This window comes from Halalkalibaculum sp. DA384 (assembly GCF_043951955.1).
Lineage (GTDB): Bacteria > Bacteroidota > Rhodothermia > Balneolales > Balneolaceae > JAMQKA01.
Genome location: NZ_JBINJE010000012.1, coordinates 57,672 through 115,342 on the forward strand (window position 1 = coordinate 57,672; position 57,671 = coordinate 115,342).

Annotated in this window: 45 protein-coding genes (1 of these 45 only partly in view); 10 read left to right on the top strand and 35 right to left on the bottom strand. The window is 51.4% G+C overall.

Going from position 1 to position 57,671, the window contains the following annotated elements; genetic code table 11:
- The 3 genes from ACG2E4_RS08905 to ACG2E4_RS08915 all read left to right on the top strand — a co-directional run.
- Window positions 1–1,092, top strand: the 3' portion of a protein-coding gene (locus tag ACG2E4_RS08905) for a BatD family protein (protein WP_395276314.1). It extends 693 nt beyond the left edge of the window; the window shows 1,092 of its 1,785 coding nt (coding positions 694–1,785); its start codon lies beyond the left edge, outside the window; the stop codon is at window positions 1,090–1,092.
- Entirely contained in the window at window positions 1,093–1,893 is an 801-nt protein-coding gene (locus ACG2E4_RS08910; protein WP_395276315.1) for a tetratricopeptide repeat protein, read from the top strand.
- Between the two features lie 145 nt (window positions 1,894–2,038).
- Window positions 2,039–3,409: a dipeptidase gene (locus ACG2E4_RS08915; RefSeq protein ID WP_395276316.1), complete on the top strand. Its 1,371-nt coding sequence runs from the start codon at window positions 2,039–2,041 to the stop codon at window positions 3,407–3,409.
- Between the two features lie 63 nt (window positions 3,410–3,472).
- On the opposite strand, the gene ACG2E4_RS08920 is transcribed toward ACG2E4_RS08915, so the two are convergent.
- From ACG2E4_RS08920 to mnmE, 10 genes are all read right to left on the bottom strand, one after another.
- Window positions 3,473–4,867: a Gfo/Idh/MocA family oxidoreductase gene (locus ACG2E4_RS08920; RefSeq protein WP_395259683.1), complete on the bottom strand. Its 1,395-nt coding sequence runs from the start codon at window positions 4,865–4,867 to the stop codon at window positions 3,473–3,475.
- A 278-nt stretch (window positions 4,868–5,145) separates the two neighbouring features.
- Window positions 5,146–6,687 (bottom strand): TolC family protein, encoded by a 1,542-nt coding sequence (locus ACG2E4_RS08925; protein WP_395259684.1) that lies wholly within the window; start codon window positions 6,685–6,687, stop codon window positions 5,146–5,148.
- Window positions 6,623–7,987, bottom strand: a complete 1,365-nt coding sequence (locus tag ACG2E4_RS08930; protein ID WP_395276317.1) for an ABC transporter permease — start codon at window positions 7,985–7,987, stop codon at window positions 6,623–6,625. Before ACG2E4_RS08930 ends, ACG2E4_RS08925 begins: the two co-directional genes overlap by 65 nt.
- A 30-nt stretch (window positions 7,988–8,017) precedes the next feature.
- Complete coding sequence (locus ACG2E4_RS08935; protein WP_395276318.1) at window positions 8,018–9,403, bottom strand: efflux RND transporter periplasmic adaptor subunit; 1,386 nt, start codon at window positions 9,401–9,403, stop codon at window positions 8,018–8,020.
- A 414-nt stretch (window positions 9,404–9,817) separates the two neighbouring features.
- Window positions 9,818–10,243, bottom strand: coding sequence for an aspartate 1-decarboxylase (gene panD, locus ACG2E4_RS08940; RefSeq protein ID WP_395259687.1), 426 nt, complete (start codon window positions 10,241–10,243; stop codon window positions 9,818–9,820).
- An 11-nt stretch (window positions 10,244–10,254) separates the two neighbouring features.
- Window positions 10,255–11,103 (bottom strand): pantoate--beta-alanine ligase, encoded by an 849-nt coding sequence (panC, locus tag ACG2E4_RS08945; RefSeq protein ID WP_395259688.1) that lies wholly within the window; start codon window positions 11,101–11,103, stop codon window positions 10,255–10,257.
- Between the two features lie 73 nt (window positions 11,104–11,176).
- Window positions 11,177–12,943 carry a 2-oxoglutarate dehydrogenase, E2 component, dihydrolipoamide succinyltransferase gene (sucB, locus tag ACG2E4_RS08950; protein WP_395276319.1) on the bottom strand — a complete coding sequence of 589 codons (1,767 nt, stop codon included), beginning with the start codon at window positions 12,941–12,943 and terminating at the stop codon, window positions 11,177–11,179.
- A 290-nt stretch (window positions 12,944–13,233) separates the two neighbouring features.
- Window positions 13,234–14,235 (bottom strand): alpha/beta fold hydrolase, encoded by a 1,002-nt coding sequence (locus ACG2E4_RS08955; protein WP_395276320.1) that lies wholly within the window; start codon window positions 14,233–14,235, stop codon window positions 13,234–13,236.
- A gap of 474 nt (window positions 14,236–14,709) precedes the next feature.
- Entirely contained in the window at window positions 14,710–15,735 is a 1,026-nt protein-coding gene (locus tag ACG2E4_RS08960) for an LLM class flavin-dependent oxidoreductase (protein WP_395276321.1), read from the bottom strand.
- A 110-nt stretch (window positions 15,736–15,845) separates the two neighbouring features.
- Window positions 15,846–17,261 (bottom strand): tRNA uridine-5-carboxymethylaminomethyl(34) synthesis GTPase MnmE, encoded by a 1,416-nt coding sequence (gene mnmE / locus ACG2E4_RS08965; RefSeq protein ID WP_395276322.1) that lies wholly within the window; start codon window positions 17,259–17,261, stop codon window positions 15,846–15,848.
- 501 nt (window positions 17,262–17,762) lie between these two features.
- Between mnmE and purU the strand changes: the two genes are divergently transcribed.
- Window positions 17,763–18,599 carry a formyltetrahydrofolate deformylase gene (gene purU / locus ACG2E4_RS08970; RefSeq protein ID WP_395261340.1) on the top strand — a complete coding sequence of 279 codons (837 nt, stop codon included), beginning with the start codon at window positions 17,763–17,765 and terminating at the stop codon, window positions 18,597–18,599.
- A 74-nt stretch (window positions 18,600–18,673) separates the two neighbouring features.
- Here the strand turns inward: purU and ACG2E4_RS08975 are convergent, their stop codons facing one another.
- The 13 genes from ACG2E4_RS08975 to ACG2E4_RS09035 form a co-directional block, all read right to left on the bottom strand.
- Window positions 18,674–19,792 (bottom strand): trans-sulfuration enzyme family protein, encoded by a 1,119-nt coding sequence (locus ACG2E4_RS08975; RefSeq protein ID WP_395276323.1) that lies wholly within the window; start codon window positions 19,790–19,792, stop codon window positions 18,674–18,676.
- Between the two features lie 506 nt (window positions 19,793–20,298).
- Window positions 20,299–20,637, bottom strand: a complete 339-nt coding sequence (locus tag ACG2E4_RS08980) for a DUF6787 family protein (protein ID WP_395276324.1) — start codon at window positions 20,635–20,637, stop codon at window positions 20,299–20,301.
- Window positions 20,638–20,860: 223 nt separating this feature from the next.
- The gene (locus tag ACG2E4_RS08985; RefSeq protein WP_395276325.1) at window positions 20,861–24,322 is read right to left on the bottom strand and encodes a PAS domain S-box protein; all 3,462 of its coding nucleotides are present in this window, start codon (window positions 24,320–24,322) and stop codon (window positions 20,861–20,863) included.
- Window positions 24,323–24,332: 10 nt separating this feature from the next.
- The gene (locus ACG2E4_RS08990) at window positions 24,333–24,767 is read right to left on the bottom strand and encodes a response regulator (RefSeq protein ID WP_395261344.1); all 435 of its coding nucleotides are present in this window, start codon (window positions 24,765–24,767) and stop codon (window positions 24,333–24,335) included.
- Window positions 24,768–24,965: 198 nt separating this feature from the next.
- Window positions 24,966–26,297: an ATP-binding protein gene (locus tag ACG2E4_RS08995; RefSeq protein WP_395261345.1), complete on the bottom strand. Its 1,332-nt coding sequence runs from the start codon at window positions 26,295–26,297 to the stop codon at window positions 24,966–24,968.
- A 228-nt stretch (window positions 26,298–26,525) separates the two neighbouring features.
- Window positions 26,526–26,918 carry an endonuclease domain-containing protein gene (locus tag ACG2E4_RS09000; protein ID WP_395276326.1) on the bottom strand — a complete coding sequence of 131 codons (393 nt, stop codon included), beginning with the start codon at window positions 26,916–26,918 and terminating at the stop codon, window positions 26,526–26,528.
- Between the two features lie 723 nt (window positions 26,919–27,641).
- Window positions 27,642–28,853, bottom strand: coding sequence for an ATP-binding protein (locus ACG2E4_RS09005; RefSeq protein ID WP_395276327.1), 1,212 nt, complete (start codon window positions 28,851–28,853; stop codon window positions 27,642–27,644).
- 1 nt (window position 28,854) lies between these two features.
- Window positions 28,855–29,910, bottom strand: coding sequence for a cobalamin-dependent protein (locus tag ACG2E4_RS09010; RefSeq protein WP_395276328.1), 1,056 nt, complete (start codon window positions 29,908–29,910; stop codon window positions 28,855–28,857).
- Between the two features lie 11 nt (window positions 29,911–29,921).
- Entirely contained in the window at window positions 29,922–30,221 is a 300-nt protein-coding gene (locus ACG2E4_RS09015; protein ID WP_395276329.1) for an antibiotic biosynthesis monooxygenase family protein, read from the bottom strand.
- A 102-nt stretch (window positions 30,222–30,323) separates the two neighbouring features.
- Entirely contained in the window at window positions 30,324–35,177 is a 4,854-nt protein-coding gene (locus ACG2E4_RS09020) for a PAS domain-containing protein (protein WP_395276330.1), read from the bottom strand.
- A gap of 38 nt (window positions 35,178–35,215) precedes the next feature.
- Window positions 35,216–35,653, bottom strand: coding sequence for a response regulator (locus tag ACG2E4_RS09025; protein ID WP_395276331.1), 438 nt, complete (start codon window positions 35,651–35,653; stop codon window positions 35,216–35,218).
- 2 nt (window positions 35,654–35,655) lie between these two features.
- Complete coding sequence (locus tag ACG2E4_RS09030) at window positions 35,656–36,855, bottom strand: ATP-binding protein (protein ID WP_395276333.1); 1,200 nt, start codon at window positions 36,853–36,855, stop codon at window positions 35,656–35,658.
- A gap of 241 nt (window positions 36,856–37,096) precedes the next feature.
- Window positions 37,097–37,795 (bottom strand): class I SAM-dependent methyltransferase, encoded by a 699-nt coding sequence (locus tag ACG2E4_RS09035; RefSeq protein WP_395276334.1) that lies wholly within the window; start codon window positions 37,793–37,795, stop codon window positions 37,097–37,099.
- A gap of 420 nt (window positions 37,796–38,215) precedes the next feature.
- Here ACG2E4_RS09035 and ACG2E4_RS09040 point away from each other — a divergent pair, with 420 nt between their 5' ends.
- Window positions 38,216–39,445 carry an MFS transporter gene (locus tag ACG2E4_RS09040; RefSeq protein WP_395276335.1) on the top strand — a complete coding sequence of 410 codons (1,230 nt, stop codon included), beginning with the start codon at window positions 38,216–38,218 and terminating at the stop codon, window positions 39,443–39,445.
- A 244-nt stretch (window positions 39,446–39,689) separates the two neighbouring features.
- Here ACG2E4_RS09040 and ACG2E4_RS09045 read toward each other — a convergent pair whose 3' ends face one another.
- Window positions 39,690–40,193, bottom strand: coding sequence for a cupin domain-containing protein (locus ACG2E4_RS09045; RefSeq protein ID WP_395276336.1), 504 nt, complete (start codon window positions 40,191–40,193; stop codon window positions 39,690–39,692).
- Window positions 40,194–40,403: 210 nt separating this feature from the next.
- On the opposite strand from ACG2E4_RS09045, the gene ACG2E4_RS09050 reads away from it, so the two are divergent.
- Window positions 40,404–40,616, top strand: a complete 213-nt coding sequence (locus tag ACG2E4_RS09050) for a cold-shock protein (RefSeq protein WP_310686388.1) — start codon at window positions 40,404–40,406, stop codon at window positions 40,614–40,616.
- A gap of 394 nt (window positions 40,617–41,010) precedes the next feature.
- Here ACG2E4_RS09050 and ACG2E4_RS09055 read toward each other — a convergent pair whose 3' ends face one another.
- The 4 genes from ACG2E4_RS09055 to ACG2E4_RS09070 all read right to left on the bottom strand — a co-directional run bounded on the left by ACG2E4_RS09055 (window position 41,011) and on the right by ACG2E4_RS09070 (window position 46,353).
- Complete coding sequence (locus ACG2E4_RS09055) at window positions 41,011–42,855, bottom strand: response regulator (RefSeq protein ID WP_395276337.1); 1,845 nt, start codon at window positions 42,853–42,855, stop codon at window positions 41,011–41,013.
- 159 nt (window positions 42,856–43,014) lie between these two features.
- Window positions 43,015–43,455 (bottom strand): SufE family protein, encoded by a 441-nt coding sequence (locus ACG2E4_RS09060; protein ID WP_395261357.1) that lies wholly within the window; start codon window positions 43,453–43,455, stop codon window positions 43,015–43,017.
- A 296-nt stretch (window positions 43,456–43,751) separates the two neighbouring features.
- Entirely contained in the window at window positions 43,752–45,014 is a 1,263-nt protein-coding gene (locus ACG2E4_RS09065; RefSeq protein ID WP_395276338.1) for a PAS domain S-box protein, read from the bottom strand.
- A gap of 175 nt (window positions 45,015–45,189) precedes the next feature.
- Window positions 45,190–46,353, bottom strand: coding sequence for an acyl-CoA dehydrogenase (locus ACG2E4_RS09070; RefSeq protein ID WP_395261359.1), 1,164 nt, complete (start codon window positions 46,351–46,353; stop codon window positions 45,190–45,192).
- Window positions 46,354–46,523: 170 nt separating this feature from the next.
- Here ACG2E4_RS09070 and ACG2E4_RS09075 point away from each other — a divergent pair, with 170 nt between their 5' ends.
- Both ACG2E4_RS09075 and scpA read left to right on the top strand, forming a co-directional pair.
- Complete coding sequence (locus ACG2E4_RS09075; RefSeq protein ID WP_395276339.1) at window positions 46,524–48,548, top strand: methylmalonyl-CoA mutase family protein; 2,025 nt, start codon at window positions 46,524–46,526, stop codon at window positions 48,546–48,548.
- 79 nt (window positions 48,549–48,627) lie between these two features.
- On the top strand, window positions 48,628–50,772 hold the full coding sequence (gene scpA, locus ACG2E4_RS09080) for a methylmalonyl-CoA mutase (protein WP_395276340.1): 2,145 nt from the start codon (window positions 48,628–48,630) through the stop codon (window positions 50,770–50,772).
- Window positions 50,773–50,840: 68 nt separating this feature from the next.
- Here the strand turns inward: scpA and ACG2E4_RS09085 are convergent, their stop codons facing one another.
- Together ACG2E4_RS09085 and ACG2E4_RS09090 are read right to left on the bottom strand one after the other, a co-directional pair.
- A complete protein-coding gene (locus ACG2E4_RS09085; protein WP_395276341.1) occupies window positions 50,841–51,140 on the bottom strand; it encodes a type II toxin-antitoxin system RelE/ParE family toxin in 300 nt (99 codons plus the stop codon).
- Window positions 51,137–51,370 carry a hypothetical protein gene (locus tag ACG2E4_RS09090; RefSeq protein WP_395276342.1) on the bottom strand — a complete coding sequence of 78 codons (234 nt, stop codon included), beginning with the start codon at window positions 51,368–51,370 and terminating at the stop codon, window positions 51,137–51,139. The genes ACG2E4_RS09085 and ACG2E4_RS09090 overlap by 4 nt, the downstream gene beginning before the upstream one ends.
- Window positions 51,371–51,680: 310 nt before the next feature.
- On the opposite strand from ACG2E4_RS09090, the gene ACG2E4_RS09095 reads away from it, so the two are divergent.
- Window positions 51,681–52,052 carry an endonuclease domain-containing protein gene (locus ACG2E4_RS09095; RefSeq protein WP_395276343.1) on the top strand — a complete coding sequence of 124 codons (372 nt, stop codon included), beginning with the start codon at window positions 51,681–51,683 and terminating at the stop codon, window positions 52,050–52,052.
- Window positions 52,053–52,120: 68 nt separating this feature from the next.
- A complete protein-coding gene (meaB, locus tag ACG2E4_RS09100) occupies window positions 52,121–53,206 on the top strand; it encodes a methylmalonyl Co-A mutase-associated GTPase MeaB (protein WP_395276344.1) in 1,086 nt (361 codons plus the stop codon).
- A 58-nt stretch (window positions 53,207–53,264) separates the two neighbouring features.
- Here the strand turns inward: meaB and ACG2E4_RS09105 are convergent, their stop codons facing one another.
- The 5 genes from ACG2E4_RS09105 to ACG2E4_RS09125 all read right to left on the bottom strand — a co-directional run bounded on the left by ACG2E4_RS09105 (window position 53,265) and on the right by ACG2E4_RS09125 (window position 57,464).
- On the bottom strand, window positions 53,265–54,155 hold the full coding sequence (locus tag ACG2E4_RS09105; protein ID WP_395261365.1) for a DUF4097 family beta strand repeat-containing protein: 891 nt from the start codon (window positions 54,153–54,155) through the stop codon (window positions 53,265–53,267).
- Window positions 54,156–54,307: 152 nt separating this feature from the next.
- Window positions 54,308–55,126 (bottom strand): diadenylate cyclase CdaA, encoded by an 819-nt coding sequence (cdaA, locus tag ACG2E4_RS09110; protein ID WP_395261366.1) that lies wholly within the window; start codon window positions 55,124–55,126, stop codon window positions 54,308–54,310.
- A gap of 87 nt (window positions 55,127–55,213) precedes the next feature.
- Window positions 55,214–55,993: a dihydropteroate synthase gene (gene folP, locus ACG2E4_RS09115; protein WP_395261367.1), complete on the bottom strand. Its 780-nt coding sequence runs from the start codon at window positions 55,991–55,993 to the stop codon at window positions 55,214–55,216.
- A 748-nt stretch (window positions 55,994–56,741) separates the two neighbouring features.
- Window positions 56,742–56,993, bottom strand: coding sequence for a hypothetical protein (locus tag ACG2E4_RS09120; protein WP_395261368.1), 252 nt, complete (start codon window positions 56,991–56,993; stop codon window positions 56,742–56,744).
- Window positions 56,994–57,266: 273 nt separating this feature from the next.
- Entirely contained in the window at window positions 57,267–57,464 is a 198-nt protein-coding gene (locus tag ACG2E4_RS09125; RefSeq protein WP_395261369.1) for a hypothetical protein, read from the bottom strand.
- Window positions 57,465–57,671: the final 207 nt, after the last annotated feature.

Below are 57,671 nucleotides of genomic sequence, written 5' to 3' on the forward strand. Positions count from 1 at the left end.
AAAACGGGCGAACTGACCATCAGTCCCTATGAAATTGTGGTATCGGTTCGCTCCGCCTCCTCCCGGAGCGACCGGCTGGGAAGCATCTTTGGTGGATTTGGCACCAACCAACGGCGTGTCGAGCTTACGTCCGATCCCATTACCCTGCAGGTGGATCCGCTCCCGCCCATCGATGACGCCCATTATATCGGGGCGGTAGGCTCCTTTGATCTCAGCCGCACCATCAGCACGCGGGAGACCATGGTGGGGGAAACGATCGAAATTGAGACCCGCATCAGCGGAACCGGCAACATCCCCCTGATCAGTAAACCCGGTTACGAGCTGCCCGACGGACTCGAAATTTATGATCCCCGGGAAACAAGCTCCCTGAACCGTCGAAACGGACAGATCAGCGGAACCTCGACGTTCACCGACGTCGTCATTGCCCGCCGCCCCGGTACTTTTACGCTGCCCGCTGTTGATCTCGCCTATTACAGTCCCCGGCGCAACAGTTACGTCACCGAAACGCTTCCTGAAATTACGTTTACGGTAAATAAAAATCCCAACGCAGTTGCCGCTTCAGCACAACAGCAGTCTTTTGATATCCAGCCGGTCACGGGACTTGCCAGCTGGACTGCTCCAGCCGACAACAGCGTTTCCCTGCTGGGAGCGTGGTGGTTCTGGGGCGGGCTTCTTTTTCCCGCCATTCTTTTGCTTTTGGCCTACCGCTGGAAGCAATACCAGGACAGGATGAGCAGCGATCAACATTTTGCCCGTTCCCAAAAAGCCCTTGACAAGGCACAAGAACGCCTGCAGGAGGTCATCACCCAGTCTGAGGAGGGCGATATAAAAGGGGCATACCATTCGCTCTACAAAGTGATTACTGGATTTATTGGCGACAGGCTTGGACTGCCTGAAGCGGGACTTTCCGATCAGGAATATGTTAAAAGGCTCGAGCAGAGCGATGTCAACCCGGAGCTTGTCAAAAACGTCAAGCTGCTGCTTGATAAATGTGCCAGCATCAGCTATGCTCCCGAAACCTCGCATGAGTATTTAAAATCGCACGTTGGACTGGCTGAAAAAATACTAAATAAATTGAAAAAGGATTTGTAAGTGAGCGGCACCAAACGAGCAAAAAGTACCGGAACGGGGTTCCTCCTGCTACTTCTGATCGTCATGGGTATCTCTGCGATCCCCGGCCGGGCACAGGTAAGTGCACAGGCTCAATTCGATGAAGCCAATGAATACCTCGATTCCGGGAATTACCGGCAGGCGCTTTCAATATACAAATCGATCCTCAGCAGCCAACAGGTTTCCGGTCCCCTTTTCCTGAATATGGGTATCAGCTACGTTCAGCTGGACTCGCTGGGCATGGCCAAGTACTACTTTTTAAAAGCCTGGTCCTTTGAAGAGACCCACAATCGTGCTGAAGAAGGACTACAATATGTATCATCTCGCTTCAGCCGGCAGTCGGCGGTACTGCCCAAGCTGCCGTGGGAGCGTTTTTTCGACTGGCTGGGTTCCGTTACCGGCCCCGCCAGCCTGCTGGGTATCGGCATCCTCTTGTTGAATGCGGGCGTCTGTGCATTCATCGCCGGCTGGTTCTTTCCGTCTGCATCCAGACCGCTGCAGGGCGGTGGCATTGGCACGGCCATTCTTTCGGTACTGGTCATACTTTCCAGCTTTTACCTGCAGCATGTGCAAAACCGCTACAGTCCGGCGGTGATGGTCCACCAACAGGCCGACGTGCTTGAACAGCCGGCGCCCGACGCCACGCTGATCAGTCAGGCTTATGAAGGGTATACATTTACCGTTGACCACTCCCGCAGCCGGCAGCAACCCGGTTGGTCGTATGTCAGAATGAGCAACGGTCTTTACGGATGGATACCGAACAGTGAAATAATGATTTTGTGAATGCAGCAGATTATGGGGTGAAGAGTACATCTTAAAGAATTTTTGACAAGCTATAACGTGTAACATTCAATTTGCAACCTTTCAACCCGGATTAATCGATATTTTTTCAAGACGGTAACTTGAGATCAATAAAAACCCAATGAATATGGAAGATGTCCAGGCGTATATCGAATCCAATAAAGAGAATTTCAAAGCAGAGCTTTTTGAGCTGCTGCGCATTCCCAGTATCAGCACCAGTTCGGCCCACAGGCAGGAGGTACGGAAAGCAGCCAATTTTCTGTTTGAGCAGCTGGAATCGCTGAATCTCGACCAGGTCACCCTGTTTGAAACCGACGGCAATCCCATCGTTTACGGCGAGCTGACGACAAACCCTTCCAAACCGACCGTGCTCGTGTATGGTCACTACGATGTACAGCCCCCCGATCCTGAAGCGTTGTGGGAGACGCCCCCCTTTGAACCCACCGTTCGCAATGGCGATATCTACGCCCGCGGAGCCAGTGACGACAAGGGACAGTCGTTTACGCACCTGAAGGCGCTGGAGTCTTATATCCGTTCAGGCACCGATTTTCCGGTGAATATCAAGTTCATATACGAAGGGGAGGAGGAGATCGGGTCCCCCCACCTGGTGCCGTTTATCGAAGAACACCGGGAGCTGCTGGCCTGCGACATGGTGTTGATCTCCGACACGGCGATGTTTGCCGAAGATACACCCTCTATCACGTACGGGCTGCGCGGACTCACTTATATGGAAGTGGAAGTGACCGGTCCCAACCGCGACCTGCATTCGGGGGTCTATGGCGGAGCAGTGGAAAACCCGGCGATTGCACTCAGTAACATGATAGCCCAACTGATCGACGAAGAGGGACGTATCGCCATTCCCGGTTTCTATGATAATGTGAAACCCCTGACAGACAAAGAGCGGGAGGCGTACAAAAAGCTTCCATTTGACGAAAAGGAGTACAAAGAGGAACTCGGGCTGAAAGCACTGGATGGCGAAAAAGGCTACTCCACCCTGGAACGTGCCTCGGCGCGCCCCACACTCGACGTAAACGGCCTTTGGAGCGGCTACCAGGGAGAAGGCGCCAAAACGGTGCTGCCATCCAAAGCGGCAGCTAAAATCAGCATGCGGCTGGTACCGGACCAGGACCCGAAAAAGATCGCCCGGCTCTTCAACGATCACATCAAATCGATAGCGCCCGAAACAGTGACCGTGGAAGTGACCGAGCACCACGGGGGACATCCCTCGATTACGGATCTCTCGTTTTACGGTCTTAAAGCAGCTGCCAAAGCTTTTGAAGAGGTCTATGCAAAAGAACCGCTTTTTACGCGCGAAGGCGGCTCCATTCCCATTGTAGCCGACTTCCAACGGGTACTGGGAGCCCAGTCCATTTTAATGGGCTTCGGCCTCAACAGCGATGCGATCCACTCCCCCAACGAAAAATTCGCACTGAAGGATTTTTACCGGGGCATCCAGACTTCAGCCAAATTTTTTGAAGTGCTGCCGGAGTACGGGTAACATTCCTGTTTTTATGTGCGACACACGCAGAAACGTGCGCCACACATCCTTTTCAGCATCTTTTTACCCAATAATTTCGCGGTAGCCGGTGCGGAAATCGTTGCGCTGGTCGAGCCAGGTGTTGGCATCCTCCAGGTTGGGCACCTTCATGTTTTCGGAATCCCACTGCAGACGAAGGTCGCGGTCACTGAACCGGATAGCCATATTTCCGACCAGCATGGTCTCAGTCAGCCTGGCAGCATAACCAAAATGGGAGGATGTGCTGCCGTTCCCCTTGCATGCGGCCACCCACTCTTCGTGGATCCCTGCGGCCCGGTCAACGGTCTGCTTAACCGAACCGACCTGGTTACCAAAAGATGCGGGGATAAACCGTGGATTATTGCCATAGACATCGGCCATCAGCATGCCCTCACTTCCGTAAAAAATCATTCCGCCCCCCGGGGAACCCAGTGGTTCTCCTTCCGCCAGTTCTGCCGGTCGTGGTGGTGTCAGTCCCCCGTCGTACCATGTCAAGTCAACGGGTGGAAGGTCACCCCGCGCCGGGAACTTGTAGTTAACCATCGATCCCAGAGGAAAGGCTTCACTGTTAAACGGTGTGGAGCTGGCGTGAACACTTTCCGGCATCCCGAGATTGAGCGCCCAGTATGGCTGGTCCAGGATGTGAGCGCCCATATCCCCCAGCGCTCCGGCACCGAAATCCCATCGTCCGCGCCACGCAAACGGGGCTATATTGGGATCATATGGTCGATAGGGGGAAGGGCCTACCCAGAGATCCCAGTGCATCGTATACGGCGTAACAACCGTTCCGGAGAGAGGCTGTACATCCGAGCCCTGGGGCCAATACCCACGGGGACGGTTAGTCCAGCAGTCCACTTTTTCCACGGTCCCGATCACTCCCTGGCGAATATAGTCGACAATCTGATAGGTCCCCTCAAAACAGTGCCCCTGGTTACCCATCTGGGTGACCACCCCGGTCTCTTCGGCCACTTCAGCCATCCGGCGGGCTTCATAGATCGTACGGGTCAACGGCTTTTGTACAAAAGCGTGTTTACCCAGCTTCATGGCATAGATGGCGATGGCCGCGTGCGTGTTGTCGGGGGTGGCCACCATCACGGCATCGATCTCCTGCTCCTTGTCAAGCATCTCACGGAAGTCGACATACTTCTTCGCCTTCGGATAGCTGTAAAGCGTTTCAGCGGCATACTCTTCATCCACATCACAAAGAGCATAAATATTCTCCCCCAGCTCACTCAACGAGCGGGTGTTACTGCCTCCCATTCCTCCCACACCGATACAGGCGATATTCAACCGGTCGCTGGGGGCCTTGTAACCCGGACCGCCCAACACATGCCTGGGAACAAAAAAGAAACCCGCGGCGGCCAGTGCCGAGCTGTTTAGAAAGTCTTTTCGTGAAATTGATGATTGGTTCTTTGAAGCGTTATTCTTGGTGTCTTTCATATAGTAGATCCCTGTTCGTTATTATACCCGAGTGTTAAATTTGATGATTTCTTAAATTAATGTCTTTAACAGGAATAGCAAGCCTAAAATAAAATTCCGTTTTATCAGGAAGATAGAGTGGCTGGAAGGATTAAATCGTAACAGACCTATGGACTGTGATCAGGTTCCAAAAGCTCCACTGGCTGTTTGGCACACGGGAGGACAAGCAACAAAGACAGGGGGGCACCCCGGGTTACCTCGCCAAGAGATTTATTCAAAATATTCGTGATACATGCAGACTAATAGCTGGAATACCGGATAGGCTCTCCGTCCCGGAAGTCATACAGGGTAAGCTGACGCAGCTCGTACCAGCCGGTCCAAAAATCGCGCAGGGCCCGAATATATTCCTGTCGCGCCGCGTCTTTCTCATTTTGGGCGATAAACAGGTTCGTAATATCGATTTTCCCGATCAGGTATCGATTTTGAGCGACATCATACCGCCGCTGGGCAATGGTATCGGACTGGGCGGCCAGCAGCACCTGGTCTTTAAGCTGCAAAAACTGGCTTACCGTATATTCCACCTGCTGGTTAAACTGGCGTCGCTGGAATTCAATGCTGTTGGCGACCTCCCGCTGCTGGTTGCGCGCCGCATTGATCTGTGCCTGCTGCTTGCCCCAGTTAAAAATGGGAATTTCAAATCCCACGGTAATAAACTGGCGGTTTTCAGGGTTTTGATACAGCTCCGAAAACTCCGCCGAGGTCTGGTTCAAGCCGTAATTTGCCTGCAAGGTCGCCGTAAAATTACTTTCACTCTTGGCCTGGGCGTAGTTCCTGTCGGCCTGCAGCTCATTCAAACGGTAGCTGAGCGCTTCGCTGTTATTTTCAATCGCCATCTGCTTTGCCTCCTCTACACTGATATCCAGCTCTGGAAGTTCTTCCGGGGGCGTCACATTCAGTTCAACAGAGGTCGGGTACCCCAAAATTATCTTAAAGTCATTGAGACTTCGTTCATACTCCAGGCGCGAGCGTGTCAATTCAGCCTCGGCGTTCCGAAGGGCCAGTTCACTTTGCAGCAGCTCATTCTCGGCAATGCTTCCCACATTATACCGGCCTTGCGAAATCTGGTAGATCGAATCATTCCGGGCGACGTTAAATTCCGCATTCTCCAGGTTGATCTGGGCCAGCATAACATCGAAAAAGCGCTGAGAGACCGTTACTGCCAGCCCCTCCATATTCTCGATATATTCCTTTTGGGCAATCTCGTACTGCAGGGGTTCAAGACGGGTGCGCCATCTGAGATTGTTAAAGCCGAATATGGGCTGCTGGAACCCTACCACCAACGGCGTGCTCTGCCACAGGTAGGTATTTTCATCTTCAAAAATTCCAAGCCGGGTAACACCGGAGGAGACCGACAGGCGGCCGCCGGTCTGCAAAATATTCTGGTTTATGGAGATCGATGTAGATGCCTCCGACTGCCGTCGAGATGAAAAGGTGACCGACCCATCATCCAGCACATTGGAAAATATGCTTTTATTAAAATTGGGAGCATCTCCGCTGATCGACAAGCCGGGAAGGAGGTCTGCCCGGTACGATTGAAACTCCCACCGGCTCGCGGAAAGCGCGTAGCGGGCTGCCTGGGCCACCGGGCTCTGCTCCCGGGCAATGTCGATACAGTCCTGCAGGGAGAGAGTTCCAACCTCCTGGGCCGACTGCGCCCGGGCAACTCCTGAAGACAGTGTTAACAGTGCTGCTAGTAGCGTGAATTTCCTGATCATCTTATTCATGTCGTAAGGCGTGTACTGGATCCTGTTCTGCTGCTCGTTTGGCCGGGAAAAAGCCAAAGATAACCCCGATCGCCATCGCCACTCCAAAGGAGATGAGAATGGAACTCAGGGAAACGATCGTCAAAATACCGGCTGTTATCTCAATCAGGTAGCTGAAAGCAATACCCAGAAAAATGCCGATCAGTCCACCGGTGATGCTAATCGCAAGCGCCTCGGTCAAAAACTGGAGATGGATATCCCGCTTGTGGGCCCCCACGGCGCGGCGGACGCCAATTTCCCGGTAGCGTTCGACCACCGAGGCCAGCATAATATTCATGATGCCGATACCTCCCACGATCAGTGAAATGGAGGCGATTGAAGAGAGTACGATATTAAAAATTTCCTGCGTTCGCCGTTCCTGTTTCAGCAGAAGTTCAGGTACGATCACCTCAAAATCGATCACGTTGTTGTGGCGCCGCTCCAGCATATTGCGGATAATTTCGGCGATGGGAACGCTGTAGCGGGTATCGCTGACCTGGACAATCAGCTTGTCGATCTGGTGGTAATTGTTCACGGTGGATTCGCCGTCCGGGGAGCCGGATCCATCCTGGTTGCTGCTGTTTTCATTTCGTTCTGCAGCAGCCTGCTGAATCTCCTGGCCGGTAACCAGCGACCTGTTTTTATACCGCAGCAGTGCCGAGGTGACCGGCACGAAAATATCGAGATTGTAATTGCGGATACCCAGGTTTTGAATACTTTCGGTCGTCAGCTCGCGCTTGCCCAGCACGCCCACAACCGTAAGCCATACATTCCCTGCTTTAATTCTCTGGCCCACCGGATCTTCGCCGGCAAAAAACCGGGTTTGTACATCCGAACCGATAATACAGACCGGTTCGGAATTATCGATATGCATATTCGAAAATTTACCTCCCTGGACAATCTCAAAATTATTGATATCGAAATAGTTTTTGTTGACGCCCACCAGTTTGCCCGAACGCATCCGGCCGTTACGAATAAAAGAGGTCTCATAAATTATTTCCGGGCTGACATATGCCACCTGGGGAATAATCTCTTTAATGCTCTGCATGTCGGCAAGCGTAAGCCCCGGCGAATATTTGTTTTGTTCTTCCCGGAGAGAGGCCTCCTGCGATACTTCTCCCTCGAGCTGTTGTACCACGGGCTCAATAATTACGTTGTTGGTCCCCAACAGTTTCATCTGGCTCAGCACCTCTTCCTGCGCGCCGCGCCCGATGGCCAGCATGGCGATAACTGAGGCTACGCCAAAAATGATACCGAGCGATGTCAGAAAGGACCGCATCTTGTTTTGGCGAATCGCGTCGAGGGCGATGTCCAGGTTGTATAAGATAATCTGTAACACAGTCAGGCTCCTTCGTTAAATGAATAGTCTCTACTGCGATCCGCTTCTGCCGCCGGGTTGCGGCCCCTCGGCGGGGTCCTCCCGGTTTAACAATTCTTCCGAGATACTCTCCTCTTCAGGTGCCGGCTGGATCTCTTCTTCCCTGTATTTTTGCAACACTTCTTCCGGCAGGTGTACCCGGGCAATGCCCGCCGTATCAGCCGGTGTTGAAAGGTAGAGCTGGTCACCCATTGAAACCCCTTCCCTGATCACCACGTCGTTATCATTCATCAGACCGAGAATGACCTGTTGCATCGTCACATCCAGGCCGTCGCGCTTAAACACGTAATTCAGCGAATCGACCGTGTGGATCGTTTCCAGCGGTACATACAGGGCGTTGGGCAGCGTATTTACGTAGATGGTGTTGCTGGTAGTCATTGAGGGACGGAGCGTGGTATCGGGTTCATTCACCTCGATGATGACCTGGAAAACCTTGGAATCTGAATTCGGCCGCTGCTCCCCGATGTTAGCCACACTGGTGACAAAACCGGTCAGCTCTTTCTCGGGCATGGCATCCAGTCCAATGTCCACTTCCTGTCCCGTGCGGATACTTTGGATATCCACCTCATTGACGTAGGTAACAGAGTTCATTACGCTGAAATCGGGCAATTCCGCAACGGTGGGGTCCCAGGCGCTGATGGAACTCCCCTCGGTCACCTTGCTTCCGTCGCGATTGCGCTTGTAGATAACCATCCCGTTTTCGGGGGCATAGATCGTAAATCGCTCCATAATTTCCCGGATCCGCTGCACCTCTCGACGCTCCTGCTTCAGGTTGGCCTCAATTTCACGCAGCCGGGCGATCTCCTGCTGTTCCCTCGTTTTGTAATTTTTGCGGGCCTGTTCCAGTTGACGCCTGGCCCGCTCATATTCTATTTCAACCTGGCGCTGCACGGCGGGCGATTCATACTTGGACTGCTCTACCGCTATTTCCGCCTCTTCCAGGGCGTATTCCAGGTTGATCAGGTTGTCGCGTGCCTCCGAAAGCGTCAGCGAGCTGTCCAGCTGTGCAATTTCATACGCCGACTCCTCTTCCTCCAGCTCCAGCAGCTGGTCCTGGTAGTTACTGGAAATCTCGGACCGATCCAGTTCCGCAACAAAATCGCCCTTCTCCACGACGGTTCCCTCGGGTACGAGGCGCTGTATCGGCACGTTGTAGATCCTGAACTCGCGGATCCCCTCCGGTCCCCGAATGCTGGTCGAATTTTTAGCCCTGAGTTCACCCGAAGTTGTCACTTTAACTTCAAATGTTCCCTGTTTCGGGGAGGCGTAGATGGCCGGGGCCTCGCTGGACTCACTTCCCAGCGCCATCCAAAAAATGAACAGTAACGCCAGTCCCCCGCCCCAGTAAATATATTTTTTGTCCTTTAGAAAATTCATAATGTAATTACCACGATTTGGATTGTCCTGGTGCCTGCCACCTCTGCATGTCCGGATTCGACCGAACCGGGTCACATGGGGCATCTTCGACATGCACGTGTAAAGCCGGTCTCTCTGCAAGTATCATTTTTCGTACGATCCGTTTACCTTGGAAACCCGAAATGGTCAATGACAAAACACCAGTGGATAATACAGATAAAGTTGGTGCCAAAACTGTATCAAACCTGAACTAATTTTGAAGATCTTTCTTCTCTCTTTACCACCCGACAATATACAGCGGCGGCTTGATGGTGTACACTAAGCTAACGGAAAGCGCAGAATAATTAGTCTTTTGACAAAATAAAAGAGGACTTTGTAAAACTGTTGCTCAGCCCGAAACTCCACCGGAAAACAGAACACCTGGGCGGTGCGGTTCTATTTCTCGTTAACCGTATTATCTATGACGCCCTTCTCAAGATCATAGCTGGTGGCATATTCGGTTTCATCAACGATGGTCTTCGGCTCGTTCTGCTCGTCAACCACGACCACTTTGGGTTTGTGCTCCCGGGCTTCTTCCGGCGTCATTTCTGCATAGGCGATAACAATAATCCGGTCTCCGACCTGCGTGAGGCGGGCGGCAGCGCCGTTTAGGCAGCAGGTTCGCGACCCCCGCTCTCCCGGTATGGTGTAGGTCTCCAGCCGGTTCCCGTTGGTAATATTCAGGACCTGTACCTTCTCGTAGGGCAGAATGCCGGCTTTTTCAAGCAGTTCCTGGTCTATGGTTATACTGCCCTCGTAATGAAGATTGGATTCGGTAACCTTCATCTGGTGGAGCTTGGATTTAAACATCGTCAGTTTCATGTTGGGAGATCCTATAATTCAATAATCAGATTATCAATCAATCGCGTTTTGCCCAGGTAAACGGCTCCGGCCACAATGTATTTTTGCTGCTTTTCCAGTGTTTCAACAGGAGTCATCTCCTCAAAGGTAAACACATTAAAATAATCAATTTCGAACCCTTTTGCTTCAAGCTCGCTTTTCTGGTGCTCAATGAGCAGCTTCGGTGCAGATACCCCGTCGCTGATCTGTTTTTCGACATACCGGAGTGACCTAAACAAGGCAGGAGCTTTCAATCGTTCTTCTTCACTGAGGTAGGCGTTGCGGCTGCTGAGTGCCAGTCCGTCGTTCGCCCGCTTGATCGGTCCCATCACCATCTCCACGCCGTGATTCATCTCCATCACCATGCGCTGCAGTATGCGGAACTGCTGGATATCTTTCTGCCCAAAAACCGCCAGGTCCGGTTCAATAATATTGAAAAGTTTATTTACAACCAGCAGTATCCCTTCATAAAACCCGGGACGGGATCGCCCATCCATGTGATCCTTCAGCAGATCCACCTCTATGCGTATGTATTGCTTGTCGGTATACATGATCTCGTCGGTGGGCGCAAATACCGCATCGACGCCCTCGCGCTCGCAGATTTCCAGATCATCTCCCAGCTGGCGGGGGTACTCCTCAAAATCTTCGTCGGGTCCGAACTGTTCCGGGTTAACATAGATCGACACCACCACGGCATCGGCTTTCTGCCGGGCAAGCCGGATAAGGGACAGGTGACCTTCATGGAGAGCTCCCATGGTAGGGACAAAGCCCACGGTTTTTCCCTCTCGCTGAAGGCTGCCAGCTACTTCCCGGATCTCTTCAATACGCGTTATTGCTTCCATAGAAGACAAAAAAAGCAGGGGTTTACCTGGAATAAACCCCTGTATTCATTCACAACATTTAAATTAAGGATTCCTACACTGCGCGGTCGGTATCAAAGTTTTCGAGCAGTTCCTTAACCCGATTCAGGAAGGCTCCGCCGTGCGCCCCGTCAATGATACGGTGATCGTAGCTCATGGAAAGATACATCATGTGGCGGATGGCGATCACATCGCCACCGTCGGTCTCCATAACCACCGGTCGTTTTTCAATGACCCCCGTCCCCACAATAGCTACCTGTGGCTGGTTGATGATCGGCGTTCCCATCAGGTTGCCCACGCTGCCATAGTTTGTCAGCGTAATAGTGCCGCCCACCAGGTCACTGGGATTCAGGTTTTTAGTACGCGCTTTTTCCGCAAGTTCGCTGACCTCCTTGGCCAGCCCCACCAGGTTCTTGTCTTGTGCCTGTTTAATAACCGGAACAATGAGCCCTCCCTTTCCCCCTTCACCGAGAGCCACCGCGATACCGAAATTGATATCCCGTTTCAGGAGAATCTGGTCATTGTCGGTATCCACAGAGCTGTTGATGAGCGGAAACTCGCGTATCGCCTGGATAAACGCCTCCAGGAACAGCGGCGTAAACGTCAGCTTGATCCCCGCCCGTTCATAAAACTCCTCCTTGTTGGCCTCGCGCCATCGAACCAGGTTGGTGACATCCGCTTCCGCAAACGTCGTCACATGAGCCGAAGTCTGCTTTGAACGCACCATGTGCTCGGCAATGGTTTTGCGCATCCGGTCCATCTTGAGAATTTCCACATTCTGGGAGGGGCGCTGCACGTTCAGTTCGCCCGCCGAAATCGATTGCTCCTGGCCGGCTGACTTCGGCTTTGTGAGGCTGGGTTTCTGCTCTTGAGCGTCGGCCTGGGCCGGCTCCGTTTTACCGGCCTTGCGGTCTTTCAGAAACGATAAAATATCCTCCTTGGAAACACGCCCGCCCTGGCCGGATCCCTCGATACTTTCAAGCTCTTCCTGGGTGATGCCCTCTTCCCTGGCGATGGAACGAACCAGCGGCGAATAAAAACGACCGTCACTGCCGATGCGCTGCGGTTCCGTTCCCTCAGTAACGGCACCATTTGCGGTAGCTGCGGCCGACGGCTTTTCCTGCTCTTCATCCGGGGATGTTTCGGCAGGCGGAGCCGGTTCCGTCTTTTCGGAGGAGGCCGCGACTTCTCCGGTAGCGATAATGGCGATCGTTTGTCCCACTTCTACCGTATCGCCCTCTTCAGCCAATATTTCCACAAGCGTGCCGGCATGGGGGGAGGGGATCTCCGTATCCACCTTGTCAGTGGCAATTTCGAGCAGGGGTTCATCCACCTCTACCGTATCGCCCACACTTTTGGCCCACTCGATAACCGTTCCCTCCATGACCGATTCGCCCATCTGGGGCATCACCACCTCCAGCCTCTCGCCTTCATCCTCGTCAACCTCGGCAGCAGGAGCAGAAGTGGTCTCTTCCGATTCCTCCTGGTCTTCCTCCGGCTGGTCGGCTACCGCCTCTGCCTCTTCGGGAGATTCCTCCGTTTCTGCCTGGCCGTTTCCACTGATATCTTTCGCAGCCTCCTTGTCGGTTTCTATCACGGCAATCACCTGTCCCACTTCGATGGTATCGCCCTCTTCGGCCAGAATTTCTACAATAATACCCGATTTGGGAGAGGGGATCTCCGTATCCACCTTGTCAGTAGCGATTTCAAGGAGCGTTTCATCTTCCTCAATTTCATCTCCTATGTTTTTGGCCCATTCAATGACGGTGCCTTCCATTACCGATTCGCCCATTTGGGGCATCTCAACTTCTACTCTGGCCATGCTGCTTTCGGATTATGTCAGTTAAATTTTAAGCAATAAAATATCATTAAAATTGTGCAGAAAATCAGTAGGCAAAGATGGTAATTAATGAAATGAGTTCAAAATGAGACTCCGGAGTAACAAGCGGAAAAAAAGAACGGTTTTTGGAAAGATGAAGGTTGAAAGTTGAAGGTTGAGGACTGTATTCCATTCGAGTAAAAATTTTGATAATACTAAGTCTACGCCCACCTAACCAGCGCTTTCAATTTGCTGGAAGATCATTTGCAGGCACCTCCCTGAGGATCTCCTGCCTATTTTTTCAACGCCGGAAGCAGCTTGCTTTTAAATAACTCAAAATCTTCGATATGCGGCAGGTGACCGATGCCATCGAGCTCGATCAGCGTGGAATTCGGAATCTTGTCTGCTGTTTTCTTTCCGAGTTCGGGGTAGTTCCCCATGGTGGCGGCCACCGAGTCGGGCACCATACCCGTTCCCAGCGCCGTCCGGTCTCGCTGGCCGATAATCAGTACCGTCGGCATCTCCAGGTTGTCAAACTCATAAACGACCGGCTGGGTGAACACCATGTCGTAGGTCAGGGCTGAATTCCACGCATACCGATCCCAGTCCGGGCTCTCGTTCATGGCGGTAAGCAGGTAGACCCACTCGTTGTACTTCTCCTCCCAGTTCCCATCAAAATAACTGCTCATCATGTAGCTTTTCACCCCTTCAAACGTCCTGTTTAGCGCACCCCGGTACCATTGCTCAAGTCCGGCATAGGGGACCTTCCGTTTCCAGTCCTCCAGCCCGATCGGGTTTTCCAGGATTAGTTTTTCCACCTCATTTGGATACATCAGGGCGAAGCGGGTGGCCAGCATGCCTCCCATGGAGTGCCCCAACACGGTCACTTTAGAAATATCGAGCGAATCCACCAGTTCCCTGGTATTCTCCGCCAGCTGATGAAAGGTGTAATGGTAGTGGGCGGGCTTGGATGACTTTCCGAACCCGATCTGATCCGGCACCAGCACGTCATACCCTTCCTCCAGCAGAACTTTCATAGTCTGTTCCCAGTAGGCGCCGTTAAAATTCTTGCCATGGAACAGCAACACCGTTCGCCCGTTCGGGCGTTGTGCATGCTCGTACATAAAGGCCATATCCAGTGCCTGGCCCTGGGAATGAAGTGCATAATATTCCACCGGGTAAGGATAATCATATCCCTCCAGGTTTATCCCCAGTTCGGGGCGATTTTCCTGACCGAACGAAGTTGCCAGGGGCAATATCCAAAGAAGCGACAGAAAAAGACAAAATCGTTTCATTGTATTATTGATTGGTAATGAATATTCTGGTTCCTGTGAAATTCTTACTTATATACAATGTATATATGGAGAGAATGAGCATCTTTCGCCAATACATTGCCTTACCTGATACTCGGTTTGGAGGTGGTTGTACCACCGACCTTACCTAGCTCACAAGGCGGAGTAAAACTCCCTCCGAACGGTGATTCGAATGTTTTGCGAAGTCCTTCTTACTTCAGTTTGCTAACCCGCATTATTCACAAAATACTAAAAAAGGGATGAGTAAATTATTGATATTATTCTGTATATCGAAAATTGTTTATACTCCCAATTTGAGGGTAGCTGCAACGGGCTGCGAAATTTGGCCGTGCACTTCATTGGAGGAAAAATGACGTACTCAAGGTACAACCGTACCTTGCCGCCGTCTCTTTTCCTTCGCCTCGTTCACAACCGAATTTCCTGGTGAATAATCCGGGTTAATCCTTCGGGATAATCTCAACTGTTATCCTCCCTCATAATTTCGGCAAAAATACGGTGCGATTTGAGCCGCTGCTTGTGATCAAAAATATAGGTCGCTATCATAAGCTCATCGGCAGCGGTCTGCTCTACGAATTTCGCAACCTTACCTTTAATCGTTTCCCCGCTGCCGATAAACGTATATTTCAGCATCTGCTCCACTGCCATCTTCTGGCGGGTATTCCAAACGGTGCTCATATCATCCACCGGCGGTGGCATCGGCTTTCGTTCGCCGGTCACAACGCCCATAAACATCTGCTTTAGTGATGTAGCCAGGTATTCGGCCTGCTGGTCCGTATCGGCAGCGACGACGTTCACGCAGGGCATCACAAAAGGTTCGGAAAGCTGATCGGAGGGCTGAAATTTTTCTCGGTATACCTTCAGCGCAGCCATCAGCTGACCGGGCGAAAAGTGGCTGGCAAATACGTAGGGCAGGCCCAGGGCCGCGGCCAGGTGGGCACTGTCGGTACTGGAGCCGAGAATCCAGATCGGGACCTCGGTTCCTTCCCCCGGGATGGCGCGAACGTTTGAAGAGCGATTATCCCCCGAAAAATATTGCTGCAACTGCTTCACATTTTGCGGGAACTGCCGCACCTGCTGCATCCGGTCGGGGCGAATAGCCTGCGCCGTAACCTGGTCGGTTCCCGGCGCACGGCCCAGCCCCAGGTCAATGCGCCCGGGATAGATCGATGCCAGCGTGCCGAACTGTTCGGCGATAATGAGCGGCGAGTGATTGGGCAGCATAACGCCCCCCGATCCCACCCGAAGCATGCTGGTCGCTTCCGCCACATGCCCGATCAACACCGACGTGGCGGAACTGGCGATATTTTCCATGTTGTGGTGTTCAGCCATCCAGAAGCGGGTGTATCCCCACTCTTCGACATGCCGGGCCAGGTCGCGGCTGTTCTGGATCGCATCGGCGGGGGTTTGTCCTTCGGTAATGACGGCCAGATCGAGGACGGAGTAGTTCATATCGCTCAGCTCGTTTTGCATAGTTTCCTGCATCAATTATTCCTGGAATTTTGGATGGATAAATGAGGCAGATCAAACACACTTTATTTGCAACACGTTCAGAGGGGAATTTAAATGGAATCCGCAAGTCGTACCACCCTACTTCACTTACCGATACAGAACCGTGAAAAGATACTGTCCAGCACATCTTCGTTGGTGATTTCGCCGGTGATGGTGCCGAGCTCTTTCAGGGCGGCGCGCAGGTCGATGGAGAGGAAGTCGCCGGTCATTCCCTGCTCGAGGGCCTGGATGGCACTTTGCACATCTTCCTGCGCGTTCAGCAAAGCCTCCCGGTGGCGGCTGGAAGTAACCAGCAGGCTTGAGGTGTCGTAGTCCTTGTTTTCCAGGGCACGCTGTTTCATCAGCTTTTTCAGCTCCTCGATCTTTTCGCCCTCCAGGGCCGATATTTTGAGATCATACGCCATCCGTTCATCCTCCACCTCCAGCGCAATGTCATTCTTTGTACCGATCAGCAGGAAGGGCGTATCTCCCGCTTTTTTCTGGAAAGTCCCGATCTCTTTTCGCTCCTCCGGGGTCCCCTTCCTGGACAGATCCTTCAGGTAGACCACCAGGTCGGCATCCTCAAACGCCTTCTGGGAACGCTTGACGCCCTCGGCCTCCACCAGATCCTCGGTCTCGCGGAGTCCGGCGGTGTCGGTGAGTTTAAAAAGCAGGCCGTCGTAACTCCAGTCTACATCAATAGTGTCGCGCGTGGTGCCGGCAATATCGGTGACGATGGCCCGGTCTTTGCCCACCAGCGTGTTCAGCAGGGTCGACTTGCCCACGTTGGGCTGACCGATGAACACCGTACGCACCCCATGTTTTACCAGCCGGCCGGTTTCGTAGGTGTCGAGCAGGCGGTCAATCTCGGCATCCAGGGCCAGCAACAGCTCTTTCAACTGCTCCTTGTTGGCAAATTCGACATCTTCCTCAATAAAGTCGAGCTCCAGCTCCACCATCGCCGTGGCGTCGATGATCTGCTGTCGAAATTTCTTGATATGCTCGCCCAGCCGCCCCTCCAGCTGCTGGTGGGCCGCATCCATCGCCTTCTGGCTTTTGGCGTGGATCAGGTCGGCCACCGCTTCCGCCTGGCTGAGTTCCATCTTGCCATTGAGGAAGGCGCGCTGGGTGAATTCGCCGGGCTCCGCCGAACGGATACCGAGGGCCAGCACCGCTTCCAGCACCGCCTGCGTGACGAGCACCCCGCCGTGGCAGGAGATCTCCACCGTCTCTTCTCCGGTATAGGACCGTGGACTGTGAAACAGTGTGGCCAACACTTCATCCACGACCTCTCCCTTTTTGTTCACAATCTTACCAAAATGCACGGTGTGGCTCTTTTCCTGGGTCAGATCGGTACCCGTGAACGCCCGGTTTACCCGCTCAATCGCGTTCTTCCCGGATACCCGGATCACCGCAATTCCGCCTTCCCCGATCGGCGTGGCAATGGCCGCAATCGGCTCCTTCTGGGTGATTTCACGTTGTTCGGTCGTCGGTTGTTGCTGCTGAGTTTGTTGTGCCATAGATCAAAATATAACGTGTTTGGAACCTCCAATCAGGCCTGTTTATCAGGACCTCAGAGTTTTTTTGGAAGCGGTTTAACAAGCGTTTTCCCATATAAAAAAGGACGCCGTTACCGGTGTTCCTTTATTGTAATATTAACGCGAGTTAGATATATCTTCCAGCTTTAACATTGTTTCTTAATTTCTTGGGGCAGGTCTTTATTCTCCCCTTGAGGGGAGCCCCGCCAAAGGCGGGAGGGGTGTTATTCTCTATGTCAGACCTGCAACTCCCGACGCAATCGCCAGACCCATGCAATTGGCCACCCTCCTCGAGGAGGGACTGTTTTCCTGTCATTTCAAGGCAAACAGGCATTCTGGTTGAGATCACTAAGTCGAATTCAGGTTAATATTACAGAACAGTACCCGAATTTTATTACTACAGCACCATAACAATTTCTTGCTGTTTTGCTTATTACTCGTAATTTACGCCCCGCATTTGAACAACAGAAATGAACAATTATTATGGAGCAGGAAGTACTGTTAATCGATTGTCCCGACCAGAAGGGACTGGTTCACAAAATCACCGGCGTGCTGTACGATCACGGGTTGAACATCATCAGTAACCAGGAGTTTGTCGATGCCGCCACCGATCACTTCTTTATGCGAACGGCTTTTGAGGGATCTGACAACTCCGGCCAGATTGAGCAGGACCTGAACAGCGTACTGCCCGATGCGGCCCATATCCGTCTGACGCCCAGGGGCAATCGGTCGGTGGTGGTGATGGCCACCAAAGAGCCCCACTGCCTGGGAGACCTGCTGCTTCGGTACCGGTATGGTGAGCTGCCTGCAGATATCAAGGCGGTCATCAGCAATCATGCCACACTGGGTTCGCTTGCGGATTCGTTTGATATCCCGTTTCACTGCGTGAGTCACGAAGGGGTAAGCCGCCGCGACCATGAGCAGAAAATTACGGAGATCATCAATGAGTATGATCCCGATTACCTGGTGCTGGCGAAATATATGCGCATTTTTACACCTGAATTTATCGATCAATATCCTGAACGCATTGTAAACATCCATCACTCCTTTCTGCCGGCCTTTGCCGGTGCCAGTCCCTACCGCCAGGCGTTTGAGCGAGGAGTCAAAATTATTGGGGCCACGGCTCATTTTGTGACGGAAGACCTGGATGAAGGTCCGATCATTGCCCAGGATGTGACGCCGGTCAACCACACCTATACGGCACGCCAGATGGCCCAGGCCGGCCGCGATGTGGAAAAGGTAGTGCTGGCCCGGGCACTGCAGCTGGTGCTTGAAGAGCGGGTCTTTATCCACAACAACCGGACGATTGTGTTTGATTAACCCGGATGGAGTATCCCTTTTTGAATAATCAAAAAGGGAACAAGGAAAGCTGGTTAGTTAGCCAGTCTGCCCTGTTAACCCAGCGCCTGTGCCAGGTCTTCCAAAAGGTCTTCCGGGTGCTCCAGTCCCACGCTGATGCGCACGAGGTTTTGTGGGGTCGTTGAGTCGTCACCCTCGCTGCTGCGGCGATGCTCCCACGTACTTTCCACGCCCCCCAGGCTGGTAGCCCGCATTATCAGCATAGAACGCCCTACTGCCTGTATGGTTTCTTCCCGGGTTCCGCGGTACAGGAACGAGACCATCCCTCCAAAACCGCTCATCTGGTTGCGGGCGATCTCGTGGCCCGGGTCACTTTCCAGGCCGGGATAAAACACCCTCTCAACGTTTGCATGGCCCTGCAGGAATTTAGCCACCCTCATTGCATTTTCGTTGTGTCCCCGCATGCGGTAGGGCAGGGTTCGGATGCTGCGGGAGAGCAGCCAGCAATCCCTCGGGGAGGGTACGGCCCCGGCGGTGATCTGGATACTGCGGATCCGTTCAAAAAAGGAGTCCTCCCGCCTGGCCACGACGGCCCCGCCCAGGATGTCGCTGTGTCCTCCAAAATATTTTGTGGTGGAGTGCAGGGAGAGATCCGCCCCAAGCTCCAGCGGCAGCTGGTTGACCGGCGTCGGCCAGGTATTATCCACGCAAACCGAAATATTGTGCTCTCCGGCCAGCTCCGAGACTGCCGGGATATCGGTAACCAGCAGCAGCGGATTGGAGGGGGTCTCGAGCCAGATCAATTTTGTTTGCTTGTTAATCGCCTCCTCTATCTTGTTGAGATCCGTCGTGTCCACATAATCGGCCTGCAGGCCCCACCGGCTCATCAACTGCTTGATCAACAGACGGTTGCCGTGATAGACATCCTGCGGCATGATCACGTGGTTACCGGGCTCAAGTGCCTGGAAGACGGCCGCCGCTGCCGCTACCCCGGAGGCAAAGGTGGCGGTGGCAGCCCCTTCCTCCAAATCCGTGATCAGCACTTCAAGCTGGGCCCGGTTCGGATTTTGGGCCCGGGTATAGGTCAGGTCACCGGGCTTGTGCCCCTCTTTATCGTGTTCAAAAATAGTGCTCGTCTGCAGCGGCGGAACTACCGCTTTGGATTCCTTCAGTACATCGAGTCCGGCATGGATCGCTTTCGTTTCAAGACGCATAGAATACCTTGCTGTAAACTGTGGGTTAATTGGAAATTATTTTAAAGAGGGCTTTGCACAACCCTCAATTCCTCGTTCTGAGGGCGTTGTACTCCCGTTAAAAGATCACCAGGGTCGGTAGTACAACTACCTCCCAGCAAAATAGCAGGTTCCGCAAAGGTCCCTTAAAGAGTTTTGAAAAAGTTACTGGTTCTCCAAAGCTCCATTGTCATAATGCCAGGGGCATACCGAAGGTACGAATTTAAACCCCCGGGATGAAGTACGGAACTGTATCTTTAGCTCGTTTTACACCCCAAATATTCTTCTTGAACACGAGAAGTAATTAAGAGAGTGGCTTGCTCAAAAGATCAAGATTGTCCCTTTCTCATGGCAGTAGTCTTCAATAACTCAACAACCCAACCTGTGATGCTTTACTTTTTAAGAGCTAAGTACACTTGTCCGTATTTCCAACGAGAATCAAGTTAAATTTACTGGTAATAAATGCAGGCTGGTCCGGGGAGGCCATTTCATTTCCTCGTCGAAAATTGCGTTACCAGGTCCTTGATGCGCAGGTAGTTGTCTCGCTGAAACCGCCAGAAAAAATCGAACTGACCCACCGCAGAACTGTATAACAGCAGCACGATATTATAGGAGGGGATCACAAAAACGACCCACACCAGGGCTTCTTCCCACAGCGGGGTTTGCCGGCCAAACTCCAGCCACGCAAAAGCGAGTTTTCGCACATATAAAGCCGTCAACCCGGAGATCAAAAACACACACAGAATAACGGCCAGGTGCCGGTAACTCTCGACGCCCCACCGGCTTTCTATCTTTTTAAAGATGTTTTGTATCGCGTATCTGATCATACTTTGAATAGCTGTTATTTATCTGTTTTGTGCTGACCGAATGACCACATCTCATCGACTCTGCCGTGACCGGGTCGCTGCGCGCTTTCCCGGCCTGCGCTGCCGTTCGTTAACATGAGAGGTCAACGGGCGGAAGGTAGGAATTACGCCGGAAGGTTCAAAGCGTTGCAGGGGGGTATTATTCCCGAAGGACAACCCCGGGGTCAAAGCAGTAGTGGCCCGCTCATTTCAGGTGTACATTACCGACTCCTTTCACCTCCGCCTTTTCAAAGGAGAGGGTAAACAGGGCACCCGGTTCCTGCGTTTTATACGAATACGTTCCATCCAGCTGGGTAGCCAGGGTGTCAATCAGCTTCAGGCCGAGGGAGTTATCAAGGGAAATGGTGCCAAAATTGTCGGGCAGTCCCCTGCCGTTGTCTTTTATCCTGACCTCGATGCGATCCTTCTTCTCATCAAGATCGATCCATAATTGGCCGATATCTCTTCCATTAAATGCATGCTGCAGCGCGTTGGTGACCACTTCATTCACAATAAGAGAGCAGGGAATCGCCTGGTTGATATTGAGTATGACCGGATCCAGCTTATACGACACATCCAGGTCTATCGCAACCTGGACTGTATCGATGATTGTAGAAACAAGCTGCTCAATATTTTCATCCAGACTCAGCCTGGAAAAACTTTCGGACTGGTAGAGCAACTCGTGGATCGAGGCCATCGTCTGGATCCGGCTGACGCTCTCGATCAATTTTTGGCGAACCCGCTCATCCTCTTCACCGAACGCCTGCAGCTGCATCATGCCGGAGACCACGGCCAGGTTGTTCTTGACCCGGTGATGGATCTCCAATAGCAGGGTTTCCTTTTCGGCCAGCGAAACCTTCAGCTCCCGCTCCCGCTGCCGCCGGTTGGTGACATCCCGGCCCACGCACACCCAGTGGCTGTATTCCCCATCTTTTTCTTTTACGGGGGCCATTGAAACATGAATCCAGAACTTTTCTCCCTCTTTCGTGTAGTTAATGAATTCCGTTTCGCAGGATTCCCACCGTTCCATCGCTTCCCTCAGCTTGTCGCGCTTCGCCTGACTGGTTTCGGGACCATTCAGGATATGCAGGGTATTGCCGGTCGCCTCCTCCCTGGAGTACCCGGTCATTTTCGAAAAGGCGTCATTGACATACAGTATTTTCCGGCCGGGCAGATCGGTGGGCTCCGCCTCAATAATCACCACTGATTCGCTGGTGGTTGCCACAGCCGACTCAAACAGCTTGAGCCACCTTTTTTCCTCCTTCTGCTCGGTCACGTCCTGCATCGCCCCGATGATGCGGACCGGCTCCCCCTTGTCGTCGGTCACCACAAATGCGCGGTCGTAAATATCCTTGTAGCTGCCGTCGGCACATTGAAACCGGTATTCCAGCTGGAACCGGTTCCTGTTTGCCGCCAGCGTCTTCTCGATCTGGTTCAGCACTTTTTCCCGGTCTTCCGGGTGTAAGTTTTGGCGCCACCATTCCCCCACCTTCTTGACCTCCTGCCTGGCATATCCAAACATGCTGTAGATATTCCTGTTATAGCGGATGGTATCTTCCTCAAGGTCCAGGTCCCAGATGGTATCGCTGGTGGCCTTTGCGACGATTTCATACCGGTGTACACTCTCTTTTAATTTTTGCTGGCGCTCGATCCGTTCTGTCACATCCCGCGAGTTTGCCACAAAACCCTCGACCGCCGGGTTTTCCAGCATGTTGGTGATGATCGTCTCCACCCATCGCCACTCGCCGCCGGCATTTCTGAATCGAAAGGGCTTGATCTCCGCCCGCTCCCTGCTCGGCAGGTTCTCGATTATCTCGGCGATACGCTCCCGATCATTCTCGTGGATATAGTCGAGGGCGTTGGTGCCTGTAAACTCTTCCGGGGAGATCCCCAACGCCGGGATGGAGGAGGGCGCAACATATTTGTAGGTGCCTTCTTGATCCAGGATCGCAATCAGGTCGGAGCCGTCCTGCACCAGCGAGCGGAACCGCTGCTCGCTAAGAGCCAGCTGCCGCTCCGTCTTTTTCTTTTCAAAACTTTCAAACAGCATCCTGAGGATATGCGTTGCCCGCTTGATCGTATTCAGTTCAAGCTCGTTCGGGGTATTGGGCTCCCGGTAATAGACGGCAAAAGTGGCCACCACCTCCTGCTGGTTGTTGGTAACCGGCTGCGACCAACAAGAGCTCAGATTATATTTTTTTGCGATATCAGCAAATGCTTTCCAGTTTGGATCTTCGAATATGTTTTCCGTGATAACAAGCTCTTTGTTAAAGGCGGCCGCCCCGCAGGTCCCGATGTCCGGTCCAATTGGTACTCCATTAATGGCCTCAAGAAATCCATCGTGGAGACCGGGAGAAGCAAAGTTGCAGAGCGCCCCCTCTTTTAGCTGCATTATGGAGCAGATGCCCCTGGGATGAAGCTGCTCGATACCCAGGATAAATTCACGGGCGATATCCCGGATGGTATCCTCGCCGCGGACATTCATCTCCAGCACGTCGCGTTCCAGCTTTTCAAGATCCCGGTAGTATTTTTGCTCCGTGATATCGTTGGTATTGATGATATATCCACCGATGGCGGGATCGTCTGTCAAGTCGGAAACCACGCATTCAAACCAGATCCACCCTTCCTCCTTGTGGCGGAACCGAAACGGCTGCAGCTGCTTGCTCTGGTTGTGTTCCAGGGTCTCAAATGCCTCGTAGAGGGCGTCTAAATCTTCCGGGTGAATATAATCGGCGGCCTCTGTCCCGCTCAGCTCACCGGGGGTCCAGCCGGTAATCTGCCGGTGGTTGGGACTGGAGTACTTGTACCGGCCCTTTGAATCGAGAATGGAGATGATATCCGCTCCCTCCTGGACCAGGGCCTTGAACTTCTGCTCGCTGAGCTTCAGTTCGCGCTCGGCTTTTAGCTGATCCGTGATATCTTCCGCCAGTACCATTTCGGCTTTGCGCCCCTGGTACTCTATGATATTGCTTTTGATTTTTACATCCAGCAGCTTCCCGCTTTTCGTCAGGTGCTGGAACACCCCCTCATAAAAAAACTGATCCCTGCCGCGCGACAGCTCCACCGCTTCAATAAGGTCGGGTATTTTTTCTTTGGGGCGTATATCTTCGAGCGTCATCTCCAGGAACTCCTGCCTGCTGTAGCCGTAGTGATCGGTGGCGGCCTGATTGACATCCAGGAATGCCAGCGTTTCCAGGTCATATACCCACATCGGCTGGGGCGACAGGTTGAAAATCTCCCGGTACTTCTTTTCCGATTTTTTTAGCGAACGGTTAACGCGATTCCGCTCGATACTGTACGAGATGCTTTTGTACAGCAAAAAGGGCGTCAGCTCATCTTTCAGCAGGTAGTCTGCGATACCCATACCCAGGGTTTTAAGGCCAAATGCCTCATTTTCATACCCGGTAAGTACAATGACGGGGATATCCTTCGACATCGCCACCACCTGCTGTACCAAGGATTCCCCGCTGGCATCCGGCAGCGCAAGGTCGAGCAGGATCGCATCGTAAAGGTGATCCTCCAGGGCATTTTCTGTTTGCGCAAGAGTGGTTACGTGCTTCAGGTGAGGTTCCTCGATTTTCTCCAGCAGGTATTCCTGGATCAGGAAATAGTCACCGGGATTGTCCTCTATGACCAAAAGCCGAATTTCCTTTTCTAACGCTGCCATACTTGTTACGCTATCTTACTTTAGTCGGAAGCTGGACGATGGAGATCCAGAAATCCTCGATAGATGAAATCACCTTCATGAAATTATCCATATCCACCGGCTTGGTGATGTAGCAGTTGGTGTGATTTTCATACGATTTTTTGATATCCACCTGGTCGGACGAAGTGGTCAGCATCACCACGGGAATCTGTTTTAGCTCCGGGCTGCTTTTTATGTGCTTCAGCACCTCGTGCCCGTTAATCTTGGGCAGATTGATATCCAGCAACACCAGGTCGGGCGGGGTTGCATCTTCATACCCCTCCTTTTGGTCCAGGTATTGAATCGCCTCCCATCCATCCCGTACTATTGACAGTGAGTTGCTTATCTGTCCCTCTTCCAACGCTTCGGTGGTGAGCACAATATCGCCCTGGTTGTCCTCCACCAGTAAAATGTGTATCGGTTCCATAATAATTGCCGGAAATTAATTCTATATGATGGTAACAGCACCTCAGCCACGCTTCGACAGCTGTATCCTAAATTGTTGTACGCTCAACAGGTTGTGATCCCATTAGCGGGGACCGTTCTCAATCCTTCCTCTATTGAATAAAGCCTCTGTGCTTTCGTTTCTATTGGAAATATTTTTTTCTCTTATAAGTTGCATAACTTACCATTTACGAATGGTAAAGTGAAATACACTTCCGTTTCCTTTCCCTGACTCCACCCATATATCGCCGCCGTGCTGCTCTGCCACCTTTTTGCAGATCGCCAGTCCCATGCCGCTCCCCCCGTACTCTTCGGCGGTATGGAGGCGTTTGAATACGGCAAAAATCTGCTCGTGGTATTCCGGGTCGATCCCGATGCCGTTGTCGGACACCGAAAACTGCCAGTGCTTCTCCTCCTCGCGGTACGCTATCTCAAGGATCGGGCGCTGACCCGCCGGCTGGTATTTCAGGGCGTTGGCCATCAGGTTTTGAAACAGCATTTTTATCGCCACCGGCACCGCCTTGATCGATGGCAGGTCGGGAACGGTGACCCGGGCGCCGGTTTCTTTAATTTCAGCATCGAGAAAGCCGGTCACTTCCTCGAGGACGGCGTTCAAGTCAACCACTTCAAAGGAGGTGTACTTCCGCCCGATTCGAGAATATTCCAGCAGGTCGTTGATGCGGGTACTCATGCGGTCGGCCCCGTCTGTGGCGTAGTGGATATAGCTGTGCGCCTTGTCGTCCAGCCGGTCACCATACTTTTTTTCCAGCAGCTCCATAAAGCTGCGCACCATGCGGAGCGGTTCCTTGAGATCGTGCGACACGATGTAGGAAAACCGGTCCAGCTCCTCGTTTTTGGCGTTCAGGTCATCCACGGTATCCTCCAGCTCTCTCCTCAGCTCCTCCTGCTCGTCAAAAGCAGACTGCAACCCCTCGAACAACTTGGGAATCAACAGCACCGCGGTGCCGCTGAGGAATACGAGGTTGGCGGAGATCGCAATCCAGGCATCCAGCTGGTATTCCGACAGAATCACCGTGCTGGCAAAGCCGTAGTGGATAGCCAGCGCAAAATAGATGCAGATGAGGGTATTGAGGGCCAGCATGATCAACCCGTACACGCGGTCGAGGCTCAGGACCACGAAGACAGAGATGCCGAGCAGGTAGAGCAGGCCCGGCCCGCTGGACCCCAGGTAGTGAAGCAGCACAACCGAGACCAGGTACAGCACGCCGTTAAAAAGTATTTTGCGCGTAAAGACTGAAATTCTTGGAAGAAAAGCGATACTGAGAACCGTGCTTATCGCGATAAAGTCGACCAGCAGCAGCGGCTTGAGATCCATTTTGTAGGCCATGTAGAGGCCCGGAATAACAGCCACCAGGCTCAGCGGGATAATATAGATCGCCGAGGCCGCAAACATCCGGTTTTGCCAGTAGTACACCGAATTGCGCCGGGCCTCCGGGTCGGTACAGTTGGCATAGATATGGGTTTTGTATTTGTTCCAGTAGTCACTCAACATGGTATTGGGTTAATCTGAGACTTTTTAAAAGTCTGAATTTTATTCGCTGCCACCTTCAAATTAGATCACAAACTAAAATACCCGCACGAAATCCCCCTTTGGGGGGGGGCAGGGGGATGTAGTGCCTGTTTTACAAGCTCCCCGAGCGGTTTCCCGGCAGGCTTATTTGTTACATGCTGGAAATCTATCTTCACAGTACTTGCCAGGGTTCACTATCGCTAAATCCCCCTAACCCCCTTTGGAAGGGGGAATGTTCTTATCTTTTTCTAATTTCTTGATCGTTTGTTCAATTTTGTACAAAACACCGTCAGTATGTTTCATCACATCATCGTCGTTAAATCGGATAACAGTGCAGCCCAAAGACTCTAATTTTTTCTGGCGCTTTTTATCGTACACTTGCTTTTCGTCATGGCTATCGCCATCTATTTCGATTACAAGTTTCAATGACTTATTGTAAAAATCCACGATATAATTATTTAATGGCTTTTGACGATTAAACGTATATCCAAGCATCTTACCTGCTCGCAGTCCTTTCCACAGTTCAACCTCTGATGGAGTACTGTTCTTGCGCAGCTCCCGTGCTCGTTCTTTTAGCTTTGGATTGTACTTAATAAAACCCATATTCCAATAATAGCTAATTACTCCCCCTTCGAAGGGGTTTTGGGGGATGTAGTGCCCGTTTCGTAAGCTCCCCGAGCGGGTGCGCGGCAAGTCATTTTTCAAATTATGGAAATCTATTTTATGGTACTTGCCAAAGATATCTATCGCTAAATCCCCCTAACCCCCTTTGGAAGGGGGAACTTGTTTGCTTATGAATTACTGTGAAACATTCATTTCTTCTGTTGCCTTCTTCAGATTACATGTACTGTGCTCTAATTAAGCAAGAATCTTCCTCCTTTGAAGGAGGTGTAGAAGGATATAAGGTGGTAGTTTTCCGATCTCATTTTATGTGTCTAGACCCTGTTCCAATTTCTGGCAAATCCCCCTAGCCCCTTTTGGGAAGGGGGAATGTTCTTGCTTGTTGGAACATAATGCTCATAATTTATTTATAGGCTGCCATCTTCAAATTTGAACGCGAACTAAAATACCTGCACGAATTTCCCCCTTCGAAGGGGGTTTGGGGGATGTAGTGTTCCCCATTACCTGGTTTCGCTACGTAACGAATTTTTGTGGTAACAACACTCGATCACAAACTGTAATACATCTTCCGTATGCTTCATATTGTCATGATCGTAGAAACAAATCACGCTGCAGCCCACTGATTCTAATAGTTAAATATATATCCGCACATATGGCTTTACCCTCCAGGGGTCTCAAACCCCTGGAGGGTTGGTATTGGCATTATCATTCTTTCGCGATGGTAAAATAGAAGGTGCTTCCTTCGCCGGGTTCCGACTCCACCCAGATCTCTCCGCCATGGTGCTCCACGATCTTCTTGCAGATCGCCAGCCCCATGCCGGTTCCGGTCTCCTCTTCTGCTGCACTTTCAACACGCTGAAAGAGGTCAAAAATGGTCTCGTGATACTCGGGGGCGATTCCCCGGCCGTTATCGGAAACCGAGAAAAGCCACTCCTTCGGCCTCTCCTTAAACCTGATCTCAACAACCGGGGCTGTTCCCGCTTTTCGATACTTAAGCGCGTTGGAAACCAGGTTGTTGAAGAGCTGCTGCAGCGGCACCTCCTGCCCAACAACTACCGGCAGGTCTGCGCACTTCACCGCGCCGCCGTGCTCCTCAATCACCGAGCGGTTCAGCCTGGTGACTTTATCCACCACCTTATTGAGATCCACCTCCTCAGCCTCCCTGTTTTTCCGCCCGACCCGGGAGTACTCCAGCAGGCTGCTGATCATCGCGTTCATCCTTTCGGCCCCGTCCACCGCGTAGTGAATATATTCCCGGGCCTTTTCGTCGAGTTCGTCGCCGTACTTTTTTTCCAGCAGCCGCATGAATGAGCGGATCATTCGGAGCGGCTCTTTCAGGTCGTGGGATACCGCATAGGCAAAATGTTCCAGCTCCCGGTTGCTGCGGTTGAGCTGTTCATTCAGGTTTGAAATCTCCCTGTTCTGCTTCATCAGCTGCCGCTGGACGTTGATCAGTTCGTTATTCACCTTTGATATTTCATCGTAGGTGTCGAGCGAGGGGTCGGGACGGTACTGCTCCAGCTTGCTCAGCTTTTTCTCTGTTCGGCGAATCCTGTTCTGCTGCTCGTTGTTGATCAGCATCATTTCATCCAGCATCTTCTCCAGCATCTCGTCGTTGGCCGCGGCGATAATCCAGACTTGCCCGTTAAACGTGGCTGCTGAAAAATGCAGCGGCACCGGCTCCTCATCCTGTCTCACATACAGCTGGTAGTCAAAGACGAACTCGTTGTCGAGGATTTCCTCCCAGAAGTCGGCCGCCTTGCCGATACTTTCCCGGTCGATGATATCGGAAAACTGCGCAGGCAGGCGGTCCTTCGGCACCATCTCCAGGTCGTCGAACGGCACCCGCAGAATCTGTCCCTCCCGGCTGCAGACCAGGCAGAGCCCGTTTTTGATCTCATGGGTGTCGATATTCATATCAGTTCACCAGCTTATTTGCTTTTGAAACGGCCTGGCGGGCAGTTCGGGCGGTGGCATCAGCCCCGATCCTCTCCCACAGGTCCGGAACCACGGTAAAGGGATACCCTCCGGCCATGATCTTGAGGTGATCAAATTCGCTTCGGCTCCTGATGTCGTCCACCAGCTGCTCCACCTTGCCGATATGCAGTGGCAGCGTTACCGATATCGCCAGCAGATCGGCCTCGTGCTCGCGGATCGACTGCATCAGGTGGCGGTCCGGCATGTTGCTGCCCATGTAGTAGGTGTCCCAGCCGTCCATCTCGAAAAAGTCGGACACCATGCGGATACCGATCTCGTGCAACTCGCTGGCGACCGAGCAGGCCACCAGGCGCGAGCCCTTCTTTTGACCGGAAAAAATCAACGGGTACAGGCGCGACATAATCAGCTGCGTGGCCGCGGTGCAGTAGTGCTCGTGGGCCACGGTAATTTCGTTGCGCTGCCAGAGCACGCCCACCTCGTACTGCGTAGCCTGGAATATGTGCTCATAGATATCCGAAACCGATACGCCCCGATCCACGAGCTCGTCCACCAGTTCCGCGGCCCGCTGTCGTTTGGAATTCAGCAAGAGGTTGAGGTACTCCCGGGCTTCTTCAACCAACGGATTGTCAGGCTTCAGATGGGTTTCATTGTGCGGGTTAATATCTTTAAGGTGGTTGATCCCCGAATCCAGGTAATCAACCGCCGGCGACAGATCTTCCTCCGGCAGCTTTTCACGGACCGCCTGTTTGATGTACCCGACATTTTCCGCCAGATCGCTCAGCGGAATGTTGCGGGCACTGAGCATGTGGTGGGCCCACTCCAGGTAATGGTTGAAAATCCCGGGACTCTGCACCCGCAGCGCCTCAACCAGGTATTCAAGGTGATATATTGCATCCTCGCGGCACCGGTCTCGGCCCTCCTGCCCATAACGCTCTTCCAGCATCGGGTTGTTTTTAAACTGCAGTGCGGTGATACGCTCGGCCAGCGGCTGCTTTTGCTCTTCCAGCTGCGCTATAAGATCGCTGTATTTTTTCATGGGGACATACCTTAAGAGGTAATATGATCAAAAAAGCGGAGCTCAAAGCTGCGTTTCACCAGCTTTAATCCTTTTGGGATCCCCTTGTGGGCCTCGCTTCGGTGGTGCCTGTGCCAGTGATGGAAATCCTGTTCCGTCTCCCAGTGCGTGATCAGCCAGAATTCCGCCGGATTTTCCCGGGGATTCAGCACATTCAGGCCTTTAAACCCCTCGGCATCATCTACCAGGTGCGGCCGGTTGCGGAAGGCCTCCCGCACCTCGTCCTCCATATTGTTTCGCACTTCGAACTTGCTGATCGCGGTAAAAGCCATTTCAAAAAGATGATTTTAATCCAGAATACTTGTTGGCACAACAACATAATAGTCATAACCCTCCAAGGGTTCCAAACCCCTGGAGGATTATTTATGCTATTATCATTCTTTCGCTATGGTAAAGTAAAAAGTGCTGCCTTCGCCCTCTTCCGACTCCACCCAGATCTCCCCGCCGTGTTTTTCCACAATTTTTTTACTCACTGCCAGCCCGATGCCGGTGCCGGAGTACTCCTCCTGGGTATGCAGCCGCTGGAAAATGTTGAAAATATTCTCCTGGAACTCTTCTCGGATGCCGATGCCGTTGTCGGAAACTGAAAATTTCCAGTGCGTGCCGGTCTCTTCCCCGCTGATATGAATTTCCGGCTCGCATTCCGGCCTTCGATACTTTATGGCGTTCCTGATCAGGTTCTGGAATACCTGCTGGACCGGGGTTTCGGCGGCCCGAATCTCGGGAAGCGGATCCCATTCGACGGTTGCACCGCTCTCTTCAATCGCCCGGTGTTCCAGCTTCAGGATCTCATTGAGCAACTCCTCCAGGCAAAGATTCTGTCGTTCAAACTCATGTTGTCCCACTCTTGAGTAGTTCAACAGGTCCAGGATAATCTGCCGCATGCGCCCGGCCCCGTCCACCGCAAAATCGATATATTGGCGGGCTTTCTCGTCAAGCTGGTCACCGTACTTTTTCTCCAGCCGTTTCAGAAAGCTTGAGACCATGCGGAGCGGCTCCTGCAGGTCGTGGGAGGCCACGTAGGCGAATTGCTCCAGCTCGGCGTTGGAGGCGGCCAGCTCTTCGGCGTGCTTTTCCAGCTCCCGGTTGAGCTGCCTGAGGGCTTCCTCGTTTTTCTTCTGGCGGGTCAGGTCGGTCATGGCGCCAACCACGCGTGTGACCTCTCCACGGTCGTCCCGGATGAATACGGCGCGATCCATGACCGGGGCATAACTGCCATCAGCCTTTTTGAACCGATATTCTTCATACCAATCGGTTTTTGTGCCGGGTTGCATATATTCTTCAATTTTTTGCACAATCTCACCGCGGTCTTCGGGGTGGATTAGATTAATCAGAAAATCCAGCGTGGGATTGGTCTCTTCCAGGTCGTATCTAAACAGGGTTTCAAAACCCCGGCCCCAGAACAATTCCCCTTCAGCGACATCAAAATCCCAAATGGCATCGTTGGTGGCTTCGGTTACCTTCTCGAACCGCTCATTGACCTGGCGTATTTTTTCTACTCTTTTTTTCTTGTCGGTGATATCCCTGAAATATACCGAAAGGCCCGTTTTAGAAGGATAGGCACTGACTTCAAACCATTTCTCAACGCCGGGATAGTACTCTTCAAAACTAACAGATACATTTTCATTAACAGCCTTGTGATATTGGGTATAGAAGTCGAGATCAACGGCATCATCATATTCCTCCCACAGGTTTTTACCGATGATCTCCTCTTTGGGTTTATCCAGGATCTGCTCAGCTTCCTTGTTCCAGTAGGTGACAATCCAGTTCTCATCTACAGCAAAAAAGGCATCCCCGATGCTTTCCAGAATGGTCTCGTTTTCCTGGTATGCTTTCTCAAGCTGTATTTGGGCTTCTTTCTCTTTCGTTATATCCTGGGCTGTTCCCTCCATTGCTATTGGCCGTCCCTGTGCTGATGTTTTAAGTTCTCCCAGCACATGTATCCATTTTACAGTACCATCCGGTAGCAAGATGCGATGCTCCAGGTCCAGCGGCTGGCCGGTCTCCAGAGTTTTCTCATGCTGCTTCCTGAAATATTCCCGATCGTCGGGATGCATCCGGTCAAAAACAAGATCTGTAGTCAGTTGCACTTCTTTCGGGTCGAATTCCCAAATTTTATACGATTGCTCCGACCAATAGACATTGCCGGTCTCAAGGTCCAGTTCCCAGTACCCCAGGCTGGCGATCTCCTGGGCTAACTTTAATTTATTGTTGATCTTGGTAATCTGTTGCTCCGCCTGTTTCTGTTCGGTGATATCCAGGATGATGGAGTCCCACACGATGCTTCCGTCCGGCAGCTTGCGGGGAATACCGTTGCCCTCATGCCAGCGGATTCCCTTTTCCGGGTGCCGGCTCCTCCACTGGGCGTTCCAGTGGGCCATGGCTTCGGCAGAATCGGCGATAGATTGTTTAACCTGCTGGTAATCCGCTTCCGGGAGCTGGTCCCAGATAAGCTCGTTGTGCTGCATTCCCATTTCAGGTGAAATCCCCCAAAGTTCCTTTGCGCCCTTGCTCAGGTACATCAGCTCATCCGTCCCGTCGGGATACAGGCGGTACTGGAAAATAGCTCCCGGGATATTATCAGCCACGTGCTGCAGCTTCTGCTCGGCCTCTTTGCGGTCGTGGATATCCTGGAAGCTGCCGTACAGGCGCAGGCATTCCCCGTTCACCAAATGTGGTTCGCCTTTGGTGCGAACCCAGCGCTCATTACCCTTTGCGGTCACAATCTGAAGCTCTTCATCCCAGGGGATACCCTCTGTAATGGCTCGTTGCACCACCCGGCGTATCGTCTCCCGGCTTTCACCTTTTTTATAAAAGGTAATACCGGTTTCCAGGTCGGGCGCAAAATTGGGATCATCAATTTCATGGATTTCCCTCGTCATAGACGTCCAAAGAATCTCTTCGGTCTTCAGGTCCACCTCCCAGGCCCCGATCCGCGCCATTTTGTGGGCCTGCTGGAGGAGTCTCTCCAGCTTTTTCTTTTGGGTAATATCCTGAATAGTTCCTTCCATGACCGGCGCGCCATTATCCGGGTCATCAAAATTTCCTATTACCTGGATCCACTTCACCGAACCGTCAGCCAGCATAATACGGTGCTCCAGATTGAGCGATTCCCGGTTTTCAATAGCTTGTTCATTTTGTTCCACAACCTCACGGTATTCGTCGGGGTGGATATGATGGAGCACGGTTTCAAGATCTACGGTGTCTTCGTCCGGGTTCAGCCCGAAAATGTTGTAGGTCTGGTCTGACCAGTAGATCTCTTCGGTGTTCACATTCATCTCCCAGTATCCCAGTTTGGCGATCTGCTGGGCGGTCTCCAGCTTCTTATTCACATCTTTAATCTGCTGTTTGGCCTTTTTCTCTTCCGTAACATCACGCATGGCCCCGATCATGCGTGTGGCCTTTCCGTTGTCATCCCGGATGACGAAACCGCGGTCCTCTACGTATGCGAAGCTGCCGTCGGCTTTCATATACCGGTATTCCTCAAACCAGTTTTGCTCGTCCCCCTCAATGGTTTCTTTTATACTTTTGTATACCCACTCCCTGTCTTCCGGGTGAATGTGCTCAGTCCATGATGAACTGTCCCCAGACAGATTATTCAGATCATACCCAAACAGGCTTTCAAATCCGCTGCCCCAAAACACGGTATTCTCCTGCAGGTCCCAGTCCCAGATCGCATCAGAGGTGGCCCGGGTGGCGTAGTCGTAGCGCTCCAGGCTTTCCTGTAGTTTTTGCTCATACTTTTTCTGCTCGGTGATATCGGTCAGTGAGCCGACGATGGCCACGGTTTCCCCATCTTCAGTAAGTGGAGCCTCGTTGACCCGTACCCATATTATCTCCCCGTTTTTCTTCTGTAGCTGCAAGGGGAATGCGGGCTGGACCTGCCCGGTTTCAATCGCTTTCTGGGTATGGCGGAATCCCTCCTCATTGATGGGATGATCTGTCACAAACTCCGTCCACTGCTGTTTGGCTTCCTCAGGGGAATAACCCAGGAACTGCTCCGACTGCGGGCTGACGTAGGTAAGCAGATGGTCAGTATCGTGCCGGTAAAACATGTTGGTGCTGTGCTCCACCACCTCACGCAGTTTTTGTTCGGCCTCTTTCCGGCGGGTGATATCCTGCGTGCTGCCGTAAATGCGTGCGCACTGCCCGTTTCGAAATTCCGTTTCGCCGACTACACGTACCCACTTTTCATTGCCGGCGGCGGTGACGATCTTCAGTTCTTCATCAAACGGTCGGCCGGTTTGGATCGCCTGCTCCACGGCCTCGGTGATGTTCTGACGATGTTCGCCCGCTTTGTAAAAATCAATGGCGGTGTCAAGATCGGGCTCATAATCTGACGGCACCTCGTGCAGCCTCCTGACGGTATTCGACCAGTGCAGCTGCTGGTGCACCAGGTCCAGTTCCCAGTGACCGATATCGGCAATCTGATAGGCTTTGTCGCGCTGCTTTTCAGCTTTTTTTTCATTGGTGATATCCACCATAAAGCCCCGCAGCCGGTCGGGCTCGCCCCGCTTGGTTTCAACGGTTACGTAGTCTCGCAGCCACACCACCTCCTGGTCGGCGGAGATCATCCGGTACTCAAACCTGTGGTTTTCCCCTTGTTGCGTCTTGTTCCGGCAAAAGTCTATAACCCGGCTCCGATCTTTTGGGTGGATATGGGACTTCCAAAAGTCGGGATCATGCAACCACTGTTCCGGGCTGTAGCCCAGCAGGTCTTTGGACTGTGGACTGACATAAAAGAATTGAAAGGTGTCGGCATCAGCTTCCCATACGATGCCGTCCACGGACTGAACCAGCGACTCGTACCGCTCGCGGGTCAGGGCCAGCTGCCGGGTCTTTTTTTTCTGTTCCTCATAGTTGGTAAGTTCTCGTTTTATGGCAGGGCCAAGCCGGTCCAGGTTGCTTTTCATGGCGTAGTCGGAGGTGCCCTCCAGCATCGCATCGACCGCTTTCTCCTCCCCGATATATCCTGAAACCAGGATAAAGGGCAGGTGCGGATCTTTCTCTCTTACGAGTTTCAGGGCCTGGATCGCGTTAAAGGAGGGGAGGTTGTAGTCACTGACAATCAGGTCGGGCGGGCTGTTTTCAAGCCGGTCTTCCAGCTGTTTCCTTTGGTGGATGATCTCAAGCTCAATTTCGATTTTGAGCTTTTTCAGCTCTATCTCGATCAGCTCTGCATCACGCTCATCATCTTCAATCAGTAATACCTGGTAGACTTTTCCCATACCGCTTCCTCAATTCTTGCTTTAATAGCGCGCCCTTTTCAGAAAGAGCTCTTATTTATCGCCAGCCAATAAATTCCCATGTTGTTCACCACCTCCACAAAATCCTTGTAGTCCACCGGCTTGCGCACATAACTGTTGGCGCCCAGGTCGTAGCCCCTGATAATATCCTCTTCCTCCTGCGAGGAGGTCAGGATGACGACAGGAATGCGCCTGGTGGCAGGCTCTGCCTTTACCCGCTTCAGCACTTCGTGCCCATTCAGCTTCGGGAGCTTCAGGTCAAGCAGGATCAGCTCCGGGTAGCCCCGCTCTGCCACCCCGCCCGGACCGTCACCCAGCAGAAAATCGATCGCCTCCTGGCCGTCCTCCACCACGGCTATATCATTGGCAAAGTTATTCTTCCTGAACGCGAGCATGGTCAGCTCCACGTCATCGGGATTGTCTTCAACCAGCAAAATATAGTTTTCGTCTCCTGCCATAACTATGTTTCTGTTCTGAAATTAAAATAGAAGGTGGCTCCCTCGCCGGGCGTGCTGTCAGCCCAGATCTCGCCGCCGTGCAGATTTATAATACGTTTTACCGTTGCCAGCCCGATGCCCGAGCCTTCGAACTCTTTCTGGCTGTGGAGGCGGTCAAACGCCTTGAACAGCTTGTCAGAGTAGCGGGGGTCAAAACCAACGCCGTTGTCTTTAATAAAAAATACCTTCTTTGTATCACGGGTGGTTGTCCCGATTTGTATCATCGGCTGTTCCTCCCCGGAGCTGAACTTGATCGCATTCGAAAGCAGATTCGTGAGCATCGCTTTTACCAGTCCGCGGTCCGCCTCAACCCGTAAATCCTTTTCGACCTGCAGATCTATCCCGTTATCCCGTTTCAATTCAATTAAATCATCGAATACTGTTTTTGCAAGCCTGGAAATATCAACCTCTTCAAACTCAGGTTCGCGCCGCGAGATACGGGAAAGTTTCAGCAGGTCATCAATCAGGTTGCCCATATCCTGCGCGCCCTGCCGGACCCTTTTCAGGTAGTGGGCGCCCGTCTCATCCAGCTGGTCAAGGTATTCATTGACCAGCTCCTGGCTGAATCCGTCAATGCGGCGAAGCGGGGCCCGCAGGTCGTGCGAGACCGAGTAGATAAAGTCGTTAAGTTCTTCACTGGCGGCCTCATATTGCGCCATTTTCCGGGCGATGCGCATTTCCAGGTCTTCATTCTCTCCCTGCAGTTCACTTCTTGTCCGCACTTTCCGGGTCTTCCTCTCCTGTTTTTCCCTTTCGGTAAACTGGTCGGTCATGTCCTCAAGCGTATGGATCAGATATCTTATTTCGCCTGCTTCATTCATGACAGGAGTGTGCGTGAACTGCCAAAAACACTCTCGGGAGCCTGAGGAGTCGGCGATCCGACACAGTTCAATATCGGTATGATGAGCTTCAGCCCTCTTCTTTACCTGTGCAATGGATACTGCTAACAGGGATTTCAGGGATTCACTTTCGACTGCCAGGAGCGGAACCAGGTCCGCCAGGAGATCCTTGTTGAGCACCTGCGACCTGTCCAGACGTGTTACATCAAGGTACGCTTCATTTGCGGCCGCAACCCGGGCGTCACCTCCCGAGGGAGCGAGAACGAGCGAGGGGACTGGTAATATTTCAAATATTGATTTATACTCTGCCAAATCAAGCATCATAAAAGCCTGTCGTCTGTATGTCGGTTTTCCAGGGACCTGTGCGGCCCGCGATGTTCTCAATCCTGTTTTAGAGTCGTCCCGCACCCTGTTCTATGCAGTATCTCCGGGGTGCGTTTTCCCGATAGGTCTCAATTTCGGTCGCGTTTTTTTCGCCCGTCTCTTTGTTATCAGTATATAACAGCCCCGGGAGGTGGTCAACAGGTGATTTCCATGTATTGGAAACAATAGTCCAGCCCGAATTTTACGAACTTTTTTGGAAAATCATCACATTGTTCTCGTAAAAGTCGAGTGTGGCGTTCCACTGCCGGGCCAGCCAGCGGAACGTCTGCTTCGTGTAAAAGGTGACGTGGGTATTATCCAGCCGGTAATGCCAGTCGGCGAAGTGCTCGTTGTCATCTTCGGCCAGCTTGGTCATAATTCCCAGGTATCCGCCGGGGCGAAGGCAGTTCCACAGCCGGTCGAACTCATGCCGGGGGGCATGCAGGTGTTCAGCCACCTCGGTTGAGGTAATAAAATCATAGGTCTCGCCAAACACGGAGGGATCATCGGCATAAAAGGGATCGTAGATGCGCATTGTATGTCCCTGCTCCTCAAACATGATGTTCAGGGTTGGTCCCGGTCCCGAGCCAAAATCCAGTCCCTTGCTGTTTTTCCCGAGCAGCCTGATCAGCGGATTGAACAGCCGGCCGAGAAACGCGCGGTACCGCTCATCTTCGGGATCATTGTTATGCTGGTCGTAGCGTTCGAGCTCCTCCTGTGGAGTCGGCCGGTGGCGTTCAGGGGCAAAGATAAGGCGGCAGGTATCGCACTGATAGTAATCGGAGCGGTACTGCTCGGTAACATCCTGGTAGAAAAGTCGCAAGTTGGAGCCGTGGCAAAGGATACAGGTATCGGGTTTTGCTGGAGAATGGATGGTGTCAGGCTGTTTTGAGTTCTGCATGCAAGAATTTAATGTATATCTCGGATACTCTGAAGATAGCAAATTAAACTGCAATCAGCTCGGTTTAAGAGATGGCTGGAAGGCAAATTGAAGCCTTTGCAAAACCGTTCTTTTGATCAATTCCGGTATTTCTGCGGATGCTAAATACTCACTTATGGAATGTTAACTGTGGTTTCGAATTCGCTCCGGCTTTGCTGACCTGATCAATCAAATATTCTAAAACCGACTTATTAAAACCATCTCCAGACCTGAATAACAGGTTAACATATCAAGGTGTACCGTTTTTTGAAATCGACATTCCGGATATTAAGACAATATTAAGTAGTGGTGGATTCCTTTATGTTTAACGCATTTAACCGTATCTTTGCGGCTTGTTGAAAGATCGTTAAATATATACACAATCCCGTTTTACACAACATAATGAGTTACCTCACATTTGTCCTCAAAGAACGGCGGCTGCTGTCATTTGGACTCTCATTCACCTTTTTTTCCAGTTTTGGACAAACCTTTTTGATCTCCCTGTTTGTTCCCTATTTCCTGCAGGAGTTTCAGCTTTCCAATGCCGGATTTGGCTCGCTCTATTCGGCCGCCACCCTTACCAGCGCTGCCGTACTTCCCTGGCTCGGCAAGTGGATTGATCATATTCCACTCCGCCTATACAGCACCTGCGTGGCGGTCGGGTTGGTAATCGCCTCATTTATGGTGGCGATCTCGTGGCACGTGGGACTGTTGTTTGTGGGGTTACTGCTGCTGCGCCTGGCCGGACAGGGATTGAGCAGCCATACAGCCCAAACCGCAATGGCCAAATTTTATGACCATCAGCGCGGCAAGGCGCTCAGTATCTCCAACCTTGGCTATCCCATCGGGGAAGCGATTCTGCCGCTGGGGGTTACCGCCCTGCTCACGGTGTTCCACTGGCGGATGACCTGGGCTACAATTCTGCTGATTATCGCGTGCATCATGATCCCGTTTATCCATATCATCCTTCGCAAGGAGGAGGGCGAACTCGAGGAAGACAACCAGACTGTCTCTCAAAACTCCGACGCCGACTACTCCTACATGCGGATCCTCAGCGACTATCGCTTCTATTTTCTCTTTCCCGCTGTACTGCTGCCCCCGTTCTGGGCTACCGGCTTTTTCCTCTACCAGGTATCGGTGGCCGAATCCCTGGGGTGGACCGCCACCCTCATCGCTTCCGCCTTCGTGATGTTTGCGGTCGCCCGTATTTTATCGTCACTTGGAGTGGGGCCGCTAATCGACCTGTTCAAGGCCCGTACCATCTTTCCCTATTACATGCTGCCGATGGCCGCCGGATTTGTATTTGCATTCTACCATCCCGGTTCGTGGTCGGCCTTTGTCTATATGGCGCTGCTCGGGGCTACAATGGGGATGGGCGGTGCCATAAAATCGGCCTTGTGGGCAGAGCTCTACGGAACGAAAACGGTGGGCACCGTACGCAGCATGTTTTCCGCCCTCATGGTCTTCAGTTCTGCACTGAGTCCCTTCATGATGGGCTGGCTTATCGACAACGGCACTCCCATGACTACGATCCTTTTCTGGGCAGTGATAACCACGCTGGTGGGGACGCTCCTGGCGATGTGCGCCTTTTCGTCACGGGTCCGCCTGTTTTTCAGCCGGCTGACCAGGTAGTAAAACCTGGCGTTCTCTTATCGCGGGGCAAATGCGATGTCGCATCAAAGCTGTGGATCGGGCTGCCCTACATTTCGCACGGGAACCACGGCATCCTCAGACAGATGCTAACTCACGATCTACCAGGAACTTGCTAGGCTAACCCGGATTTCTTGGCGAGAAATCCGGGCTAAACGGGGCGTTCATTTTTAATGTACAAAAATGAACAGGGGAAGCTGATTGGGAAGTCCAAAAAGGGAACAGGCTATTCCCAATATCCCAGCAACGGTTCCCGTTCGCCCGAAAGGGGGTCCCGTTCCGGCAAGGGGACCGATCGTATATTTTTCAGAATGCGGGACCGCTCCCCGGACCTGCCGGTACACAGGTCCCACGACTGCCCCTCGGGATAGGCTCCCACGACCTGGAAACCCGGAGAACTGCTGATCCTGCAATGACCAACTCCGGCGGGAATCACCACGGCGTCTCCCGCCCCAAGCTGCATCTGTTCTCCCTGCGTCCCACCAAACTGCACCTCAGCCGATCCCCCGGTTACCACCAGAACCTCGTGCGCCGTACTGTGATAGTGGGGATATGAATAGATGCCGTTGACCCAGGCGCCCTTCCACTTGTGCCGGCCAAGCAGCCTCTTTACGGCCCCGGGATCCCCTTCCGCAGACTCCAAGACGCCGGGATACACCAGCAGCGGCAGACTCGGATTATTGGGTATAGTTCCGTCATCATCAAAAAAGTAGGGGCGGCATTCTTTCATCGGGAAATTCATGTTTCAATAACTATTTCAGCGAATAACATAGCATCTCCGGTACTGCATTCCCAAAAAATTAACGCTCTGATTCATAAAAAGTAGGGAATCCCCAAAAAATATTTTATACTAAGACGTCTGTTGGGGGAATTTTACCATATTTACTCCCAAAGAAGACGTTTGAACAGTAGTAAAGAAGTTAAATTTGGAGTATTTATTATGGCAGATAGAGAAGTTGGAACCGTCAAGTGGTTTCACAACAGTAAAGGATACGGATTTATTTCCCGAGAAGAAGGAGAAGATATCTTCGTACATTACAGTGAAATCAATATGGAGGGATATAAAAAGCTTGAGGAAGGTCAGCAAGTCGAGTTTACTGTAGCTGAAGGTGACAAGGGGCTACAGGCTCAGGAGGTGATTCTCCTCGATTAGAATCAATAGTAATATTTTTGAGCACCATGGCCCTCATGGTGCTTTTTATTTTTTTGGAGACATGGCATACGCAACGCTGCCAGAGCGGTGAAAGAATATCGTACGTGGGATTGGGGTTATGCGAACGCCGCCTGCAGGCAAGCGTTTTCACGTTTATGCCCCCTGTGGCGGGCGGCATTGCGCTTCGTTTTGGCGTCACCACAGCCAGCGATTCCCCAACCGGTGCCAGGTTATTGTCTGCCCGTATCTTGTACGAGGGAGATACGAGCAGGCCCTACTTCAAATTTTTCTCTGGGGAAAGTCTTTACTTACAGAGAGCTTTGCAAAACCGCTGTTTTGGCCCAATATCGTCATTTTTGATCTTGACCAAAGCTCTTGGTTTTTCAAAGCCTTCTTACAGGTAATTTCCATCCTCGTTCAGAACGTGCTGCTCCAACTTGCTTTTCAATTCGTTCGGGTTGAACGGTTTCGTTATAAAATCGTTCATGCCGGCGGCAAATACCTTCTCCTTTACCTCCTTGAGTGCCGCAGCCGTCAATGCAATTATCGGCACCGAACGTTTGTGCACCTCATCCAGCATCCGGATCTGCCGCGTTGCCTCATATCCATCCATGTTGGGCATCTGCAGATCCATTAACACAATGTGATAATTGTTATTTTTGATCTCCCTCAGACACTCCTCTCCATCCCCGGCCACAGAAATTTCCATCTCCCAGCGATCCAGGAACCGCTTCATCACTTTCTGATTAATCGGGTTATCCTCCACCACCAGGGCTTTGACACCCTCAAGACTGTTGACGCGCTGGAATGTTGAAGTCAGTCCATTCGTCTCTCCCTCCTTTTCATCGGCGATCTCGAACTCCAGGTCAACGTAAAAGGTGCTTCCTTCCCCCTTTCTGCTCTCGATATCTATGGTGCCTCCCTGCAGCTCTACCAGCTTCTGGGTAATCGAAAGACCCAGGCCGGTTCCCCCGAAAACCCGCGTGGTATCGGTTCGCTCCTGGGTAAAACTCTCAAAAATGTCGGCCTGCTTCTCGCGTGCGATGCCCACGCCGGTGTCAGAGACCTGCAATTGTACGCGAACCCGGTCTTCATATTGCTCCCTGCATTTCACCCGGATCTCAACCGCTCCCTGCTCGGTGAACTTGACCGCATTGCTTGTCAGGTTGTTTAGGATTTGTGTCATCCGGGCCGAATCACCGCATATCAGGTCGGGGATATCCTCATCAACGTCCGCTTTTAACACAATATCTTTCTTTCCGGCGGTAAACTTGAAGCTTTCGATGACCTCGTGCACCAGCCGCCGAAGATCAAATTCGGCATGCTCAAGTTCAATTTTCCCGGATTCGATTTTGGAAAAATCCAGGATGTCATCAATCAGTGCCAAAAGCGTCTTGGCAGAGAAGTCCAGAATTTCGATCTGCTCAAGTTGATCTTCCCGGGGATTGTCCTTGGCCAGCAGGTTTGTCATTCCGATAATCGCGTTCATCGGCGTTCGTATTTCATGGCTCATCGTGGAGAGAAACTCCGATTTCGCTTTCGATCCCTCCTCCACACTGGCTTTTGCCTTTTCCAGCTCGGCCAGGTTCTCCTCCAGCTCCTTTTTCTTTTTGTTGAGCTCGGCATTGAGCTCTTTCTGCTCTTCCAGCAGCTGCCGGGTCTGCTCCTCGGCCCGCTCTTTCGATTCGGAAAATGAATTAAAGATCATCCAAGTGGAGATGAAAGCTGCCGAAAGCACGCTCCATTTAATGAGCCAGTATCCCTCGGATGTAAAGTAGATCTGGTCAAAAATGATGTAGTCCAGCACAAAATAGGAAAGTATGGAAAAACCGATACCGGCATTGCGCAGCACATTTTTATCCTTGTCAAAAAGCAGGATGGAGAGACCGCTGGCGGGAATAAAAAAGGTTTGGATAAGCATGTTGGTGCCAAACACCGAGCTCAGGATGACTATCGCCACGTCCACATAAATAATCAGCAGCAGCTTAGAGCTGTTTTCATATCCCTGCCTGGCCAGAATCGGGATAAGCGTAAACGCGACCGCCTCGCATAGAAAAAACCAGGAGAGGGATACCGACCGGTTGAGGTGGAAGGCGATCAAAAACACGATACTGACCCCGGCCAAAAAAAAGGAAACCGAGTTCAAGACGATCAAACTGCTTTTGCTGATGACATCCCGCCGGTTTTCCCTGAGGTCGAGCCCCAGCGCATATTTCTTAATTGCAGATAGAGTACCCATCGCCTGTTCGTTGTTCATTTTATGCACAGGGAGAAATAACAAAGAAAAAGAAACCGCGCAAACTTATTTAAGGCATCTTAATATTTTCCTTGGGCTGCATGTTGCTATTGCCCTGCGAACCAACGACTTCGCGCTATTGTGTTTTGTAGATGATTTGGTTTAATTCGCGGCCTGCTGGTCAAGCTTGGTTTTGTATGCCATGGCGTAAATTTTCATCTGTTTTACCATCGATGCCAGGCCGTTGGATCTTGTGGGAGACAGATGCTTCTCCATCCCGATTTTTTGGATAAATGCGGGTTTTGTGGATATAATCGTGTCCGGATCCTGGCCAGAGTAGAAACGGACCATCAGTGCAACCAGCCCCTTGGTAATTGCGGCATCACTGTCAGCCTCAAATATTACCATGCCGTCATCGAGGTGGGTATGCAGCCATACCTGAGACTGGCATCCGCGCACCAGGTTTTCTTCAATTTTATATTCTTCATCAAGAGGGGAGAGCTGACGACCCAGTTCAATGATATACTTGTATCGCTCGGTCCAGTCGCTGAGCGCCTGAAACTCGTTTATAATTTCTTGCTGTATTTCCTGAATATCAGACATAAATATAAATATCCACAGATCATTTTGTTTCCTTACAAGATAAGAAGAATTCTGATCGATGTTTAGCCCGTATTTCTCACGATAATGCATGCAAAAGTCATGTATCCTGATGGCAGGCAGTATCTTACCTCATATTTTACGGCCTTTTTACTTGACAGGGTGTAAAGGGTCTGTCCTTCAACTGCGTTAAAGGGAACATCACCTGCTCATCGTACAACAGTACGTCTGCACGGCCATTTCCCCTTTGCCTCGCTGAAGAACAAATTTCTTGGTGAAAAATCCAGGCTGATGCAAGACTAAACGGCCGGTTCGGTTTGAGGCTTCAGGCTTACAGCTCCACACACGCAAACGACCGACTGACGGCTGTTGTCCCACTCCGGCTTGGCATAATCGATGATCTCCACATACTCATCTTCGGAGGTGTGAATCCGGTAGTTGCAGGTACAACTTTTCCCTTTCAACACGTTTTGATAGTGCTTCCGGACCTTTTCCAGGTCCTCCTGGTGGATAAACTCTTTGTATCCCCCCTCTTGCCGTACCAACTCGGCCGAAATACCGGTAAAGACCGGAAACTCTTCGGAAACAGCTTCAAAGATCGGTTCGCCATTCATCAGCTGCAGCCGATATGTGAATTCCGACGCCTGTCTCATGAGCCGATCAAACTCCTGATTCCGGCGCTTCAAGGTTTCCATAATCCGCTTCTGCATGGTGACATTGAGAATTTCAGCCCGGATCAGCGTCCCGTCCTTCAGATCCAGGAGCCTCGTATCCCCCTCTATCTGTATCGGGACCCCGGTCTTGTGGCGGATAATGCCCTTGAAATGTCGGCCGCCAAACCGCTCTTCATCCGCTCCCTGGTCAAACCGGCTTTTGAGAGAATCGCGATATTTTTGGGGAAACAGGTCCCACACCTTTATCTGCTTGAGTTCATCCTTGCTGTATCCGACCAGCTCTCGAAACGATTTGTTCGCCATCACGATGTTTCCCTGCAAATCCACGTCCAGGACTGTTTTGTGTGAAGCCTCCCGAAGCTCGTCAAACTCACGCTGGGTATCCAGGAGTACCTCCTCGGCTCGTTTCCGCTCGGTGATGTCGTGCTGGTACGAGACCCAGTGTGTTATATTGCCCGCCGCGTCGGTAAGCGGGTGAATATCCCACTGATTTACAAATTCGGATCCATCCTTCCGGTAGTTGACCGCCTGCCCGAAAAATGACTTGCCCGCCTTAAGGCGCTGCTTCAGTTTATCGAGCACCTTTCGGTCGGTCTTCGGCCCCTGCAGGATGCGGGGGGTCTGGCCGATCGCTTCCTCCCGGCTGTACCCTGTCATCCTGGTGAAATCCTCGTTCACGTACACAATACGGGGACCGGGTTCATCCAGGTTCAGTTCTGTGATCAGGATCGAGTCGTAGTCATTCTTGATCGCCGACTCCAGCAGATTAAGATCGGTTTTATACCGCTCTTTCTCGCTCTCCAGTTCTTTAAACAGCTCTTCCAGCTGCTTTTGGGATTCTTTGTCTTTTCCAAGGTTCTTAATCTTTTCTTGCCAGTTCGACGCCATTGTTCGATCGTTTGTTCTCTATTTCGGGTTCAAGCGGAAGGAACAGTAATACCAAATCAAATCATTCCATACAAACTAATTTTTTGGCAATGAATTTCGTTCCATGGCGAAAAAGGCGGGGCGCCTTCAGTACATCAACAGCGGGAACAGGATGGAATGAAACTTCCAGACCTCATTATTTGATCAGCAGTTTGGCAATGGTATTGAGCTGCATGTTTGAGGTCCCCTCGTAAATTTTCCCAATTTTCGCATCCCGGTAAAACTTCTCCACCGGGTACTCCTTTACATACCCATACCCACCAAAAAGATCTATAGCCAGTGAAGAGACTCGTTCAGCCACCTCCGAAGAGTGGTACTTGGCCATCGCCGCCTGTTTGGTAAAATCCTGGTCCTGCTCCTTGATGCGGGCGGCGTTGTAGACCAGCAGCCGCGCCGTCTCAATATCGGTGGCCATCTTTGCCAGCTGGAAGCGGACCCCCTGAAACTCAGATACCGCCTGTCCAAACTGCTTTCGCTGTTGCGTGTAGTCCAGCGCGGCATCCAGGGCGCCCTGCGCGATGCCCACCATCTGCGCCCCGATGCCGATGCGGCCTTCATTCAGCACCTCCATGGCCACTTTATAGCCTTTGCCCGGTTCGCCCAGGATGTTCTCTTTAGGCACTTTGCAGTCCTCCAGCAGCACCTCGCAGGTTGAGCTGGCACGGATGCCCAGCTTGTTTTCTTTATTTGAAACAGAAAATCCGTCAAAATCCCGTTCCACCACAAAAGCGGTGATCCCCTTGTAGCCCGCCTCGGGATTAAGCGTGGCAAAAACGATGAAAATGTCTGCCTCCGCCGCATTGGTGATCCACATCTTGGCACCGTTTAGCAGGTAGTGGTCGCCCTGCTCCTTGGCAGTAGTCTTCATGGCAAAAGCGTCGCTGCCGGATTCCGCCTCCGAAAGACAGTAGGCGCCGACCTTCTCGGTAGCCAGGCGGGGAAGATATCGCTCATTGATCTGCTCGCTACCCCAGCGCAGAAAGGCGTTGTTGACCAGCGTATTTTGCACATCCATGAACACGGCGGCCGAGGCATCCACTTTGGAGATCTCCTCAATCGCCAGGATAGACATGAAGAAGCTGCCGCCGGCGCCCCCGTACTGCTCGGGAATTTCGATCCCCATCAGGCCCATCTCAAAAAATTCCTGCATCAGGTCGGGATCCAGCTTGGCCTGTTCGTCCATCTGCTCCACTTTGGGCTTGATGGAGGCCCGGGCAAAGTCAGCGGCGGCCTCTTTCAGCATGCGTTCATCTTCGGTGAGATTGGTAAGTGGCATCATCTCTTGTTTAACCTGGTCCATAAATAGATGATTAAAATGTGGTGAGTTTCCCTATTTTATTTTGAACAAAACCGGAAGAATGATATTCATTTTCCTGCTGAGTTGACAACTTAATATGAATCAATCCCCAAAAACTGCTGTTATTATCTTAGAATGTGACTGTTTATCTTTCATAAAAATCACAGGTGATTATGGGAAATAAGGAGATCGATACCGGGCAATCACTCTTTGAGGAGTTTCCGCCCGTCTCAAGGGAAGAGTGGGAAAAAGTAATTGAAGAAGATCTTAAAGGCGCCGACTACCGGCAGAAACTGAAATGGGAAACCGGTGAAGGTATCAACGCCCTGCCTTTTTACCGGCGCGAGGATATGGATGAACTCGAGCATACACGTCCCGTGCCCCCGCCCGACAAAGAGAAAAACGAGTGGCAGATCTGCCAGCCCATTTTTGGGCAGGATGTCACCCGGGCCAATGAAACCGCCCGCAATGCCATCGAGCGCGGTGCTGAGGCACTGCAATTCCAATTTCATGTGCGGCGCACCGAGGGCGGTCTGGGGGGCGACCTGCAGGGAACAGCCATCCAAAGCCAAAAAGATTTCCGGGAATTGTTGAACAAGGTTGCCTTGGAAGATGTGACCCTCCATTTTGATTCAGGCCTTGGCACGCCTGTGCTTATGGCGTTGCTCCACAATGAACTGAAGCAACGCAATGTACATCCGGATTCCGTACAGGCTACATTTTTGTACGATCCCTATTCCTACATCGCCATCCACGGTCAGCTGCCCAAGCCGGAAGGGCGATTGCTTGATGAAGCGGCCCAGATGGTCTCATTTTGTGATCAAAATCTGCCGGGCGTACGCTGCCTTGGAATTGACGGGCGAACCTGGCACGAGGCCGGGGCGACCATCACGGAAGAGCTGGCACTGGCACTGGCAACCGGCAGCGAGTACCTGGCCAAACTCTCTGAACAGGATTGCCCGGTGGATGCCATCGCTTCTCGCATTCACTTTAGGCTTCCCATAGGCAGCAACTATTTTTTGGAGATAGCCAAGTTCCGTGCCGCCCGAGTCCTTTGGGAAAAAGTAGTAGAAGCTTATAAGCCTGACGAAGAAAAATCGTCACAAGCATACATCCACGGGGAAACTTCTCGCTGGAACAAACCGGTTTACGATCCCCATACGAATATGCTGCGAACCAGCACTGAGGGGATGTCGGCCGCCATCGCAGGGTGCGATTCGCTCACCATCAATCCCTTTAATTTGAGCTACCAGCAGCCGGATGAGTTCGGTGATCGTATTGCCCGGAATTCCCAGATCATCTTCAAGGAGGAAGCCTATCTTGACCAGGTGTATGATCCCGGGGCGGGCTCCTACTATATTGAAATGCTGACCGACAAGATTGCAGCTGCAGCCTGGCAACAGTTCCAGGAGATCGAAAAGCAGGGCGGTATTTTCAAAGCTCTTAAACATGGTACTATTGCTACCGTGATCCGGGGTTCTGTGGAAAAACGAAACCGTGCCATTGCCGAACGGGGACGCATTTTTGTGGGCATCAACCAGTATCCCAACCCGGATGATAGAATGGCCGATAAGTTTGATTCCGAATACCGGGCCGTTTCCCTGAAGGAGTCGGATCGCGATGTGGAGATTGACGAGCGACGGATTGTGGATTCGCTGGCGGACCAGTTTGAGGCCGGCTCACAGCTGGGCGATGTTATTCCGGGCCTGTTCGATCACGGCAAGCAGCTGTTCCGGGCCATTCAGCCCTACCGCGGCACGGAACCGTTTGAAAGGCTGCGGCTAACTACAGAGCGATATCCTGAAACCCCGACAGTGCTGATGCTGCCGCTCGGTGACCGCAAAATGCGCAAGGCCCGCTCCACATTCGCCGCCAACTTCTTCGGCTGCGCAGGCTACGATATTGAGGATCCGCTGGGTTACGAAAATATTGAGGAAGCTATAACAGCAGTTAAGGAGCAGCAGCCGGATATCGTGGTTCTGTGCAGCTCCGACCAGGAATACACCGAACTGGTTGAGCCACTGTGCAAACAGCTTCAATCTCTTGACAAACAACCGATAGCAGTACTGGCCGGCGATCCCGGGGAGCGGATTGAATCCTACATGGAAGCGGGTATCGAGGCTTTTATCCACCGAAAATCAAACGTACTGGAAACACTCAAAGAGTTCCATCAGAAACTCGGAATCGAACTTAATTAAAAATGAAGAATGAAGAATTAAAAATTGGAACTGAGCAATCCACCAATTCTTCATTTTTAATTCCTAATTTTTAATTCCTATGAGACCTGACTTTGCCGACATCACTTACGAATCGACCTTTCCCGGAAACGGCCAAAGTCCGCCGGACAAGACGGCAGAAAAGTGGGAAACGCCGGAGCAAATCCCGGTCAAACCATTTTATTCGGAAGAAGACCTCGAAGGCGTTGAACATCTTGACTACGCGGCCGGCGTTCCGCCCTATCTCCGCGGACCGTATTCCACCATGTATGCGCTCCGGCCGTGGACCATTCGCCAATACGCGGGTTTTTCGACTGCGGAGGAATCCAACGCCTTTTACCGAAAAGCGCTGGCCCAGGGGCAGAAAGGGCTCTCCGTGGCATTCGACCTGGCCACCCACCGCGGCTACGATTCCGATCACCCGCGCGTGACCGGCGATGTGGGCAAAGCCGGCGTGGCGATCGATTCTATCCTGGATATGAAGATCCTGTTCGACCAGATTCCGCTGGATGAGATGTCGGTTTCCATGACGATGAACGGGGCGGTGATCCCGATCATGGCGTTTTACATCGTGACGGCCGAGGAGCAGGACGTGGCCAAAGAGCAGCTGGCAGGCACCATCCAGAACGACATCCTCAAGGAGTTCATGGTGCGCAATACCTACATCTACCCGCCCAAGCCCTCCATGCGGATTATCGGCGATATTTTTGAATATACCTCCAGGTATATGCCGAAGTTTAACTCCATCTCCGTCAGCGGCTACCACATGCAGGAGGCGGGTGCTACCTGTGATATTGAGCTGGCCTACACGATGGCCGACGGGCTCGAATACCTGCGCACCGGGCTGGACGCCGGGCTTGATATCGACGAGTTTGCCCCGCGGATTTCCTTCTTCTGGGCCATCGGGATGAATCATTTTATGGAGATCGCGAAGATGCGCGCCGGGCGTATGCTCTGGGCAAAATTGGTGAAGCAATTTAATCCTCAAAATCCCAAATCGATGTCGCTGCGCACACACAGCCAGACTTCCGGCTGGAGCCTGACCGAGCAGGACCCGTTCAACAACGTGACGCGTACCACTATTGAGGCGATGGCCGCGGCGCTGGGGCACACACAATCGCTGCACACCAATGCGCTGGATGAGGCGATCGCACTGCCCTCCGACTTTTCGGCGCGTATCGCCCGCAACACACAGATCTACCTGCAGGAAGAGACCGGCATCACGCACGCCGTGGACCCGTGGGCGGGCTCCTATTATGTTGAGTATCTCACCGACCGCATCGCCCGCCGTGCGTGGGAGCTGATCCAGGAGGTGGAGGAGCTGGGTGGCATGGCCAAGGCTATTGAAACGGGTCTGCCGAAGATGCGGATTGAAGAAGCCGCCGCCAAGAAGCAGGCGCGCATCGATTCCGGCAAGGACACCATCGTGGGCGTCAACAAGTACCGGGTTGACAAAGAATCACCGATTGACATTCTTGAGGTGGATAACACGAAAGTCCGCAACAACCAGCTCCGCCGCCTCGAAAAACTGCGCGACGAACGCAACGAGGCCGAGGTGCAATCAGCACTTGATGCGCTGACTGACGTGGCGGAATCCGGCAATGGCAACCTGCTGGAGACCGCCGTGGAAGCCGCCCGCAAACGGGCGACCCTCGGGGAAATCTCCGATGCTATGGAGAAGGTGTTCGGACGTTACAAGGCAACCGTAAGATCGATATCAGGCGTGTATTCTTCAGAAATAGACAAAGATCAAAATTTTAAAAAAGCCCAGCGGCTGGCAGATGATTTTGCGGAGCTGGAGGGCCGCCGCCCGCGCATTATGGTGGCCAAGATGGGCCAGGACGGGCACGACCGCGGCGCCAAGGTGATCTCAACCAGCTTCGCTGATCTCGGCTTCGATGTGGATATCGGTCCGCTGTTCCAGACACCGGAGGAGGCCGCTCAGCAGGCGGTGGAAAATGATGTACATATTTTAGGTGTTTCCAGCCTGGCAGGAGGACACAAAACACTGGTACCGCAGGTGATCGAGGAGCTGGAGGAACTTGGTCGCGATGACATTATGGTGATTGTCGGCGGTGTCATTCCCAAGCAGGATTATGAGTTTCTCTACGACAAGGGCGTGATTGCCATCTTTGGTCCCGGCACCGTCATTTCGCTGGCCGGCCAGCAGATTTTGAAGGTGCTGATTGAGAGCCGGGAGGAGTAGGATTAGATATTGTGCTGTTGGGGTTGTACCACAGAGTTGCGCAGAGAAGGCACAAAGTTACACAGAGTTTAATCTATAGGTAAATTTTCTGGATTTTTACTTGTATTCCAGAATGTGATTAGCTCAATTTGTGTTCCGGAAAGGCGGTAGTAAAGTACAAGATGTGAATTTATAACACACCGGCGAATTGCTTTCTTTTTTTGAATTTGAGGAAAAAGCTTAAGGTTATCAGCAATGGTCTCCAAAACATCTTCAATACGGTTTAGGAATTTATTTACAACGGTTCTGTTCCATTCCTGCTCAATGTAATCCAGTTGAATAGAGATGTCATCGACTGCACGCGGTGACCATCTGATCGAGTAACTCATTCGGCTGAGTACTTCTTTCTCAACTCATTGATTACGGCATCATGCTCAATTCCTTCACCTCGCTCAAGTTCTGCAAGTCCCTCTTGGATAGCCTCTTGCTCTTCCTTTGCAAGAGCATTCCAATTTTCCCGGTCGCTTCGTTTTATAAATTCTATTTGCTCAAGAATAGCATCATCCTCAACCTCTGTTAGCCAGCGAATCAGCTCAAGTTTTTTGTTGTCTGTTTCCATTGCCACAATTGTTTTGATAACATTTATTTATGTATCATTGTTCTTCAATATGATAACATTTTGTCGATAGAACAACTTTGTAAGTTTCAAAGAAACCATAGGTCGCAATTTCTTTTAGAGCAAATTATTTCCAACTGGGAATGTAGAACTCCTCGAGGGGAGATGATAGATTTTAGCTGTTCCTCAAATCTATCTGAGGGGTGTGAAAACTCCCACTTAATAAAGGACACCTCCCGCTCAAATTCCGAAAACCCGCGGAATCTGTGCACCCTCCTCAAGGAGGGATTTTCAAGTTGCAAAAATATAGAATATGGCTCGAAACGAAATTCTGCCATATAACCCTAAACTAAAGCCGCTGGCAAGAAAGTTAAGGAGGAATATGACGTTCTGTGAGGTATTGCTTTGGCAGAAAATCAGGAAACGAGCCCTGGGTGTTCAATTACATCGACAAGTACCTATTCTTGACTATATTGTTGATTTTTATTGCCATGAATTAAAACTGGCGATCGAAGTGGATGGAGTAACGCACTTGCATCCCGAAGTCAGTGTTTCGGATCTGAATCGTCAAAAAGAAATAGAAAAGCTGGGAGTCCATTTTCTTAGATTTGAAGACATGGAAATCAAAGAAAATATGGATGAAGTTATGGATTCATTGGAATACTGGATCAATAAGAATACCTAACCAAACATATTCTTCGAGTCCTTTCCGGTTAAATATTATGCTGAACTAAAATCCAAGCAAACACCCTATTGTCTGACTCAAAAAATAAAACCGAATCAGCATCCCGAGAACAAGATGGTCTCTCCGACTCCATCAATCCCAGGGGACTGGAACGCCTGAAAAATCGCAGAAAAAAGCTGACAGTTGATGATTACGTGGAAGGCATTCGGGAAGGCAACCGTACTATCCTCAGCCGGGCCATTACACTGATTGAGAGCTCCCGATCGAAACACCGCGAGCAGGCCGAAGAGATCATTGAAGAGTGTCTGCCACATACCGGTAATTCCATCAGAGTAGGTATCACAGGCGTACCGGGCGTGGGGAAAAGCACTTTTATTGAAATGTTGGGCAATCATATTATTGATAAGAAGCAGCGAAAGCTGGCCGTGCTGGCGATCGATCCCAGCAGCACTAAGACCAAGGGCAGCATCCTGGGTGATAAAACCAGGATGGAAACGCTGGCCAATAATGAACATGCTTACATTCGTCCATCCCCGACCGCCGGATCGCTGGGCGGAGTGGCGCGCAAAACGCGTGAAACGATCTACCTCTGTGAGGCCGCCGGCTACGATACCATCTTTATCGAAACAGTAGGGGTGGGACAGTCCGAAACGGCCGTGCATTCCATGGTCGATTTTTTCCTGCTGCTGATGCTGGCCGGCGCCGGCGATGAACTGCAGGGCATCAAGCGCGGCATCATGGAGATGGCTGATGCCATTGCCATTAACAAGATTGACAGCAGTGATCCAATCCAGGTAAAACAGGCGGTGCGCGAATACAAGAATGCACTGCACCTGTATCCCGAGCCGGAATCAGGCTGGGGGCCCCAGGTCACGACCTGCTCTGCGACCACCGGCAAAGGGATTGAGGAAATTTGGGAAATGATTGAGGAGTATATATCCCAAACCAAAGAAAACGGGTTTTTCCGGGACAAGCGGAACCGGCAGTCGCGCAACTGGATGTACGAGACGATCCAAAACCGGCTCTCAGATGAATTTTATAGTGATTCCAGGGTAAAACAAATGCTCGAACGGGTTGAACAGAACGTGTTGAATGGAGAAATAAGCCCATTCAAAGCAGCGAACATCCTCCTGGATCAATTCCGGCAAGTCTGAACATACGCAAATTGTTCAAAAAAATTGGACAGACCGTTTTTTAGACTTGAATATCATGCTACCGGGTGAAAAAACGCACACCACCGTTATCGGTTTCTATCCGGACCCGGGCACTGCCACCAGGCAATCGATAACGTGTAAAATTTTCATTCCTTTCAACTTGTTCAAAGTCGGGACCGGCCGAGATCCTGATATCATCGTGTTCCACGCGAAATTCGCCGCCTCCATCCAGGATTGTCAGGTCGATATCGCCATCATCGGAACCGACATTATAATTTCCACCCTCGGCCAGCGAAGTTGATAAATTGATATCTCCGTCGGCACTCGTTATGTCAACTTCATCGAACCGGCCGTTGCGAACATCCGCCTCCCCATCATCAACATTCAGCACCAGTCGCCCGGAACCGCTGTCCATCACGAGTTCTCCATCGTCATAATCAAAGTGAAACTCACCACCCCGGCAGTTGCGCAAGTACATTTCGCCGTCATCTGAATCGATACGAATACTTCCATCCATATCAGTAATTTCGTAGGTATCGTCATCCCCATAGAGATCCAGGTTTGCATCCCGGGGCGCAAGTATTGTTATCGTATATTTTTTAGTGACAGAGCCCAGGTTCAGGTTCAATCCCTGCTCATCCGCTGTTTCTCTAATGATAAGATCCCCATTTCGCTCTGCAACCTCCATGTCAAATTTATCCTGCTTACCGATGCTGAGTCCATCCACTTCCAGGCGATAGGTGACGATCAAGCGCACCTGGTTGCGGTCGGAACCGCGAATGTCAACGAGCCCCGCATCGTTACTGTGCAATTCAATCGTCCCGTTCTCCGATATCTCATACGTTTCGTCCAGGTTATACGTGTCGGTCTTTTGAGCCGCCGTCGTACCTGCCAAACTGAAAAACAGAATCCCAAGTAGTATTGAACTGTAGTTCCTGAGCATTTTCATATGTAGCACTATTTGATTTGCATTCTGATTCTTAAACAACATTTATGCGACAGCAGGCAGCAAATGTTTATCCTGTTCTTTTCCAAACCGGATTTTTATGAAAAGAAAAATGGAATCCCCGATTTCAAGGTTCTCTTGCGAAAGAACGTGGATTAATTCAGGTTGAGCTCAGACTTTGTGGAAGAGAAACTCATTTCGCTTTCATCCATCTTTTGCTCCCCGAGCGTCTGCTGCATTTCCGCCCGGAGCTTCTGTATCGTGAGTCCACTGGTCAGCGATCCGTTTCGGGCCACGGATATTCTTCCGGTTTCTTCCGATACCACCACCACAAACACGTTGTTTGTTTCGGTGATCCCCACAGCGGCCCGGTGACGGGTGCCAAAGACCGAGGATAAGTTGGGATTTTGGGAGATCGGCAGGTAACAGCTGGCGGCGACGATCCGGTTGTTGCGGATAACGATGGCGCCGTCGTGCAGGGGACTGGTTTTGTTAAAGATCGACTCCAGCAACTCGCTGTTTACGCGGGCATCCAGCTTTACTCCCACGTCGACCAGGTCTTGCAGGGTGGAGGTACGGGCAAAAACAATGAGCGCTCCCGTTTTGGTATGCGACATATTTCGCACCGCTTCAATCACCTCGTCAATCACGGTATCTGAGTTGGAGCGGATAAAGAAACGATCGAGGTTGGTATTCTGCCCCAGGCTGTAGAGCAGCTTGCGGATCTCCGGCTGGAAGATGATAAACACCGCCAGGACCCCCACATCCAGTATACTGCGAAGGATAAAGTTGATCGTGGTCAGGCCGAGGGCACTGACAAGCGCATTAATCAGGATAATAAAGACGAGTCCCACCGCCGCCTGGATTGCAAACGATCCCCGTATCCACCGGTAGAGGTAGAACAGGATAAAAGCGATAATGAGTACCTCGAACAGGTCTTTAAAGCCAAATTCGAGAAATCCTACGGGAATCACGTTGTAATCGGTTAAAGGTTATCAGATAATTCCATTATGTAAGAAGTACGGCCGCGACCGGTTAAGCAGGAAACAGCTCAGCATAGACTACGTCTTCGCCAGTGCATTATACACCATTACGGAATCTGTTGCTTGTCGGACGTCATGCACGCGTATGATTTTGGCGCCCTTCATCATGGCGTGGTAATGCACCGCCACGGTGCCGGCCAGCCGCCCGTCGACCTCGCGCCCGTCGAGTATTTCTCCCAGCATCGACTTTCGGGAGGCTCCCACCAGCAGGGGGTAGCCCAGATCGCCGAATGCATCCAGATTTGACAGGAGGGTCAAATTGTGTTCCAGGGACTTGCCAAATCCTATGCCCGGATCCAGTATTATATTCTGAACTCCCTTTCCTTTTGCCAGGGCCGCCTGCCGTTCAAAAAAGGTATGCACCTCGTCAACGACATCATTGTACCGGGGATTGTCCTGCATCGTTTTCGGGTTTCCTTTCGAGTGCATCAGGATGTATCCAGCGCCCCGTTCAGCGCAAAGGTCGGCCAGCCGGGGCTCCCGTTGCAGGCCACTGATATCATTTACGATATGGACTCCACAGTCAAGCGCCTTCTGAGCCACCCTGTACTTTGTAGTGTCAATGGAAAAAATAGTTTCCGGGAATTCGGGAATTGCTCGTTCCAGCACGGGAATTACCCGGCGCAGCTCCTCGTCTTCGGTTACCGGATCAGAGCCGGGGCGGGTCGACTCTCCCCCGACATCAATAATGTCGGCTCCCTGGCCCACCATCAACCCGACATGGCCCATGGCGCTGTCCAGTTCATTGTATTCTCCCCCGTCGGAAAAAGAATCGGGCGTAATATTCAATATGCCCATAACTGCGGGTGAGGTAAGATCCAGCTTTCTGTCTCTGCATTGTAGCTGATTCAACTCAGACTGTATCGAATATTCCAATGTTAATGCCGGTATATAATTAAATTGAGGGATATGACCTAAACTAAAGTACAATATTATAACGTAATAACGTAGTCGCCCATTTCTTTGTCAGGCTGCTAATTTCACGCGCCTTTTTTGTATATACTACACTCTATTTCAACATTATACAGCAGGAAGGCTTTACCAAAACATGACCGGGTGTCCATTTTTTGAAATGGTCAAAAGAAGAACAGCGAACGGTGATTAGGAAGTCTCAACGGAAAAGTAGCCTATTTTGACTTGATCCAAAAGAAACATAAAAGATCTAGGCGGGAATGGACACCCGCCCCGTTCAAGGCCGGGAAGGCTGATAACCTTAGTTTTACATACGAACGGGCTATTCCGTGAGGCTGACTAAAAAGTCTCAACAAGAAGCTGCATACGTGAATAATGTAAGCGTTAGAAGAAACAGAAGGTCAATCTTCCTGTCCTCCTTCTACAGGGAGAATCTTGATGAGGTAAGAATCAGCTCCTAATGGATGGGATGAGCATCCATAAAGTTCCGGTTGGAGAAGAGGAATTCAGGAAGATCGAAGTCCGGCGCTCTCCATCCCGGCCCCCCTTTCGAAATTCCTAATCCTTAATCCCTAATTCCGCCTGGCGATTCGTAAGCAGATGGATTGTTAAGATCTACTAAATACGGCAAAAATTATTTTTCACGGTAAAAATAGATTTTTTTGTTTTTCGAATCTTTGCCACTTTTGATTTTAACGCCTTTCTCCTGGTTGTACTGGTATACCGCCGTACGCATAGAGTTGACATTCTTATCATCCTCATAATCCACTTCGATGGCATCTCCCCCCACCTCCAGCTGGTCAAGCGCTTCCAACAGGGGCTTAAATTTAGAGGATCTTTTTTTGGATGTTTTAATCTTTTCTCTTTCTACAAATTTAATATCCATGTCAAGTATATATATTATTCCCTTTTACAAATGGTAGCTTCTGTAGTCGTCAATACAACTTATAAAAAGTAATATAAGTTTCTGTATATAAAATATACTGTTATAAAACTGAACAATGCATTCTTTCAAAGAAAATTAATCTTTTAAAAATATTACATAAAAAAATTGCAGGATGTGTACATCCTGCAACCAATGGTAATAACGTATGTTGTGCTCCAGGGCAATTGCTACCTATGGCACTACGTTAAATTTAATTGCATAAACCAATTTTTATTACTGTATCTCATAAAACTGCTCATAAACATAATCCCAAAAATCAGCCAGTTGAGATCCTTTGTTATGTGGATTTTTTGATTTAGACGATTTCATGGCATCCAGACACGCCTTCTCTTTTGCATCATAATATGCTTTTAACTGGTATGAGGTCGGGTTCTCAATCATTTTCTCAAATTTTTCTTTTTTCTCAGCCATAACCAGATATTCTTAAGTTCATATTCAAATATTTAACGGAAAATAAGCCTGAAAAATTCTCCTGTTGTTTAAATAATAGATTTAACAGGCATTTTCAACGCGCGCAGATAGGCCGGCTGATGAGTCCGGGATTCCGGGGCCGCCTTCCCGCACGGCGGTATTATTATGATTATGCCAAAGATCTTTGCGAGGCTGCAGCTATGTTCC

Bases quoted from the DNA above. Each gene is read 5' to 3' on its own strand.
- ACG2E4_RS08935 (WP_395276318.1), bottom strand. From the start codon at position 9,403: ATGAATTTTCTAAAGGACAAAAAATATATTTACTGGGGCGGGGGACTG.
- mnmE (WP_395276322.1), bottom strand. From the start codon at position 17,261: ATGGCACAACAAACTCAGCAGCAACAACCGACGACCGAACAACGTGAA.
- ACG2E4_RS09000 (WP_395276326.1), bottom strand. From the start codon at position 26,918: ATGGGTTTTATTAAGTACAATCCAAAGCTAAAAGAACGAGCACGGGAG.
- ACG2E4_RS08990 (WP_395261344.1), bottom strand. From the start codon at position 24,767: ATGGAACCGATACACATTTTACTGGTGGAGGACAACCAGGGCGATATT.
- ACG2E4_RS08960 (WP_395276321.1), bottom strand. From the start codon at position 15,735: ATGCAGGAAACTATGCAAAACGAGCTGAGCGATATGAACTACTCCGTC.
- sucB (WP_395276319.1), bottom strand. From the start codon at position 12,943: ATGGCCAGAGTAGAAGTTGAGATGCCCCAAATGGGCGAATCGGTAATG.
- panC (WP_395259688.1), bottom strand. From the start codon at position 11,103: ATGGAAGCAATAACGCGTATTGAAGAGATCCGGGAAGTAGCTGGCAGC.
- scpA (WP_395276340.1), top strand. From the start codon at position 48,628: ATGAGACCTGACTTTGCCGACATCACTTACGAATCGACCTTTCCCGGA.
- ACG2E4_RS09025 (WP_395276331.1), bottom strand. From the start codon at position 35,653: ATGGCAGGAGACGAAAACTATATTTTGCTGGTTGAAGACAATCCCGAT.
- ACG2E4_RS09075 (WP_395276339.1), top strand. From the start codon at position 46,524: ATGGGAAATAAGGAGATCGATACCGGGCAATCACTCTTTGAGGAGTTT.
- ACG2E4_RS09070 (WP_395261359.1), bottom strand. From the start codon at position 46,353: ATGGACCAGGTTAAACAAGAGATGATGCCACTTACCAATCTCACCGAA.
- ACG2E4_RS08920 (WP_395259683.1), bottom strand. From the start codon at position 4,867: ATGAAAGACACCAAGAATAACGCTTCAAAGAACCAATCATCAATTTCA.
- panD (WP_395259687.1), bottom strand. From the start codon at position 10,243: ATGAAACTGACGATGTTTAAATCCAAGCTCCACCAGATGAAGGTTACC.
- ACG2E4_RS09055 (WP_395276337.1), bottom strand. From the start codon at position 42,855: ATGGGTACTCTATCTGCAATTAAGAAATATGCGCTGGGGCTCGACCTC.
- purU (WP_395261340.1), top strand. From the start codon at position 17,763: ATGGAGCAGGAAGTACTGTTAATCGATTGTCCCGACCAGAAGGGACTG.
- ACG2E4_RS09105 (WP_395261365.1), bottom strand. From the start codon at position 54,155: ATGAAAATGCTCAGGAACTACAGTTCAATACTACTTGGGATTCTGTTT.
- ACG2E4_RS09060 (WP_395261357.1), bottom strand. From the start codon at position 43,455: ATGTCTGATATTCAGGAAATACAGCAAGAAATTATAAACGAGTTTCAG.
- ACG2E4_RS08955 (WP_395276320.1), bottom strand. From the start codon at position 14,235: ATGAAACGATTTTGTCTTTTTCTGTCGCTTCTTTGGATATTGCCCCTG.
- ACG2E4_RS09030 (WP_395276333.1), bottom strand. From the start codon at position 36,855: ATGATGCTTGATTTGGCAGAGTATAAATCAATATTTGAAATATTACCA.
- ACG2E4_RS08995 (WP_395261345.1), bottom strand. From the start codon at position 26,297: ATGTTGAGTGACTACTGGAACAAATACAAAACCCATATCTATGCCAAC.
- ACG2E4_RS09125 (WP_395261369.1), bottom strand. From the start codon at position 57,464: ATGGCTGAGAAAAAAGAAAAATTTGAGAAAATGATTGAGAACCCGACC.
- ACG2E4_RS08980 (WP_395276324.1), bottom strand. From the start codon at position 20,637: ATGATCAGATACGCGATACAAAACATCTTTAAAAAGATAGAAAGCCGG.
- ACG2E4_RS09050 (WP_310686388.1), top strand. From the start codon at position 40,404: ATGGCAGATAGAGAAGTTGGAACCGTCAAGTGGTTTCACAACAGTAAA.
- ACG2E4_RS09020 (WP_395276330.1), bottom strand. From the start codon at position 35,177: ATGGGAAAAGTCTACCAGGTATTACTGATTGAAGATGATGAGCGTGAT.
- ACG2E4_RS08985 (WP_395276325.1), bottom strand. From the start codon at position 24,322: ATGGCAGCGTTAGAAAAGGAAATTCGGCTTTTGGTCATAGAGGACAAT.
- ACG2E4_RS09015 (WP_395276329.1), bottom strand. From the start codon at position 30,221: ATGGCTTTTACCGCGATCAGCAAGTTCGAAGTGCGAAACAATATGGAG.
- ACG2E4_RS09085 (WP_395276341.1), bottom strand. From the start codon at position 51,140: ATGAGTTACTCGATCAGATGGTCACCGCGTGCAGTCGATGACATCTCT.
- ACG2E4_RS08975 (WP_395276323.1), bottom strand. From the start codon at position 19,792: ATGCGTCTTGAAACGAAAGCGATCCATGCCGGACTCGATGTACTGAAG.
- ACG2E4_RS09005 (WP_395276327.1), bottom strand. From the start codon at position 28,853: ATGAATATCGACACCCATGAGATCAAAAACGGGCTCTGCCTGGTCTGC.
- ACG2E4_RS09010 (WP_395276328.1), bottom strand. From the start codon at position 29,910: ATGAAAAAATACAGCGATCTTATAGCGCAGCTGGAAGAGCAAAAGCAG.
- ACG2E4_RS09120 (WP_395261368.1), bottom strand. From the start codon at position 56,993: ATGGATATTAAATTTGTAGAAAGAGAAAAGATTAAAACATCCAAAAAA.
- ACG2E4_RS09045 (WP_395276336.1), bottom strand. From the start codon at position 40,193: ATGAAAGAATGCCGCCCCTACTTTTTTGATGATGACGGAACTATACCC.
- ACG2E4_RS09095 (WP_395276343.1), top strand. From the start codon at position 51,681: ATGGCTCGAAACGAAATTCTGCCATATAACCCTAAACTAAAGCCGCTG.
- ACG2E4_RS09035 (WP_395276334.1), bottom strand. From the start codon at position 37,795: ATGCAGAACTCAAAACAGCCTGACACCATCCATTCTCCAGCAAAACCC.
- ACG2E4_RS09090 (WP_395276342.1), bottom strand. From the start codon at position 51,370: ATGGAAACAGACAACAAAAAACTTGAGCTGATTCGCTGGCTAACAGAG.
- ACG2E4_RS09065 (WP_395276338.1), bottom strand. From the start codon at position 45,014: ATGGCGTCGAACTGGCAAGAAAAGATTAAGAACCTTGGAAAAGACAAA.
- ACG2E4_RS09040 (WP_395276335.1), top strand. From the start codon at position 38,216: ATGAGTTACCTCACATTTGTCCTCAAAGAACGGCGGCTGCTGTCATTT.
- ACG2E4_RS08915 (WP_395276316.1), top strand. From the start codon at position 2,039: ATGGAAGATGTCCAGGCGTATATCGAATCCAATAAAGAGAATTTCAAA.
- folP (WP_395261367.1), bottom strand. From the start codon at position 55,993: ATGGGCATATTGAATATTACGCCCGATTCTTTTTCCGACGGGGGAGAA.